Origin of the sequence: Leptolyngbya sp. PCC 6406 (genome assembly GCF_000332095.2) — a bacterium.
In the GTDB taxonomy this organism is placed as follows: domain Bacteria; phylum Cyanobacteriota; class Cyanobacteriia; order Phormidesmidales; family Phormidesmidaceae; genus PCC-6406.
This window is the reverse complement of the sequence record NZ_KI913949.1, coordinates 2,907,718-2,965,388: the sequence shown is the minus strand read 5'-3', so window position 1 is coordinate 2,965,388 and position 57,671 is coordinate 2,907,718. Positions and strand designations below refer to the sequence as shown.

At 53.6% G+C, this 57,671-nt stretch carries 42 protein-coding genes (1 of these 42 running past the window's edge); 24 read left to right on the top strand and 18 right to left on the bottom strand.

Features of this window, described 5'->3' with window-relative positions:
• Both egtD and egtB read right to left on the bottom strand, forming a co-directional pair.
• On the bottom strand, positions 1-591 hold the 5' portion of the coding sequence (egtD, locus tag LEP6406_RS0213110; RefSeq protein ID WP_008308692.1) for an L-histidine N(alpha)-methyltransferase. It extends 387 nt beyond the left edge of the window; the window shows 591 of its 978 coding nt (coding positions 1-591); it begins with the start codon at positions 589-591; its stop codon lies off the left edge, out of view.
• Positions 592-785: 194 nt separating this feature from the next.
• Positions 786-2,108, bottom strand: a complete 1,323-nt coding sequence (egtB, locus tag LEP6406_RS0213105; protein WP_008308691.1) for an ergothioneine biosynthesis protein EgtB — start codon at positions 2,106-2,108, stop codon at positions 786-788.
• Between the two features lie 232 nt (positions 2,109-2,340).
• On the opposite strand from egtB, the gene LEP6406_RS28000 reads away from it, so the two are divergent.
• The 5 genes from LEP6406_RS28000 (at position 2,341) to LEP6406_RS0213080 (ending at position 8,417) form a co-directional block, all read left to right on the top strand.
• Positions 2,341-2,901 (top strand): GspH/FimT family protein, encoded by a 561-nt coding sequence (locus tag LEP6406_RS28000; protein WP_008308690.1) that lies wholly within the window; start codon positions 2,341-2,343, stop codon positions 2,899-2,901.
• Between the two features lie 113 nt (positions 2,902-3,014).
• A complete protein-coding gene (locus LEP6406_RS0213095) occupies positions 3,015-4,154 on the top strand; it encodes a putative 2-aminoethylphosphonate ABC transporter substrate-binding protein (RefSeq protein WP_008308688.1) in 1,140 nt (379 codons plus the stop codon).
• Between the two features lie 95 nt (positions 4,155-4,249).
• On the top strand, positions 4,250-5,443 hold the full coding sequence (locus LEP6406_RS0213090) for a putative 2-aminoethylphosphonate ABC transporter ATP-binding protein (protein ID WP_008308686.1): 1,194 nt from the start codon (positions 4,250-4,252) through the stop codon (positions 5,441-5,443).
• Positions 5,444-5,869: 426 nt separating this feature from the next.
• On the top strand, positions 5,870-7,657 hold the full coding sequence (locus tag LEP6406_RS0213085; RefSeq protein WP_008316644.1) for a putative 2-aminoethylphosphonate ABC transporter permease subunit: 1,788 nt from the start codon (positions 5,870-5,872) through the stop codon (positions 7,655-7,657).
• Between the two features lie 43 nt (positions 7,658-7,700).
• Positions 7,701-8,417: an HAD family hydrolase gene (locus LEP6406_RS0213080; RefSeq protein ID WP_008316646.1), complete on the top strand. Its 717-nt coding sequence runs from the start codon at positions 7,701-7,703 to the stop codon at positions 8,415-8,417.
• 191 nt (positions 8,418-8,608) lie between these two features.
• On the opposite strand, the gene LEP6406_RS30305 is transcribed toward LEP6406_RS0213080, so the two are convergent.
• From LEP6406_RS30305 to LEP6406_RS27985, 5 genes are all read right to left on the bottom strand, one after another.
• Positions 8,609-11,353 (bottom strand): PAS domain-containing sensor histidine kinase, encoded by a 2,745-nt coding sequence (locus LEP6406_RS30305; protein WP_008316649.1) that lies wholly within the window; start codon positions 11,351-11,353, stop codon positions 8,609-8,611.
• Between the two features lie 964 nt (positions 11,354-12,317).
• On the bottom strand, positions 12,318-14,072 hold the full coding sequence (locus LEP6406_RS30300; protein WP_051463688.1) for a sensor histidine kinase: 1,755 nt from the start codon (positions 14,070-14,072) through the stop codon (positions 12,318-12,320).
• A complete protein-coding gene (locus tag LEP6406_RS32875; protein WP_155834688.1) occupies positions 14,069-14,326 on the bottom strand; it encodes a hypothetical protein in 258 nt (85 codons plus the stop codon). The genes LEP6406_RS30300 and LEP6406_RS32875 overlap by 4 nt, the downstream gene beginning before the upstream one ends.
• A 34-nt stretch (positions 14,327-14,360) precedes the next feature.
• A complete protein-coding gene (locus LEP6406_RS0213065) occupies positions 14,361-15,812 on the bottom strand; it encodes a tetratricopeptide repeat protein (protein ID WP_008309213.1) in 1,452 nt (483 codons plus the stop codon).
• Positions 15,813-15,887: 75 nt separating this feature from the next.
• Positions 15,888-17,336, bottom strand: coding sequence for an NB-ARC domain-containing protein (locus LEP6406_RS27985; RefSeq protein ID WP_008309210.1), 1,449 nt, complete (start codon positions 17,334-17,336; stop codon positions 15,888-15,890).
• A gap of 914 nt (positions 17,337-18,250) precedes the next feature.
• Between LEP6406_RS27985 and guaD the strand changes: the two genes are divergently transcribed.
• Complete coding sequence (guaD, locus tag LEP6406_RS0213055; protein WP_036030392.1) at positions 18,251-19,609, top strand: guanine deaminase; 1,359 nt, start codon at positions 18,251-18,253, stop codon at positions 19,607-19,609.
• On the opposite strand, the gene LEP6406_RS0213050 is transcribed toward guaD, so the two are convergent.
• Positions 19,567-20,025: a PPC domain-containing DNA-binding protein gene (locus LEP6406_RS0213050; RefSeq protein WP_071992231.1), complete on the bottom strand. Its 459-nt coding sequence runs from the start codon at positions 20,023-20,025 to the stop codon at positions 19,567-19,569. The two genes, guaD and LEP6406_RS0213050, sit on opposite strands and share 43 nt — an antisense overlap.
• Positions 20,026-20,175: 150 nt before the next feature.
• Between LEP6406_RS0213050 and LEP6406_RS0213045 the strand changes: the two genes are divergently transcribed.
• Both LEP6406_RS0213045 and hrcA read left to right on the top strand, forming a co-directional pair.
• Positions 20,176-21,360: a bifunctional sterol desaturase/short chain dehydrogenase gene (locus tag LEP6406_RS0213045; protein ID WP_263971174.1), complete on the top strand. Its 1,185-nt coding sequence runs from the start codon at positions 20,176-20,178 to the stop codon at positions 21,358-21,360.
• Positions 21,361-21,453: 93 nt separating this feature from the next.
• Positions 21,454-22,527 (top strand): heat-inducible transcriptional repressor HrcA, encoded by a 1,074-nt coding sequence (gene hrcA / locus LEP6406_RS0213040; protein WP_008309203.1) that lies wholly within the window; start codon positions 21,454-21,456, stop codon positions 22,525-22,527.
• A 189-nt stretch (positions 22,528-22,716) separates the two neighbouring features.
• Here hrcA and LEP6406_RS0213035 read toward each other — a convergent pair whose 3' ends face one another.
• Positions 22,717-24,069, bottom strand: coding sequence for a hormogonium tapered terminus morphoprotein TftA (locus LEP6406_RS0213035; RefSeq protein WP_008309201.1), 1,353 nt, complete (start codon positions 24,067-24,069; stop codon positions 22,717-22,719).
• 896 nt (positions 24,070-24,965) lie between these two features.
• Here LEP6406_RS0213035 and LEP6406_RS0213030 point away from each other — a divergent pair.
• Positions 24,966-25,457, top strand: a complete 492-nt coding sequence (locus tag LEP6406_RS0213030) for an SRPBCC domain-containing protein (RefSeq protein WP_008312694.1) — start codon at positions 24,966-24,968, stop codon at positions 25,455-25,457.
• Between the two features lie 65 nt (positions 25,458-25,522).
• Here LEP6406_RS0213030 and LEP6406_RS0213025 read toward each other — a convergent pair whose 3' ends face one another.
• Positions 25,523-26,386: a M23 family metallopeptidase gene (locus tag LEP6406_RS0213025; protein WP_008312696.1), complete on the bottom strand. Its 864-nt coding sequence runs from the start codon at positions 26,384-26,386 to the stop codon at positions 25,523-25,525.
• 177 nt (positions 26,387-26,563) lie between these two features.
• Between LEP6406_RS0213025 and LEP6406_RS0213020 the strand changes: the two genes are divergently transcribed.
• Entirely contained in the window at positions 26,564-27,373 is an 810-nt protein-coding gene (locus LEP6406_RS0213020) for an MBL fold metallo-hydrolase (RefSeq protein ID WP_008312697.1), read from the top strand.
• A gap of 81 nt (positions 27,374-27,454) precedes the next feature.
• Here LEP6406_RS0213020 and aroQ read toward each other — a convergent pair whose 3' ends face one another.
• The 3 genes from aroQ to LEP6406_RS0213005 all read right to left on the bottom strand — a co-directional run bounded on the left by aroQ (position 27,455) and on the right by LEP6406_RS0213005 (position 29,692).
• The gene (aroQ, locus tag LEP6406_RS0213015; protein ID WP_008312699.1) at positions 27,455-27,907 is read right to left on the bottom strand and encodes a type II 3-dehydroquinate dehydratase; all 453 of its coding nucleotides are present in this window, start codon (positions 27,905-27,907) and stop codon (positions 27,455-27,457) included.
• Between the two features lie 69 nt (positions 27,908-27,976).
• Positions 27,977-28,102, bottom strand: a complete 126-nt coding sequence (locus LEP6406_RS34810; protein WP_008312701.1) for a hypothetical protein — start codon at positions 28,100-28,102, stop codon at positions 27,977-27,979.
• Positions 28,103-28,438: 336 nt separating this feature from the next.
• Positions 28,439-29,692 carry a competence/damage-inducible protein A gene (locus tag LEP6406_RS0213005; RefSeq protein ID WP_008312702.1) on the bottom strand — a complete coding sequence of 418 codons (1,254 nt, stop codon included), beginning with the start codon at positions 29,690-29,692 and terminating at the stop codon, positions 28,439-28,441.
• Positions 29,693-30,027: 335 nt separating this feature from the next.
• Here LEP6406_RS0213005 and LEP6406_RS0213000 point away from each other — a divergent pair, with 335 nt between their 5' ends.
• Positions 30,028-31,689 (top strand): ArnT family glycosyltransferase, encoded by a 1,662-nt coding sequence (locus tag LEP6406_RS0213000; RefSeq protein ID WP_008312704.1) that lies wholly within the window; start codon positions 30,028-30,030, stop codon positions 31,687-31,689.
• A gap of 225 nt (positions 31,690-31,914) precedes the next feature.
• Here LEP6406_RS0213000 and LEP6406_RS30295 read toward each other — a convergent pair whose 3' ends face one another.
• A complete protein-coding gene (locus LEP6406_RS30295) occupies positions 31,915-32,637 on the bottom strand; it encodes a PPC domain-containing protein (protein WP_162160876.1) in 723 nt (240 codons plus the stop codon).
• Between the two features lie 392 nt (positions 32,638-33,029).
• On the opposite strand from LEP6406_RS30295, the gene LEP6406_RS0212990 reads away from it, so the two are divergent.
• Positions 33,030-33,359 (top strand): hypothetical protein, encoded by a 330-nt coding sequence (locus LEP6406_RS0212990; RefSeq protein WP_008312707.1) that lies wholly within the window; start codon positions 33,030-33,032, stop codon positions 33,357-33,359.
• Between the two features lie 160 nt (positions 33,360-33,519).
• Positions 33,520-35,823, top strand: a complete 2,304-nt coding sequence (glgB, locus tag LEP6406_RS0212985) for a 1,4-alpha-glucan branching enzyme (protein WP_008312708.1) — start codon at positions 33,520-33,522, stop codon at positions 35,821-35,823.
• A gap of 279 nt (positions 35,824-36,102) precedes the next feature.
• On the opposite strand, the gene LEP6406_RS0212980 is transcribed toward glgB, so the two are convergent.
• Positions 36,103-37,491 (bottom strand): alkaline phosphatase family protein, encoded by a 1,389-nt coding sequence (locus tag LEP6406_RS0212980; RefSeq protein ID WP_008312709.1) that lies wholly within the window; start codon positions 37,489-37,491, stop codon positions 36,103-36,105.
• Positions 37,492-37,779: 288 nt separating this feature from the next.
• Positions 37,780-38,757: an ABC transporter ATP-binding protein gene (locus LEP6406_RS0212970; RefSeq protein WP_008312712.1), complete on the bottom strand. Its 978-nt coding sequence runs from the start codon at positions 38,755-38,757 to the stop codon at positions 37,780-37,782.
• A gap of 140 nt (positions 38,758-38,897) precedes the next feature.
• Here LEP6406_RS0212970 and LEP6406_RS0212965 point away from each other — a divergent pair, with 140 nt between their 5' ends.
• The gene (locus LEP6406_RS0212965; protein ID WP_008312714.1) at positions 38,898-39,350 is read left to right on the top strand and encodes a hypothetical protein; all 453 of its coding nucleotides are present in this window, start codon (positions 38,898-38,900) and stop codon (positions 39,348-39,350) included.
• A 181-nt stretch (positions 39,351-39,531) separates the two neighbouring features.
• Here LEP6406_RS0212965 and cimA read toward each other — a convergent pair whose 3' ends face one another.
• The gene (cimA, locus tag LEP6406_RS0212960) at positions 39,532-41,199 is read right to left on the bottom strand and encodes a citramalate synthase (protein WP_008312716.1); all 1,668 of its coding nucleotides are present in this window, start codon (positions 41,197-41,199) and stop codon (positions 39,532-39,534) included.
• 326 nt (positions 41,200-41,525) lie between these two features.
• Between cimA and purE the strand changes: the two genes are divergently transcribed.
• The 7 genes from purE (at position 41,526) to LEP6406_RS32870 (ending at position 53,100) form a co-directional block, all read left to right on the top strand.
• Complete coding sequence (purE, locus tag LEP6406_RS0212955) at positions 41,526-42,059, top strand: 5-(carboxyamino)imidazole ribonucleotide mutase (protein ID WP_008312719.1); 534 nt, start codon at positions 41,526-41,528, stop codon at positions 42,057-42,059.
• A gap of 460 nt (positions 42,060-42,519) precedes the next feature.
• Positions 42,520-43,914, top strand: a complete 1,395-nt coding sequence (locus LEP6406_RS0212950; RefSeq protein ID WP_008312721.1) for an ammonium transporter — start codon at positions 42,520-42,522, stop codon at positions 43,912-43,914.
• A 357-nt stretch (positions 43,915-44,271) separates the two neighbouring features.
• Complete coding sequence (locus LEP6406_RS0212945) at positions 44,272-46,320, top strand: DICT sensory domain-containing protein (RefSeq protein WP_008312722.1); 2,049 nt, start codon at positions 44,272-44,274, stop codon at positions 46,318-46,320.
• Positions 46,321-46,437: 117 nt separating this feature from the next.
• Positions 46,438-46,866 carry a photosystem I reaction center subunit II PsaD gene (locus LEP6406_RS0212940; RefSeq protein WP_008312724.1) on the top strand — a complete coding sequence of 143 codons (429 nt, stop codon included), beginning with the start codon at positions 46,438-46,440 and terminating at the stop codon, positions 46,864-46,866.
• A 223-nt stretch (positions 46,867-47,089) separates the two neighbouring features.
• The gene (locus LEP6406_RS0212935; protein ID WP_008312726.1) at positions 47,090-48,628 is read left to right on the top strand and encodes an anthranilate synthase component I family protein; all 1,539 of its coding nucleotides are present in this window, start codon (positions 47,090-47,092) and stop codon (positions 48,626-48,628) included.
• A gap of 546 nt (positions 48,629-49,174) precedes the next feature.
• Positions 49,175-51,628: a 3'-5' exonuclease gene (locus tag LEP6406_RS0212930; protein ID WP_008312729.1), complete on the top strand. Its 2,454-nt coding sequence runs from the start codon at positions 49,175-49,177 to the stop codon at positions 51,626-51,628.
• Complete coding sequence (locus tag LEP6406_RS32870) at positions 51,625-53,100, top strand: hypothetical protein (RefSeq protein ID WP_008312731.1); 1,476 nt, start codon at positions 51,625-51,627, stop codon at positions 53,098-53,100. Before LEP6406_RS0212930 ends, LEP6406_RS32870 begins: the two co-directional genes overlap by 4 nt.
• Here the strand turns inward: LEP6406_RS32870 and LEP6406_RS0212925 are convergent.
• Positions 53,015-54,388, bottom strand: coding sequence for a transposase (locus LEP6406_RS0212925; protein ID WP_008315299.1), 1,374 nt, complete (start codon positions 54,386-54,388; stop codon positions 53,015-53,017). The genes LEP6406_RS32870 and LEP6406_RS0212925 overlap by 86 nt on opposite strands.
• 70 nt (positions 54,389-54,458) lie before the next feature.
• Here LEP6406_RS0212925 and LEP6406_RS0212920 point away from each other — a divergent pair, with 70 nt between their 5' ends.
• The 3 genes from LEP6406_RS0212920 to LEP6406_RS0212910 all read left to right on the top strand — a co-directional run bounded on the left by LEP6406_RS0212920 (position 54,459) and on the right by LEP6406_RS0212910 (position 56,943).
• A complete protein-coding gene (locus LEP6406_RS0212920) occupies positions 54,459-56,177 on the top strand; it encodes a reverse transcriptase domain-containing protein (RefSeq protein ID WP_008315932.1) in 1,719 nt (572 codons plus the stop codon).
• Between the two features lie 136 nt (positions 56,178-56,313).
• Positions 56,314-56,541 (top strand): antitoxin, encoded by a 228-nt coding sequence (locus LEP6406_RS0212915; protein ID WP_008315933.1) that lies wholly within the window; start codon positions 56,314-56,316, stop codon positions 56,539-56,541.
• Complete coding sequence (locus LEP6406_RS0212910; protein WP_008315934.1) at positions 56,542-56,943, top strand: type II toxin-antitoxin system tRNA(fMet)-specific endonuclease VapC; 402 nt, start codon at positions 56,542-56,544, stop codon at positions 56,941-56,943.
• The last annotated feature ends 728 nt before the right edge of the window (positions 56,944-57,671 follow it).

Here is a 57,671-nt window from a genome sequence, read left to right as displayed (position 1 = left end):
GCCGACGATCAGCTCCCCCAGCACCGCCATGGTTTTGAGAAAGGTCACCACCTCCATCGGCTCCAGATTGCCAATGGATGACCCTGGGAAAAAGCCCAGGGTGCGGTGGTCCCGAATTTCAGGAATCTGCTCCACCGGCAGGGGCTGGGTGTAGTCGGCACAAACTGCGATCGCATCCAGGGCATCAAAATCCTGCATCAGGGCCAGACAAGCCTCCTGCAAGTGCTGTCGCGAAATATCGACCCCCACATAGGTCCGCACCTGGGGAGCAGCCTTCAGCAAAATCCGAATTTTCTGGCTGCTACCGCTACCCAGTTCCACCAAGGTGTGCCCCCCGAGACAAGTGGCGATGGGGTGGGCATGGGTCTGCAAAATCCCCCTCTCCGTGCGGGTGAGATAGTACTCCGGCAGTTGGCAAATGGCATCAAATAGCTCAGATCCGCGCTTGTCATAGAGAAACTTAGGAGAAATTGCCTTTTGAGGCAGGCTCAAACCCTCAAGCACGGCACTACGAAAGTCCTCTACCGGGGGATGGAAATCGTACAGCTTAACGGGAAATCGCTGGGTCTGAAAGCTAAGGCGAGCAACCATAAAAAATCCTTCAATGTGAACCGGTCAGTGAACAGAGAACGGATAACCTAGAGCGATCACCTGGGTATCAACTCAAAGCGGAACAAATCTCGTGAGTAGGAGCTAGGAGTTAGGAGAGTATTGAATTCTGGCTCCTAACTCCTGAATTCCTCGGAGCCAATATTGGCTCGGCTTACGTTGATGCCCCGATCACCCTATTGAGCCAGCCGCAGACCGCTGAACTGCCAGCGGGCACTGGGGGGGAAGAAATTCCGATAGGTCGGGCGAATGTGACCGGGTGGCGTCACACAGGAGCCACCCCGCAGCACCATCTGGTTACACATAAACTTGCCGTTATATTCCCCCACCGCACCGGCAGCAGGGCGAAAGCCGGGATAGGGCAAATAGGCGCTTTGGGTCCACTCCCAGGTATCGCCATAGAGTTGCTCCAATCCGCCCAGCCCTGGGGCTGCTTGGGGCTGGAGCGCGTTAGCCGCCAGTAGATTCCCCTGAATGGGTACCCCCGCTGCTGCCACCTCCCACTCGGCTTCCGTGGGCAGTCGGCAACCCCGCCACTGGGCAAAGGCATCGGCCTCAAAATAGCTGATATGGCTCACAGGAGCAGCCAGGTCCAGAGGGTGCAGACCGCTCAGGGTCATGGTCCACCACTGGCCCTGGGGCTGTTCCTCCTGGTCCCGCTGCTCCCCTGGTTCCCAATCCTGCTGCCGTTGCTCCCAATACAGGGGAGCCCGCCAGCCCTGGCTTTGTACTATGGCCCACCCCTCCGAGAGCCAATATTCGGGGGTTCGGTAGCCCCCAGCGGCGATAAATTCCAGGTATTCCCCATTGGTTACCAGGCGCGACGCTAGGGCAAAGTCTTGCAGATAGACCCGGTGGGCAGGCCCTTCATTATCAAAGGCAAACCCAGAGCCTTGATGACCAATGGTGTGGAGCCCGCCAGCAAACTCAATGAATGTCAGGGGGCTGGGACTGGGGCTAGCAGATGGGCTAGCAGATGGAATCGCTGGACGGTAGGCGGGGTGTAGTGGATTCAGGGCCAGATTGTATTTGAGGTCCGTCAACAGCAGTTCCTGGTGCTGTTGTTCGTGGTGTATGCCCAACGTGGTCAGGGCCACCACAGCGGGATGATCCCCCTGCTGGTGCAGCAGCGTCTCCATCGCTTCATCCACATGGGCTCGGTAGCGATAAACATCCGCCACCGTGGGCCGCGATAGCAGTCCCCGTTCGGGCCGGGGATGGCGTGCCCCCACCGCCTCGTAATAGGAATTGAACAGATAGCCGTAGGTGGGGTGAAACCCCTGGTAGGACGGTAGATAGGGGTGCAGTAAAAAAGTCTCAAAAAACCAGGTGGTATGGGCCAGATGCCATTTGGGAGGACTGACATCCGCCATGCCCTGGATGCCATAGTCTTCGATTTCTAAGGGCTGGCACAGGACTTCGCTGAGGTTGCGCACGGCTTGGTACTGACTGTACAGCCCCGGTTTTAGGGTGGGGGCAGCGGGGGAGGAAAGGATCATAGGGAAGCAGCTAAACAGCGGCCACGGGGCGGCACTGTTGGTTATTGTGGCAGACTTTTCCAGCGCAGTCCTGTGGGATGGATTGGCCAAAAGCTAGTGGCAATCGCCGTAAAAACCCCGTTAAAATACCGAAATCCGACTCGTCTGCAATCTTTCATCCGTATTTTTACGATGGTGACGCCGAATGGGCTCCAGGCAGGTTGGGGAAACGGGCAGGGTGCAGGAAAAATCTATGGTTGAAGTATTAAAACATCGGGGAAACCGATGGTTGCTACGCGATCGCACTTCCGGATTTACGCTCATCGAAATTATCGTAGTGCTGGTGATTGTCGGGATTTTAGCCGCGATCGCGGCCCCCACTTGGTTCGTATTCCTAGCCAATCGGCAAATCCAAGTGGCTCGCGATGAGGTCCACCAAGGGATTCAATCCGCCCAAAATAGCGCGATCAATAGTCGTAGTGCGTGGCGCTTTAGTCTGCGCCAACAGACTGATCATTGGGAGTGGACCGTCCACCCCAATGATCAGCCCGCCAATACCGTGACGAATTGGACCCGCCTCCACCATCGCGTCACGATTGATAACCCCGATACCACACTGATTGCAGCCAACGGCGTGTACTACGTGTACTTCACCCATTTGGGAGAACCCAGACCTCGCCTAGGAACGGTGACCGTAGTTGGAGCCAATAGTTTTGGCAAAAAGCAATGTGTGGTGGTATCCACGCTACTGGGAGCTAGTCGCAAGGGCTCGGAGAAACTCTATCCCAACAGCAGCGGACGGTATTGCTATTAGTGTGAGATTCTTGCTCTTTAACCTGGACTTAGTCTTTCGATAAACTTCTTCCTGTGTTCCGATAAACTTACCCCTTTACTGTTGTGAGGATATTTTCGTAGGACGCTAACGTTATGAGACCTTGGGCTCATGGGTCGCGCTGGGGAGAAACCCGGCATTCTATTCGGGTGAAATGGCTGCGCTTCGTCGCCTTTTTGGTTTCGGCTCTCACTATCACCCTGGTCACTGCCGCCTGCGTGGCCAATCCCGATGCAGTACAGGACGGGGAAGCCCCGGCTGCCGCTGCTGGGGGCGGGAGTGCCTCCTTGACGGTCTACACCGCCCTGGAAGATGACCAAGTGGCAGACTACATGGCCCTGTGGGAAAGTGAATATCCCGATATTGAAGTCAATATCGTCCGGGACTCCACCGGCATCATCACCGCCAAGTTGCTGGCAGAAAAGGATAATCCCCAAGCTGATTTGGTCTGGGGAACCGCCGCCTCCAGCCTGCTGATCGCTGATGAAGAGGGGCTACTAGAACCTTATGCCCCGGCGGGTCTGGACAAAGTAAACCCCCGATTCCGGGACGATCGCAATCCTCCCCACTGGGTCGGTATTGACGTGTGGAGTTCTGCCTTCTGTGTCAACACCGTGGAAGCGGAGCGACTGGGCCTACCCATCCCCACCTCCTGGGAAGACCTAGCGGATCCGGTCTATCGCGGCCAGATTGTCATGTCCAATCCGGCGTCCTCCGGTACCGGCTATCTGTCGGTTTCCGCCATGCTTCAGCTCAAGGGGGAAGAGGAAGGCTGGGCCTACCTAGATGCCCTCCACGAGAATGTGGCTCAGTATATGCATTCCGGCTCCCGGCCCTGTCGCGCTGCGGGTCAAGGGGAATATGCCATCGGCATTTCCTTTGATTTCCGGGCAGTGAGCCAGAAGAATGACGGCGAACCCATTGAACCCGTGTTCCCCGAGGAGGGATCGGGCTGGGATCTAGAGGCCAATGCCTTGATCAAGAAGGCTGAAATCAAGCCGGAAGCTCAAACCTTCCTGGACTGGGCCATTTCGGCGGATGTCTCTGAGCTGTATGCCCAGAATTTCGCCATCACGGCGGTAGAAACCTCGGTACCCATCCCGGAAGGCTTCCCCGCTGACCCCGTGGCCCAGCTCATTGACAATGATCTAGTCTGGGCGGCGCAAAACCGCGATCGCATTCTAGAGGAATGGACGAAGCGCTACGACGCTAAGTCTGAGCCCAAGGAAGGGTAATTCCCTGAGTTGCTGGACTGGCCCCTGAACGGAGTCGAAGGGGCCGTCCAGCCCCCCGGCTTGATCTGGCCTTTGCCCTTTTTCGAGGATTTTCCATGGTGGCTCCAGAGCCCAGATCCATAACGGATATTGCCCAGTCCCCAGCGGCAACTGGCACAGCCTCCGCTGCGAACCGCCAGCCCCGTTCTCGGACGGAGCCCCCCTCTCCCTATCTCCAGCTAGAGGGCATCCACAAGAACTTTGGCCCCTTTGTGGCCCTGAAGAATATCTACCTGGACGTGTATCCAGGGGAGTTTGTCTGTCTCCTTGGCCCCAGCGGTTGCGGCAAAACCACCCTGCTGCGCATCATCGCCGGGTTAGAGACCCAGAGCCAAGGGCGGGTGATTCAAAAGGATCAGGATGTCTCCCGCTTGCCTCCGTCCCGGCGAGACTTTGGCATTGTCTTTCAGTCCTACGCCCTGTTTCCCAACCTAACGGCGGCGGAAAATGTGGCCTACGGCTTGCACAATACCCGCAAACCCAAGGCTGAAATCCGCGATCGCGTCACGGAACTGCTAAATCTCGTGGGGCTAGAGGGGTTTGCTCCCCAGTATCCCTCCCAACTGTCGGGGGGACAGCAACAGCGGGTGGCCCTGGCCCGTGCCCTGGCCCTTTCCCCCAGTCTGTTGCTGCTGGATGAACCCTTGTCGGCCCTGGATGCCAAGGTCCGGGTGAAGCTACGCACCGAGATCGCTCGATTGCAAAAGCAACTGGGGGTGACGACGGTGATGGTCACCCACGATCAGTCGGAAGCCTTGGCCATGGCAGATCGCGTCGTGGTCATGGACAAGGGCATCATTGCTCAGGTAGGCACTCCCCGCGCCATCTATCAGCATCCCAGCACCCCCTTTGTGGCCAATTTCATTGGGGTGATGAATTTTCTGGGTGGAGTGGTGGTAGCAGCGGATCAGGTGCGCTGCGGCAATGTGGTGCTAGAGACGCCCTCTAATGATGTGCCGGTGGACCAGGTCGCCCATGTGGCCATCCGCCCAGAGGATATCCGGGTGCTACCGGCTGGAAACCAGGTAGAAACGGCCAATACCCTCACAGCCCAGGTGCAGTCCTTTGAGTTTTTGGGCTCTGGCTACCGGGTGCTGCTCAGCCCCGATGGCAACGCCAAGGAAACGGTGGTGGTGGAAATTTCGGCCCAGGAATCCCGCACCCTGGATCTCAAGCCCGATATGGTCTTGAGAATTCAATTTCCCCCGGAGTTGATCCGCGTTTTTTCTAGTCAGGATTCGATGTCATAGAGCGAAGGGTGAAGGGTGAAGGGTGAAGGGTGAAGGGTGAAGGGTGAACTTGCTGCCAAGGGGACGCCAAGGGGACGGGTTCCTAGTCACCAGCTTGGGAAGAGGAGAAAGATCTTGCTCAGGAACCCGTCCCCTTATCCCCACCAGCTTGGGAAGAGGAGAGAGATCTTGCTCAGGAACCCGTCCCCTTATCCCCATCAGCAAGGAGGCAGAACCTCCAGCAAATTGCTGGGTCGCGCTGACGCTTGACCCGGCCTACTAACTGCATTGGGCGCGGAAACCGCCCCCCTACCGCTCATCCACCCACGCCAAAGCCCAATATCGGTCACCCGCACGCACCGGGCAACCACAAGGGATTGCCCCTACGGGATCTCTACCCCATCACCCCATCACCCCATCACCCACCCACCCCATCACCTCCCTCCCATGACCACAACTCCCAACCTACCCGCCCTCCAGCGCGCGATCGCACATCTGAGACCCAAATCCCAGCAGGTCGCCACCTCAGACGACTGGATTCGGGGCGGATTGCTGGTAGTGACGGTCCTGTGGCTGGTTTCCAGCGTGATTCTGCCCCTCTGGCCGTTGTTTATCCGCAGTTTGCAGGCACGGGATGGCACCTGGATCGGCCTGGGGAATTATGCCCGATACTTCAATACGCCGTCCCTAGAAGCCTCCTTTTACCACAGTCTCTATATTGCCTTTGCCACCACCGTCATTTCTGTAGTGCTGGGCTTTATCTACGCCTATGCCCTGACCCGTACCGCCATGGTAGGCAAGCGATTTTTCCAGACCATGGGGCTGTTGACCCTGTACATTCCCCCCCTGGCCAATGCCATTGGGCTGATCTATATATTTGGCAATCAGGGCTTGGTGACACGGGGATTTTTTGGCCTGTTGCCTGGTTGGGACATCAACCTCTACGGGGCCAACGGCATCATCATTGGTGAAGTGCTCTACTGCTTTCCCCAGGCGGTGATTTTGCTGCTGACGGCCCTGAGCCTGACCGATGCCCGCCTCTATGAAGCGGCGGAGGTCCTGGGGGATCCTCCCCTGAGAACCTTTTTCAAAGTGACGATTCCTAGCGTTAAATATGGCCTGATCAGTGCCTTTTTTATCTGCTTTATTTTGGCCTTTACGGACTTTGGGGTGCCCAAGGTGGTGGGGGGCGACTACAACGTTCTGGCGACGGATATCTATAAGCAGGTGGTGGGGCAGCAGAATTTTTCCATGGGGGCGACGATTAGCATTCTGCTGCTGATTCCCAGTGTGTTTGCCTTTGTCATCGATCGCTTGGTGCAGCGACGACAGACGGCCCTGATCAGCGCCAAGGCGGTTCCCCTCCAGCCCAAGCCCAAGCCGGTGTTAGATCGCCTCATGCTGGGATTTTGCGGAACCATTGTGGCCCTAGCCCTGGGGGTGTTTGCCACGGTGGTTCTGGCTTCCCTGGTGCAGCTCTGGCCCTACGATTTTTCCCTCAGCCTGCGTAACTACGACTTTAGCCGGGTGGGGGGCGGCGGCTATGGAGCCTTTTGGAACAGCCTCCGCATGTCTGGCTACACTGCCATATTTGGCACCCTCGTCGTCTTCACGTCGGCCTATTTAATTGAAAAAAGCCCCGGTCTGCGGTGGTTGCGATCGCTAAATTATTTCCTCTCCACCCTGCCCTTGGCCCTGCCGGGGCTAGTATTGGGGATTGCCTACGTCTTTTTCTTCAACAATCCCATCTGGCCCCTGCCGGGATTGGGCATCGCCATCCACAATCCCTTCCATGGTCTCTACGGCACCATGGCGCTGCTGGTAATTGTTCACACCATCCACTTTTACACCGTGGGCTTTTTGACCGCCACCACCGCCCTCAAGCAAATCGATGGGGAATTTGAAGCGGTGTCGGCCTCCATGGGGGTGCCCTTTTATAAAACCTTTTTCCGGGTCACAGTGCCCCTAGCTCTGCCCGCCATTCTGGACATCAGCGTCTACTACTTCGTCAATACGATGGTGACGGTATCGGCCTTGATTTTCCTCTATCCGCCGACATTGCCGATGGCAGCGGTGGCCATTATCAACCTGGATGACGCGGGGAATATTGCAGCGGCAGCGGCCATGTCTACGTTGGTGGTGGTCACTAGTCTGACGGTGCGCGGTCTGTACGGGTTCGCCACCAAGGGGTTGAAGCAACAATCCCAAGCTTGGCTGCAAGGTAAAGGAGGATGACTAAAATCCTAACAGCTCAAAATTTACGTTGAGGTGAATCACCATGGCACCAGTTCAATTGGTTGTGTTTGATATGGCAGGGACGACGGTGCAGGATCAGCGGGAGGTGGAAGCCTGCTTTATGGCCGCAGCCGAAAAAACGGGGCTGGTGGCTGATCCGGCCCAGGTGAATGCCATGATGGGCCTACCCAAGCGGCGAGTGTTTGAAACCCTGTGGGATCAGCAATTGGGTCAGCGGGATGAGGCCCAAGTTGATCAGTCCTATCAGATATTTCGAGGGATTTTAGAAGCCCACTATCAAACTCAGCCCGTGGTGCCCACAGCCCACTGTTTAGAGGTGTTTGACTGGCTCCATAGCCGGGGCATTGCCATTGGCCTGAATACGGGCTTTTACCGGGAGGTGACGGATATTATTCTGGATCGCTTGGGCTGGCTTCAGGGGCTGAATGGCGACCATGTGGGCGGGGTTGACAGTCCGATTCAGGTATCGGTCACCCCGTCGGAAATTTATCGCCAGGAAGGTCGTCCGGCCCCCTACATGATTCAGAAGGCGATGTACCAATTGGGCATTACCGATCCCCAGCGGGTGGTTGCCGTTGGCGATACCCCCTCGGATTTAGCCGCTGGAATCAATGCCCATTGTCGTCTCGCCCTGGGGGTAACCAACGGCACCCATACTAGGGCTGAACTGGCGGCCCATGCCCATCAAGGGCTGTTAGCATCCCTAGCAGAATTGCCAGGGATGCTGAAGGACTACTAAGCCTACAGAAGCGATCGCTACCATCCCCAACCGCCCGACATTGGTGGGCCATGTTGGGTTCCGCTAGCGCTGCACCCAACCTACAAAATTAGGTTTGACAGACCACTAGGGTATATCTCTCTCTCGGTTGCCACCCCAAAATGCTGTATCGGTCCCCCTTAGCCTCCTAAAATCCCCCAGCATTGGGGGATTTAGGAGGCTAGATCACTGGCAAGGATTTCTGGCTGCTGTAGAGGGATAACGATCTCGAAGCGGGTGCCACCAGTGACTGGGGTAAGACAGGTTAGGGTGCCGTTGTGTTTCTCGGTGATGATTTGATAGCTGATAGAGAGCCCCATGCCTGTACCTTTGCCAATAGGTTTAGTGGTAAAGAAGGGGTTGAAGATTTTGGCCTTGAGGGCATCAGGAATACCGGGGCCGTTATTTGCGATCGCAATTTTGACTTGATTGTCGTCTACTAGGGTTGTAGTCACGATAATTTTGGGTGGTTCTGTAAGACTATGGCTTTCGAGACCTTCTTCCAGGGCATCAACCGCATTGCTCAGCAGGTTCATAAAAACCTGATTGAGCTGACCGGCATAGCATTCTACGGGGGGCAGGTCATCGTATTCGCACTGGAGGTTAATTTCGACCCGGTCGGATTTAGCCTTGATGCGGTGTTGCAAAATCATGAGGGTGCTGTCAATGCCAGCGTGAATATCCACTGCCTTCATTTCAGCCTCATCCATGCGGGAAAAGGTGCGCAGAGAGGCAACAATCTCCTGAATGCGATCTGCGCCCACCTTCATGGAGTAGAGGAGTTTCGGCAGGTCTACGGCCACAAAGGGGAGGTCAATGGTCTCGGTCTGCGCCAAGATCTCCGTAGTGGGTTCGGGATAGGTCTGCTGATATAGATCAATCAGGCCCAAGAGGTCGGTGGTATAGGTATGGGCATGGGTGAGGTTGCCGTAGATAAAGTTCACTGGATTGTTGATTTCGTGGGCGACTCCTGCCACCAGTTGCCCCAGGCTAGACATCTTTTCGCTTTGAATCACCTGAGCTTGGGTGCGCTGTAGCTCATCCAGGGTGCGTTGAAGTTCTGTCGCCTTAGCCCGCAGCGCCAACTCCGATTTTTTTAGGGCTAACTCTGCCTGCCGCCTTTGCCAAGCTTCCATTTCTGAAGTCAACAAATCTGCGAGGGCATCGGCAAAGCTTATTTCCTCTAAGGTCCATTGGCGAGCTGCCTTGCCACTAGATTCAATGCACAGAATACCCACCATTTCCCCTTGGAACCAAAGGGCTGTGTCCATCAGTGCTAGTACGTCTGTGGTTGGGCCGTAAATCGCTGACACATCTTGGGTGCGCGGGTCGGTGGCAATATCTGCTGTAGCAATGGTGCGCCCTGAGGCAAGAATAGTCAGATAGTTCGATAATGCCCCTAAGGGTAAGGACTCTAGGATGCTATGCCCTGTGCTGGGACTGTAATAGTCGCGGCATTGCAGTTGGTCGTCAGCCATCATCCACAGGCCCACATTGCAGTGCAGGGCATGGGCTGCTGTTTCCAACAATCGAGCCACAAATTTCTCAAAACTCAGCTTTTCTGAAACGCGATCGCGCACCAAGTGAGAGATGCATACCTGGTGGCGGCGCATTTGGATTTCCCGGAGCCGTAATGTTTCCGTGGCCTCCTGTTGCTCTGTAATATCCAGAATCAAAGAGGCGACCCCAATCACCTGGCCCGCACCATTGGTAAGAGCGGTACTGTACCAGTCACAGGTGAGCAGCTTACCGTTGCGGGTGATGTTGGTAGTACGGATACCTTGCTGTTGTTGCTGGAGAGACCCCAGCAGCTCATCAACCTGTACTTGTAGCCCTAGGGGCATCAGGAAGTTAGCCTTGCGTCCCATTGCCTCGGTGGCACTATAGCCAAACATGCTTTCTGCAGCGGGGTTCCACGCCTGAACACAATTGTCTGTATCCCACTCAATCACGGCTAAGGGAGTTTGCTGAATCATCATCAACAGCTTGTGCTGAGAGGCTTGCAATTGCTGGGTTCGGATTGCCACCCGCTGTTCTAATTCAGCATTAAGCTGCTGGAGCTGTTCCTCAGTCTGTTTGAGATTGAGGAATGCAGCCTGCTGCTCACTGATATCCCGCACCATGACTAATACTTCATCAACACCACAGGGGGTAATGCGAACCTCCTCATAGCGAGTTCCAGCCCCGATCCGTAGTGCTTGCTGATAAATCTGAACAGTGCCGGTCGCCAGCGCCTGGGCCGAGTAATGCAGGCGATTGTGGATAAAATCTGACGGCAAGGTGGCCGCTACTGTCGGTTCTGCGCCTTCTGCATCTAGGTTGAGAGACACCAGATTGAGACCGGGATTAGCGACCAGATCGCGATAGGTACCATCGGCTCCCATGCGGAGTAACAAGTCGGGAATTGCCTGGATTAACGCCCGATTCGTGGCCTCACTTTGCTGGAGACGGGCCTCTACTTCCTTGCGGGCCGTGATGTCCAGCATGACCCCATTCAGGTATTGCAAGTCCCCATCGGCACCAAAGGAACCCTGCCCCTTTTCATAGACCCAGCGCACGGTGCCATCTCGATGCCAAATGCGATACTCCAACTCGTAGGGGCGACAATCTGCGATCGCGGCCTCGACCGCCGTGGCCACCCCGTCTTCATCCTCTTGGTGAATTAAGCTAGCCCAAGTCCGTTCCCGATTGTAGATAAAGTCTGAGGCGGCATAACCGCACAAATCCTCAACCCAATCACTGAGCACGACCATGGTCCAATCCCGGTCATTGTGACAGCGATACACAACACCAGGGAGGTTATCCAGCAGTTCTTGCAGGCGAGTGTCACTTTCCGTCAAGCTCCGTTCTGTCTCCTGCTGCGACAGTTGCCACTGGTCAGACATAGCGGTAGATCTAACAAATGAGGAATTATACATGTGACTATCTCCAGCAATGTCTTAAATTAATGTTGACAATAGATATGAATAGGTTCCGAAAAGATGACAGCAGTTCTGCTTTATTCGTGAAGGTTGTTATGACGTGAGTATTAAACAGATGAACCAGCTCAACTCTTAAGCTAGGAGATAAATGTGACATTCCCGTGGCTAGTACCACAGGGTGTAAATCAGCCCACTATTGTCGCGTCAGCCCAACATTCTCCAGTCCCCTCTCCCCCTGGGCTACGGTGTACACATAAGTCACTGTTTGATGGGCATCCCGGCCTGACCCCCTCTAACTCCCCCTTGTAAAGGGGGAGGACTAGAGTTTCCCCCCTTTACAAGGGGGGATTAAGGGGGGTTTGCAAGGGGCATCAGCACCCTTCCAGAAATATGTGTACACAGCAGCCCCCTGGGAGAGGGTTAGGGTGAGGGGCCGAGTGTGCCGCGATGAAACGGTCAGAGTATTTACGCTGCCCAGCACTAGTGTCGCAGGACATAAATCAGCCCACTATTGTCACGTCAGCCCAATATTTTCCAGTCCCCTCTCCCCCTGGGAGAGGGCTAGGGTGAGGGGCCGAGTGTGCCGCGATGAAACGGTCAGAGTATTTACGCTGCCCAGCACTAGTGCCGCAGGGCATAAATCAGCCCACTATTGTCGCGCCAGCCCAACATTTTCCAGTCCCCTCTCCCCCTGGGAGAGGGTTAGGGCTTCGGCGTGAGCTCAGCCGAACGGTGAGGGTCCGAGTGTGCCGCGATGAAACGGTCAGAGTATTTACGCTGCCCAGCACTAGCCTCTGGCATGGCGACAGGTTGTCATATTGGGATCAGTTATTGACACGACTTGGAAAGTCTCCGAGGGGGCTATAGCAATCCCATTTGATTTTTGAAGATCCTCGTAGCGTGGGTGAAGCGAAGCGTAACCCACGAAACAAAACGCTTGCTCAAAGCTCATGCAGGATCGCTATATCTTGGGATGATGAACAGGAATTTTTATCTCAAACCTTGTTCCTCTGCCTGGTGTGGAATAAACTCCTATTTGGCCGTGATGCTTTTCGGTCACGATTTGGTAACTAGTAGACAATCCTAAACCTGTTCCTTTGCCCACGGGTTTAGTTGTAAAGAAGGGGTCAAAAATATGAGACTGCACCTCTTTAGGGATACCAATACCGTTATCTGATATCGTAATTTTCACCCATTGTTCATCCAATCTGTGAGTGCAAACATGAATCCTATGGGGATTTTTAATGAGATCCTCAAATGTCTGTCTTTGATTTATTTCTTCAAAGGCTTCAATAGCATTATTGAGAATATTCATGAATACTTGATTCAGAAGACCTGGATAACATTGCACTAGAGGGAGCTGACCATATTCCTTGATGATTTGAATCCCTGGCTGCCCTGGCCTTGAAATCAATCGATGTTGCAAAATCACTAAGGTACTATCAAGACCATCATGAATATCCACCTCCTTAAACTCAGATTCGTCTAAACGCGAAAAATTTCGCAGAGACAATACAACTTCACGAATACGTTCAGTGCCAGATTTTATGGACTTAAATATACCAGGTAAATCTGACATCAAAAAATCCATGTCAGCCTCATCCACCTTCTCTTGTAGAGTCTGGGGTGGATTAGGATAATGAGCTTGATAGGCCCGAAAGAGATCAAACACCTCCTTCGTATAGGCATCCAAGTGATTTAGGTTGCCATGAATAAAATTTATAGGGTTGTTGATTTCATGGGCAACACCGGCAACTAACTGCCCCAAACTAGACATTTTTTCACTTTGAATCATCTGAGCTTGAATGATTTTTAGCTCAGTCAATGTATCTTCTAGATCGCAGGCTTGCTGTCGATAGGATGTTTCAGATTCCTGTAGTTTCTGATGTTGCTGTTTTATCAATGCCTCGGCCCTAGAGACAAACAGAAAAAGGACACCATAAAGTATAGTTACAATCAGAGAAGTTCTGATGATAATTCTGCGCTGGCTGGCTTCAATCTGCTGCAACCAGGGGGTGACATCAGTGTAGACTTCAAATACACCAACGATTTCTTCGCGAGATTGCTTGTCATAAATAGGGATATAACTAGAGAGTAAATGGCGATCTTTAATGGTACTTCTCAAAGCTGTGAAGGTATCTCGATGCCCGAGCTGACTTATTGTTTGACCCGACTGAGCTGATTGCAAGGCAGCAGATTTAGTCTCTCCAATTTGAGCCAACTCCGTCGAAAATACAGTCCGCCCTTGCACGTCGAAAATCTTGATTTTGACTACATCTGAATTTTCAACTTGGTCTAGTATCGTTTCATGAATTTGACTAATTCTCGCATCTGCCACCAACTCTTCTGCACTCAAATCTTGATTGCGGGAAAGAAATGATCCGTACTCTGGCCATAGAGTATTGGCTAGAACCTGGGTCAGGATGATATTACTATCTTCCTTGATATTTACTAGGTTTTTTATGGTTTGCTGTCGATAGATTTGTGCTAGCCAACCGATGGCTAGAGAAAAGGCGATGAGGCTGACAATTGAGAAATTACGTAGCAGCTTAAATTTTTTTGAGGATATTAAAATTTCTCCTAATAATAATCGATTGAGGAATGTATTTTTTTTTGAGTCGCGAGATTCTTGGTCTCCTCTCAGCTCAGGCTTAGGAGATGGAGTAGCAGCAGCGGCAGCAGCAGCAGTAGTTGATTGCATGATAGAAGTTTTCATGATTTTGCAAGATTGTGAGCCAATTCTCTTGGCTCTACCGGATCTGGCATGCTGGCTCCTAGTTTTTTCTGAAAAAGCTTAGCCGTAATATACATATAGCCAACCATAGAAAAAGAATGTGGCAAACTTGTGGCAGAGCTGATTGACTGATAAAAAATCTGCTCAAAGCCTTGAACGCCATGGCAAAGATGACCCTCTCCCACCATGCCCTGAACACCTAGCTGGGTTGTTGCAGAGCGACCATCGGGTGGCATCTCATTTTTGCATAACCTCACTGTGCGGAGACAGTTAACGCCGCTTTAGTATCCGTTGCAGCCAAGAAGGGGTGAGGGTTGCCACTGTATTCTTGAGGATGACTCGGCCATTGATACTTTGCCACGGGGGTAGTAGCCATAGGCTGCGGCATACGGTAAAAAATGCCCATAACTGTCTACCGCTGACCCAATGCACCTTGGCAATGCAGGCTAAAACTAAGGCTTCGGTTTCACAATCGATGAGATCTTGCTGATCTTCGAGCAAGTGTAGAGCAGTTTGGACGTAGCTCTCAGCATTAACCAGATCTTGTTTCTGCGCGCTATGCAAGGCGAGGTGGGTATAACTCATGATTGCATCGTAATGACTGCCAATACGATGGGCAATGGATAAGCTTGCCTGGGCATAGACGATCGCCTGATCGTAGTTTTTCTCGTGCCAGTTGTACCAAAGACCAATGTCAATCAAGAGAATGCATTCTAGGCTTGGATTTTGAGCCCTACGACTGAGGGCGAGAGCTTCCTGTCCACAAGCCATGGCAGCGTGGACATTGCCCTGCCAACCATAGGCGGTACCCAAATTGCGCAAGACTGAAGCTTGTAGCGCCAAATCCCCCACAAGATCCAGCTCGGCTAAGACAGTCTCAAGACAGGCAATAGCCTCTTCCGTCGCATTCATTCTGAAATATCCATAGCCCAAATCAGCTAATGCCTTTAATTCCAAGGCACGGCATCCCAATCCTCGACTCAGATCTAGAGCCTGTTTCAGGTAGGAAAGGCCTTTCTGAATTTTGAGGGTGCAGCAATAGGTACGCCCTAGTTTCCCCAAAACCGTGACCCGGAGCCGATCCGATTGAAAGGGGGCGACGAGTTGGTATTGCTGCTGGAAATAGTGGATGGCTAGTGAATAGTTGTGCTGGTCATAACACCATTGACCAAAATCCTCCAAGGCTTGGGCTTCGGCGGAGCGATCACCCTGAGCCCGAGCCCATTGCAACTGTTGCTCGTGGTATGGCCTAGCTAGTTTGAACTCCCCCAGATGGCAATGGGCAGCGCCCAAGCCATGCCAGCAGAGCAGGTCTACCTCTGGGCCGAGTTTGCCCACCAATCCGCCATAGAGTTCAATCTGGGCGCGGTAGTGCCCCCAGCGTCCCAATTGCTCATGTAGTGGCACGCCCTCTCTTCCTACGGGCCAGCAGGTGAGATGATAGGCGAGGGACCATTGCCCCAGGGCGCGGCTGTGGTGACAGGCTTCCATGAGTCCCCGCACTGCTTGTAATCCCTGGGCTTGGGGGAGCATGCGATGACAGGCGTAGATCCAGTTTTCTAGGGCCAGCCAATGCAATTGCTGGCCGAGGGGCAGATCACCGTCCACACAGGGGGACCCATGGGCGTCAACTGTTGCCGCTGTTGCCGCTAGTTCAGGGGGAATTGCCGCTGTCAGCAGAGATGGCAGCGAGGTAGGGGCAGGGATTGTAGTGGGGGTCACGGCCTGATCCCAAATCCAGTCGATTCAGATTGATTCAGACCCGAATGCCGAATAGGGATTTGACCGAGAGATCTCCTATCGCCGGGGCTGCTCTAGCTGATGGAAGTGATCTAAGGCAACACTACGAATTAGATTATGCTGTCTGAGGGTTTCTTGCTTGCCCAGTTCTAGCAAATGGCGATCTAGCAGGGTATCGAGAGCGACTTGACCCCGTTGAAGGGACCAGCCCCGTCGCCGCATGGGGCTGAGCAAAAAGCGTTCGGTCACGGGTTCTCGGTAGATGGCCGCCATGCACAGTAGCAGGTAGGCGTCGGGAAGTTCTTGGCGCAGACGCAAAAAGGATCGCTCAATGCGATCGCGCACTGCCCGCCGCAGCCGTTGGGAATAGCGATCCAATTGGGGGCGATCGGTCTGGGATGACGCTGCCTGGGCCGCCTCCACCATTTTTATTTCCTGGCCATAGCGGTGCCAGTAGGCGATCGCGTCACCATCGTAGAGATCTAGAATTTCGCCAATAATCACTTGGAGCGCTAAGGGGTGTCCCTCGTAAGCAGCCCCAATCCGGGTCAGGTAGGCCCAGCTTTCTACCTCGCTATGGGAGCCATCGGGTTCAAACCCGTAGCTCTGGAACAATTCGGCCTGGAGATCTGGTGACAGACCATAGAGCGGTTCTACATGAAAACGCTCTTTGTAGCGCAGTCCCTGCACCTCAATCTGGACGGGAAGATCCTGGGACGTGAGCAAAAACTGGCTTTGAAAGGTTTCCCAACCCAGCAGCTTATGAAAAAACGTTTCCCATAGGGGATCCTCAAAGACACTCCAGCCCTTTTGCTCATCCCCTTTGAGGATGGTCTCTACTGAGTCCATCACGACCCAGTGGGGCTCATGGGCCAATACCCCCAACCAACGTCCCATCAGTTGCTGGGGCTTTTGTTGGTCTGCTTCTGTCACCCGTTGACCGGCCCGCTCTAGGCAATGGGTGGCGATGTCTACGAATTTGGCCCGCGATCGCACTTCAAAATTGAGATGTATCTGCTGTCGGATTGAATCCTGGAGATGTTGGCTCACCTGCTCTGTCAGTACAGTTTTGCCAATGCCCGTAATGCCCGTAATCACTAACACCCGGCAACCCTGTTGCAACCGATGGACTAACTGTTGTAATACCTCCTGTCGCTGTACCCAGATTTCTTCTGGTGTTGTATCCAATAGGGTTAAATTCTCCCCTGCCTCCTCTTCTTCGTCTTTTTCAGAGGGAGAACAGGGCTCTGCGATCTCCCGCCAGTCCAGATCCAGTGCCCCACAGATAGACTGAAAAGCATCGGCCATGATGCGGTGGCGTGTGCGAAACCGCTTCAGCGTCGCCACCCCCACATTGGCCGCTGCGGCCCACTCTTTGGACTGTTTTCGCCACCCGATTTGAGTCAGTGTGGCATCTACTCGCTCTAGCCCCGCAGACGAGAGCCGTAGTTTGCTGGGATTGGAGTAGGAGTGATGCATCCTAGCTGGAGTAACTATTAGAGCCATTTTCCCTATTAATCAAATTTCGTAAATAGATTCTGAAAAGGTGAGCCATTTTTTGGACCCAAAGTGAGCCACAAAATGAGCCAAAAACGATTGAAACAAAAACGATAGTGCGGTATGGGGGTGAAAAAGTTCGAGGGGTGGTGGTGCAGACATCTTCTTGTGAGTAACTCCAGAAATGGTGCTCTTTTTTATGCGTCTAGGTGTAGGGCTGTGCCCGTGCGAAGCAGGGTGTAGGGCTGTGCGTAGCAGACAGAAGGATGAAAAGGAATTCCTTGTCTCACGAGAACTCCTGCTCTATCAAGTAGGTGAGTTATTTATGCCGCCGAGCACTATAGCAATCCTATTTGATTTCTGAATGCCTTAGTAGCGTGGGTGAAGCGAAGCGTAACCCACGGAGCAAGAGGCTTACTCAAGGCTCTTGCAGGATCGCTATAGTGCTTCACGGCATAAGTTTAGTGATCGTCGTGCAAGCTTCTGGCTTGCCGCAAGCCAGAAGCTTGCGCACTAGTCGGGAGATTTATGCTGTCGAGCCCTAGTACACCTAGGCTGAAATAGGCTTGCTATTCTGTCGCACCAGCCCAACATTTCCCGGTCCCCTCGTCCCTTTGGAGAGGGCTAGGGAGAGGGGCCGAGGTGTGCCACGATAGAACGGTTAGAGTATTTACGCCGCCCAGTACTAGGGTTGGGCGGCGTAAATACCGCGAGGATTTCGTCGTTTTGCAAGTGTCTTGCCTGTTGCAAACTAGACTTCGTTTTTGGGAATGATGACAGTGCCGCATTGCGGCGCGACTGTACATGACTTTTGATAAGGCTTGTAGCGATCTGAAGCGGCTAATGTCCCCCCAATTCCGTAGCATGGGTGGAGGTAAATTCCTTCTCCATCCTTTTTCCTCGCCACTATGACCGCACCTGAGATGGTCTTCTCTAGACAGCCCCATGGTTTTCGGGGAGCTCTGCTGGATTTTGTAGACGATCCCTTCTATCGGCCCGAGGCAGACTGTATTCGCTACTGGCCCGATGGGCTGATGGTGGTCCACAACGGCATCATTCAAGCCTGTGGTCCCTATGAGATGATTCGGTCTCAGTATTCTGATCTTGAGATCGCGGCCTATCCCGATCGGCTGTTGATGCCGGGATTCATCGATACCCACATCCACTTTCCCCAGATGGGCATGATGGCAGCCTATGGAGAGCAACTACTGGAATGGTTGAATCGATATACCTTTCCAGCGGAGAAGAAGTACCAGGATAAGGCGTTTGCGCGACGGATGGCGGATCGTTTCCTAGCGGAGTTACTGCGCCACGGCACCACCACGGCCCTAGTCTTTGCGGCGGTGTTTCCTGAGTCAGCGGAGGCATTATTTGAAGCGGCAGAGGCAAGGCACCTGCGGCTGATTACGGGCAAGGTGATGATGGATCGCAACGCCCCTGAGTACCTGCGGGACACTGCCGCTAACAGCTATACCGATTCTCGACGGCTGATCGAAACCTGGCACAGACGGGGGCGACTGCTCTATGCGGTGACCCCCCGGTTTGCGGCCACCTCTACGCCAGAGCAGTTGAGTCTGGCGGGCAAGCTGTTGGAGGAGTTTCCCGATGTGTATCTGCACACCCACCTATCGGAGAACCGAGATGAGGTGGCCTGGATTCGACAGCTTTTTCCCGATCATGATGGCTATTTGGAGGTGTACGATCGGGCGGGGCTAGTGGGGGAACGCGCCGTCTTTGCCCATGGAGTCCAACTAACGGATGCGGAGTTTGTTCGGTTATCGGCGGCGGGATCTGCGATCGCATTTTGTCCTACCTCGAATCTATTTTTAGGGAGTGGCCTGTTTCCCCTAGAAAAGGCCAAGTCTCAGGAAACCCCGGTGAAAGTGGGGCTAGGGACCGATGTGGGGGCGGGTACCAGCTTTTCTCTTCTGCAAACTACCCAGGATGCCTACAAGGTGGCCCAACTGCGGCATCAAAAACTTTCGGCCTGCCAAGCCCTATTCCTGGCCACTCTGGGGGGAGCCCGTGCCCTGAGGCTGGAGGCGGTGCTGGGAAATTTTGAGCCGGGGAAGGAAGCGGACTTTGTGGTGTTAGATCCCCAGGGGACCCCGGCCTTGGCCCTCCGCAACCCGGTTCCGGTGGCAGCCAATGTAGAAGAAGTTGCAGATCTTGCCTTTGGCCTCGTCATCCTCGGCGACGATCGCGCTATTACCGCCACCTATATCCTGGGGGCGTTGGCCTATGAAGCCCCAGAGGCTGGGAGAATCTCTAGTTCCCGGTAGCCGGTGCGAGCATCAGGACAGCGCTGAAATAGAAGATCGGGTAAAACTGCGATCGCGATCTCAGCAGTCGTATAGATCCGACAACCGGGCATCAGGTGACCGCCCCGCACCTGTCCCGCCTGGTCCCCTACCGTGAGGTGCAGGTGTAGCCCATGATAGGAAAGGGTGCCCACCATGGCCAAGATTTCAAAAGGGCCGATAAGTTCCGTCCCCTGCTCCTGACCCGAGAACCGGAGGCAGGCATGGGATAGGCTACCCACACAGGTAACCAAGGCCGCTGCTGAAATCGCTCGCTCTTGAGCAAAGGTCCAGACACAATTGCGAAGATCATCCTCCGGTTCTAAGCGAAGGATATGAAAGACGGGGGAACCGGGAAAACCGGGAAGATTGACGGCAATACCAGACTTGTCATACATACATAGTGCTGAGGGGATGATCATGCCCCATGCTAGTCCTGAAGGGCATGGGAAAACCAGGCGCTCTAGCTGGGCATTACCCCCTTCAGCAACACCCAGACCACTATCAATTCACCAACAACGAGGCAAATGAGGATGACCCTGGGGACCATGGCGGTTCAATGTATCTGGGGCTTGGGGGCAATCTTTATGGCCGAAGTAGTGCGAGATACTTACCATATCGCCAGCCACACTTTTCCCCCCTTGCAAACGCTACATAACTGGCACCATCGCGCCTACAAACGGGATTTCACCCCCGTCAGTGGCGAGCTCTATGCTAAGGCGCAACTCTATAACGATGTCCCCGAATCCCTAGCCATGATGGCTGCGATCGCGGTTCTTGCCCTGGCTTTAGGTCTCCCTGGCCTGTGGCTAGGGGTGCTCTACAGCGGCGGATTTCTGCTCAGTGCCCTACTGCGTGCCCAGGGCTGGCTGCTGACCACAGATCTGACCCATGAACCCGGTCCTCTAGACACGATCCCGAGACCTTGGTTGGTGAACCGCAGCTACCATTGGCGGCATCATTTTGATAATGTCAATGCCTACTATGCGGGCAATTTCACCGTGCTGGATAAACTCCTGGGCACCGCCCTCTCCCTCAAAAATAAAACCGTCGCCGTAACCGGAGCCTCAGGCACCCTGGGGCGCTCCCTCATGACGGCCCTAGCCCAACGCGGGGCTAAACCCATTGCCCTCACCACCTCTCCAGGGGCAGACTTTCCTGAAGGTATCACCGTCCAGTCCTGGCAACCGGGACAGGAAGCGGCGCTTCAACCCATCTTGCAGAAAGTGGATATTTTGATCATCAACCACGGGGTCAATGTCCACCGCGATCGCACCCCCGCCGCCATTAACCTATCCCTAGAGGTCAATGCCCTCTCGGCTCTGCGGTTGATGGATGTATTTATGGAAACCGTCGCTCCCCCCGCTGGCATGGCGATCAAAGAAATCTGGGTCAATACTTCGGAGGCAGAGGTGGGGCCAGCCTTCAGTCCACTTTACGAAGTCTCGAAGCGACTCCTCGGCGATCTGGTTACCCTCAGGCGGCGAGATGCCCCCTGCACCATCCGCAAAATCGTGCTTGGACCCTTCAAGAGTGCTCTAAACCCGGTGGGCATCATGTCGGCCTCCTGGGTGGCCTGGGCAGTGGTGGCCCTGGCTCAGCGAGATATCCGTAACATCATTGTCACTATCAATCCCCTCACCTACCTGGCCTTTCCCTTCAAGGAATTGACCCAGGGCCTCTACTTTCGTCTGTTCTCCCAGACCGCAAAGCACAAACAAACACCCAAGTAAAAAATCTAGACTAGTACACCCCATCTCAGACCATTGGGAAAGTCTGCTAAGGTAACTGCAACATTTAACTTCGCAGCGGCGATCGCGTGGTGTATGTCAGCATCCTTGTCCCTCAACTCTCGCCAACAGCGTGTACTCTGGGCCACCATTCGCCACTATGTGGCCACCGCAGAGCCCGTTGGATCCAAGGTGCTGGCCCAAGAATATGACCTTCAGGTTAGCCCTGCCACGGTGCGACAGGCGATGGGGGTACTGGAGCGGGCGGGGTTTCTGTACCAACCCCATACCTCAGCCGGACGGGTTCCCTCGGACCATGGCTATCGGCTGTATGTGGATCATTTAATCCAGCCCTCGCTCCAGGTGGCCCAGCAGGTAGACAGTTCCCTCTCTCAAGGACTGGATTGGGGGGGCTGGAGTATTGAGGCGCTGCTACGGGATGCGGCCCAGATTCTCTCTACCCTCAGCGGCTATTTAACCCTGATCACCGTGCCTCAGGCTAGCCCCGCGAGTATTCGCCATTTGCAACTGGTGCAGGTGGCACCAGGGCAAGTGCTGGTGGTGGTGGTGCTGACTTCCCTCGAAACCCAGTCTATGGTGATGCAGTTACCTCCCCAGGAGAAAGCTCCAACCCCAGAAGCTTTGGAGCGGGAACTGCAAATTGTGTCTAATTTTCTCACGACTCAATTGCAGGGCAAGACACTGGCAGATATTACCCTACTGGACTGGGGGGAACTAGGGCGGGAGTTTCAGCGCTATGCCCAAGCGCTACAAGCCTCTGCTGGAGTCATCGCCCGCCGGGTCCAATCTACTCGCGCCAGCCACTTCATCATGAGCGGTCTGGCGGAGGTGCTGCGGCAGCCGGAATTTTCGGAAACACCTCGCATCCAGGCCATTGTGCAGCTTTTGGAGGAGGAACAGTCCCAACTATGGCCGTTGGTGTTTGAGGCGGTATCGGCAACGGAGTCGGGGCGTCGAGTGCGGGTCTGGATCGGTTCAGAAAATCCTCTGGAACCGATGCAGGGTTGTGCTCTGGTGTCTTCTACCTATACCCGAGGTGAGGTGCCGGTGGGCAGTGTTAGTGTCTTGGGGCCAACTCGCATGGTCTATGAAGATGCGATCGCGATTGTCGAAGCCGCCGCCATCTATCTCTCCGAGAGCCTCAGTTAGCCCTATTGCTGGGTCAATTAATGATTGACGGGTGACCGAAATCCTGGAGTTTAGTTAGGGTTAAAGTTTGAGGGTCTTCGACCCGTCAAAATTTTCCTGACGGAACACTACTCTAGGCCCTTAGGAAATGGGCCATCAGAACATTCCAGGCGTTGAGGAATGCCTGGAGGTATGCCTGAATGATGGACGTTACAGCAAGCCTGCGGCTTCGTAGAGGCGTCGCAACACCGCCAGAATTTTATCTCCATAGAGCGGGTCAGCATCCCAACGGCCACTTAGTTGCCCCAGCAAGGGTGCAATACCTCGCCGCACAAAGCCAAATCGAGGATCCACTAACTCTTGAGTCAGGGGTTCAGTACTGGCATAGGCTTTGAGGTGCTGAATTTGGGCGCGGACCCCAATCCGGGGATCTCGAAATTCAGCCCCCCCTGTGCTACCGGGGGATGAGCCAATACCACCGAAGTTGTTGGAGTCAGCATTGACATGCCCCCCAAAACGCAGAAAGTTGGTTTCAATGCACATCTGGCAAAAGGCAATGTCATAGTTGACCCCTTCGATGGCCCCTTCCTCCCGATAGAAGCGGGGCAAATCCTTATAGCGGTCAGGGGCACTCTCGTTGTTGGCCTTGAGAAACACCAACAATTGAACATCATGGGTGTTGCCCTTACCCATGATGCGATCAAGCTGACCGGAGCAGACCTGTAAGGCTCCTTGGGATTTGAGGGTGACGGTACGGGTGCTGGCATCCCAACCAATGGAGACGTTGTAGTTCCTCAGGTCTATAGCCTTGACGTAGACCACATTGCGGTAGCGCACCCGGCGGATCTCGGTGGCGGTGCTCAGGTCGATGTTGAGCTGATCCACCAGATCAATGGGGATGTAGGCGTTGTCGCTAATGATGACGCCCTTTTCGCTGTAGATACCGCCGTTGATGCTGATGCTGATCTCGGGAAAGGTTTGACCCGTACTAGCGTTGCCCGCCACGGCGCGACTCCAGGAGGCGGTGCCGTCGGCAATACCCAGGGCCATATCCCGGCGGCGGTTTTGAATCAGGCCCAGATCGTCGGGATTGGTCAGGTAGCCCACCTCCATCAGCAGAGAGGGACAGTTGATACGGCGGGTAAAGGTGAGACTACCGATGCCGGTGGTGGTATCGGGTCGGGCTCCCCGGCTGGAGAGTTGGGGCACCCGCCGCAGCAGGGCCAAGAGCAACAGCTCTGCGTGGGTTTTGCGAGTTTCATTATTAGCAATAAAAAAGACGCTGGCTCCCCGCGTGACGGCGGTGGAGGCAGCACCAGCGTGCAGTTCTAGGGCCACATCGGTAATACGACAACGGGCATTAATCCAACTCAGAGACTGTTCATCGCTGAGATCGTCGGGAACGGCCAGAACCTCAAAACCCCGCGATCGCAATTCCGGCACGACTAAATCCCGAATTCGCATCATCTCGGCGGCTTCGGTGGTTTCGGTGGTGACAAAACCCGGATCGATTGCGCCGTTTTCCCACCCACCATGGCCTGCGGAAATAAAAATCTGTCCCATACGTCGATGCTGTATCCAGCCCCTAGCCGTTGTAATTCTCCGACAGGATACCGCCAAACCTGGCTTGCAGAACAAACTGACAGGAAAGATCCCGGAAATTGCTGGAGAGTGATGGGGGGGTATTGGGGTATTGGGGTGTTGGGGTAAATCCCCTAGGGGCGGGTTTAGCTCGTGTCTACTGGGAAATCCCAAATGGGAGGCTCAAAACCCGCCCTGCCCAGGGCCGGGTGACCGATATTGATCTGCCCTCCGTAGGGGCAATCCCTTGCCTGTCCTGTTCGCGTAGCGGCTCCGGAGGAGCAACGGAGCCGTATAGCCCTTCGGGCAATAGCCTCCGGCATGGCTACGCTAAGGCTCACGCTAGGGCGGAGCCTTCCCGGAGGGAATAGGGTGGTTGCCCTTGTTGCCGGGTGACCCGTGTGTGTGTGATGGGGTAGAGATCCCGTAGGGGCAATCCCTTGCCTGTCCTGTTCGCGTAGCGGCTTCTAAGAAACTTCCCTCCGTGACCTGAGTTCGCCAAGGAGTAGAGGGCTAAAAAACGTCAATGCGGTATCAGCGCTGGCACCCCGCCGGGAATTCAAAATTCCCGGCTAACAGGCTCTAGTCCATTTTTAATGGCTAAAAATGGACTGGGAGCTGGGCTGGGGATAGGGGGGCGAGTCCGTTTTAACGGACTTCTGCGATGAGCCAGGGCAATTTATTCCCTGGCGGATGGGCAGCGAAGCTTAAGTCGAACTCAGATCTCCGTGAGCCAGACCGAGATTCCTCCCTGCGCTCAGAATGACAGGCTTCCCTGGGTTTCTTCCGGGCATTACCCACCATTTTGGGTTGGGTCGGTTGCTCTAGAGGAGCCACGGATCAGTTTATTCTTACCGTTGGAGAGCTACCGTTGGACTATGCCCAGCCTCTATACCGACATTGAGATCAACGCTCCTCGGCATCTGGTCTGGGACGCCCTGATTCGCAAGGATCAGTGGCACTGGTGGAATACCTTTTTGTATGACACGGATCCGGCGTTGCCCTTTGGTCAGGGACAAGAGGTGGCCCTCGCCCTGTGTCGTCTAGAGGGAGATGAATTTACAGACTTTGAACCCTTGGTGACGGTAATGCAGCCAGATTACTATCTCCGGTGGCGGGCACAGATGCCGGGATTTAGAAGTGAACAGGTGTTTGAACTTCAGGATTTGGGACCTAATCGAACCAAATACACCCATCAGGAACGGCTGTCTGGGATGCTCTCAGGACTATTTTGGCCCTTTATTCGCCAGGATGAACGGCAGGGAATCCAGCGCATGGCTCGTCAGATTAAGCGTCATGTAGAGCGACGCATCTACGATCGCGATCGCTATGATCCTCGCGATCGCTACGATCCTCGTCGTCGCCGTTAGGGACTAGTGGGACTTGCCTGAGGCAGGCAGTGATGACGACTGAACCGCGATAGACCGCAAAGGGCTTAGGGATCCTGATCAAAACGGAGGTAATAGCGGGGATTTACCGCTTGCCCCTTGCGGTAGATGCTGTAGTGCAGGTGGGGACCAGAGGATCGCCCCGTATTGCCCAAAGCCCCGATTACTTTGCCTCGCTGCACCCGATCGCCGACCTCAACATCGATTTTAGAGAGGTGGGCATAGAGGGTTTCATAACCGTAGCCATGATCGATGACCACATGCTTGCCATAGCCGCCGGATTGAACCGCCTTAACCACGACCCCCTTAGCCGTGGCATAGATAGGGGTGCCGATGGCCCCGCGAAAATCAATCCCATTGTGGAACTCATAGCTTCTACCACTAAAGGGGTTGGGTCGCAGCCCAAATTCCGAAGATACCTCTACCTCACCTCGAATAGGTTTGGCGCTGGGAAATGCCTCCTCCCTTGCTTCTTCCTCAGCTAGGGTTTCCTCCAGGGCAGGGCGCACTTCGCTCTGGATTTGGGAACTGAGCCGGGGCAGCCGACTTTGGGCTAGGCTAAACAGGGTTTCGGCCTCGACCTCGCCCGCAATACCGCCCTGAGACTCGATCTGGGCTGGGGGGGGGGAGGGCTCACCATTGGGTAATCCCGCCCGTTCTTGCAGATCCTGGACCTCGGCATTGAGGGAATCCAGCTCCGTCAACACCTCATTCGCGGTTTCGGTAAGGGACTGGTTACGCTGGCTCAACTGCCCATTGCTGTAGACCAGGGAAGCCACCCAGGCAATAGGCAGACTGGCCAGAATACCAAGGGCGAGCACTACAGGCCAAGGCCGAAATTGCAGTGCGATGGGCTGATGCCCAGCACGGGTAATCAGGATGGTGTAATGCTCGGGCAGGCGAATACGCATAGAACTCGGTTAAAAAACTGAAGGAAAAGGTCAGGGTTTCTTAAGATTTATATCGGGATCGGACCTCAAGGATTATACGGGGATCGTCGTCAGAGGGCAATTTTCATTCCTGGCGAGACAATCCCCAGCTCGCCTTATCCCTTCTACACTGTAAATAGATGTAACAAAACCACCGCTATGCAAGTGACTTGGCTAGACAACAATACATGGCTCTGGGAGATTGCCGGTCAGCGCATTCTGGTGGATCCCTGGCTGGTGGGACCGCTGGTGTTTGGGGGGGCGGGGTGGTTGTTTCGGGGTGTCAGATCGCGCCCTTCTCCCATGCCCGAAGCTATTGATCTCATCTTGTTGTCCCAGGGTTTAGAGGACCATGCCCATCCGGAAACTCTGGGGGCTTTGGACAAAACCATTCCTGTCCTAGCCTCTCCTACCGGGGCGCGGGTAGCGACGGATTTGGGGTTTCATCAGGTCACGGCGATCGCACCCGGTGAAGTCCAAACCTTTGCCGACATAACCATCAAAGCCCTGCCGGGAGCCCCCATGGGTCCCCTCCGCGTCGAGAATGGCTATCTTCTCACCAACACCGCCCACCAGATCACCCTGTTCTATGAGCCCCATGGCTTCCATCCCCACAGCTTGCGATCTCATGGGCCTGTGGATGTGGTGATTACCCCCATGCAGGATCTGGCATTGCCCCTTGTTGGGGCAATTCTCCGGGGTCGTCAGAGTGCTCGGGAGTTGGCGGATTGGCTCCAGCCTCAGGTGATGCTGCCTACCGCTGGCGCTGGGGAATCGGAATATCAAGGGGTGCTGCTGCCCTGGTTGAAGGTTTCTGGTAGTGTTGAGACCGTTCGCGCCGAACTGGCGGCTCAGGGAAATCCAGCCCAGGTGATTGAGCCCCAAGTGGGGGTCGCTATTGAGTTGTCTCTAGGGAAACCTGCGCCCGCTTTTGGGAAACCAGATTGGCAGCCCAGTCCTCTCCAGTAAATCCAGCGGCGGCGGGGTAGGCATAGGGGCGGCTATCTGGTTGGTCGTTCTACGCTATTTCTAATCCATTGGGGTGGACTGTTAGGAGGTGATGGCACGCGATCGCAAATATCCCACCAGAGCATGGAGCCCGAGACGATAGCTCTCTACTCCAAAGCCACTGATCTGTCCTACCGCCACTGGGGCGATGTAGGAGTGGTGGCGAAAGCTTTCCCGACGGTAGATATTGCTGAGATGGACTTCCACGGTGGGCAGGTCTACTCCTGCGATCGCATCTCGCAGGGCCACACTCGTATGGGTATAGGCTCCGGGATTGATCAAAATACCCTGGTGGCGATCCATTGCGGCATGGATGGCGTCCACCAAGGCACCTTCGTGATTTGATTGAAGAATTTCTAGCTGGGTCGCCAGGGTAGCGGCTTCAACCTGTAATGAAGCGTTAACCTCCGCTAGGGTCTGGGCTCCGTAAATTCCAGGCTCTCGTTTTCCCAATAAATTGAGATTAGGACCGTGCAGGACCAACAGACTCAGCACACCCAGTTACTCACAGTGGCAGGCTCAGAAATTTTATCGCTGATTTTAGGCTTCGGCGACTAGACGCTGCTAGCGATCATCCACAGGGATGGGGATAGCCTCGCGCTCTGGCTCTGGCTGAGGGCCTAGCAGTATTTCTGCAAGGCGATCCAGCCATTCTTTGAGCTTTTCTAGAGCCTTTTCGATATAGTCCATGCTGGCGCTACTCCTTACCGACAACGGACAGCCTCTATAGGATTAGACTGCCCCATTCGAGGAAGTTTTCAACCTATCTGAAAGCGCAGTGGCCAATAGGTCTAAATCGATCATAGCGAATCCCGGCAAATGGTCAAGGTAAGGACCACCCCCTTCGGGATCGCAACTGTATCGGAGTGGTCTAGGAGCAAGCCCGAGATTCCTCCCTTCGCTCGGAATGACGGGCTTGTGGGTGGTGTAGACTGATTGCGCTCAGAATGACAGGTGGGTTGTCCTAGCAACCGGCTGACCTGGGGTTGCATTCCTGGATCGTTGCTGAACATTCTCGACAAGGATTTAGCGAGAACAGGCTAAGCGCAACTGATTAAGGGCAGATTGGATGCTCAGGTGACGGACCCAATCCCGTCCCCCTGTGGCCCCAAAGTGGTATTCCTGACTTTCCACAGACCCATCGGGGCTAGCTACGCTGATGTAGACCAAGCCTACGGGCTTAGTCTCACTACCGCCCCCTGGCCCCGCTACCCCCGTAATCGACACGCCCCAGTCGCTGCTCAGGCACGATCGCACCCCCTTGGCCATTTGGCAGGCTACCTCCGGGCTGACCGCCCCCCGCTGGGCCAACACCACTGTGTCCACGGCCAACAACTCCGTTTTGATCCGATTGTCGTAGGTGATGACACCCCCCAAAAAATAGCTGGAACTGCCTGCTACTGTGGTCAGGGCATGGCCCAACCCGCCCCCGGTACAGGATTCTGCCACCGCCACCGTTTCCCTCCGTTGGGTCAGTACATCTCCCACAACCGAGGCTAAGGTGGCGTCATCGTCACCATAGTAATGGTCCCCGGCAATCCGCTGAATTTCTGCTGCGACAGGTGCGATCGCAGCCTTCGCCTCCGCCTCCGACGCTGCCTGAGTAGACACCCGCAACTTCACCGCTCCTCCCCCGGCATAGGGGGCCACTGTCGGGTTCGCCAACGCTAGCAATGGAGCTACCTGCTCCGCCAGATTGGATTCTCCAATGCCCCAAAACTTGAGGGTGCGGCTGTAAATCACCGACTGGCCCCAACCCTGGGATTGCAGGTAGGGCACCGCTGTCTGTCGCCACATGGCCTTCATTTCACTAGGCACACCGGGGAAAGTGAGAAGGGTTAACCCAGGGCAGGGTTGCCAGAGAATGCCTGGAGCGGTGCCGATGGGGTTGGGCAGCACCGCCGCTCCCGTCGGTAGAAGGGCTTGCTTGTGGTTACTGTCCACCAGGGTACGACCCCGACTAGCAAACTTGTGGCGGATATCCGCTAGCACCTCGGGCCGCTCCGTGAGGGGAACCTGGAAACAAGTCGCCAGGGTCTCGTGGGTCAGGTCATCGGGGGTGGGGCCGAGTCCCCCTGTAAAAACCAGGAGGGTAGACCGCTCCGCCGCGATCGCCACCGCCTGCTGAATCCGGGCCGGGTTATCCCCCACTACGGTCTGATAGTAGTGGGGAATGCCAAGCTGAGCCAGTTCTTGGGCTAGGAACTGGGCATTGCTGTTGAGGATGTCCCCCAGCAGTAACTCGGTGCCGATACAAATAATCTCTGCGCTGCCGGTCATAGGTTTCTCTTGTCTTCAAGCCAGACCCCTAGGATGTCATGATTAAACTGGCTAAGGGACTCGCAGGAAAATAAAACCCCCATCCGTAAGGGGGGTATGAGGGTGCGAGGGTGTGAGGGCTTGGGTGCTTGTGGTTGCCCGGTGGGCGGGTGGCCGATATTGGGCTGGTGGTGGGGTGTTGTTTAATTGCACGTCCCTAAATGCCGCTTCTAGCCCGATCGCATTCCCATTTTGGGGATTATTCTCTGGGCTCCGGCCCAGCAGGTGCGGGATTCAGGTTGCAGCAACAAACTTGCAGCAACAAACTTGCAGAAATCTAGGGAGGACGACTGGAGATGACGTGGAAACGATCGCAGTCCGGATTCACTCTGGGATATAGTCCCTGGCCTCTTTCCTTGGGGATTCTTCTCCTCGGGGGGCTACTGGTGCGGGGTGCGATCGCGGCCTATCTGCCCCTGGGGCTAGATGAGGTCTATTACTACGTCTACAGCCACCACCTGAACTGGAGCTATTTCGACCATCCCCCCTTGGTGGCCCTGACCACGGGCATGGGTTGGTGGCTGACGGGGGTGCTGGTGCCCTTTACCGTGCGCCTGGGAGCCCTAGTCCTTTATCCCCTCAGCCTGATACTGCTATACCTCACTGCCCAGCGTCTCTACAGTACCGCCACGGGATTGCTCGCCGTAGCGATTACCAGCATTGCCCCCCTGCTGTGGATTACCTTTGGTCTCCTCACCGCCCCCGACAATAGCCTGATCTTTTTCTGGTCCCTGGCCCTATACGTGGCGGCAGTGGAATTTTTGCCCCCAGCGACCACCATCGCCCGAGGGGGCAAAGCCACGGATTATCAGCCCTCCTGGCGGCTGGCGGTGCTGGGGCTGCTCTTAGGGCTGGCGGGTTTGAGCAAATACCACGGATTTGTACTGGGGGCAGGAATTTTGGGCTTTTGCCTCACCCGTGGTCCCCAGCGGCGGGCCTTATTTTCCCCCTGGATGGCGCTAGCGGTGGTGCTGGGGCTGGCTGTCCTAGCCCCTCTGGGGTGGTGGAATAGCCAAAACGACTGGATTTCCTTTCGCTTTCACCTGGGTCTGCGGTTTGAAGGGGGGGAAGCCGCCGTTGCTGAGCCCTATCGTCTGGGGGACTTAGCGGTTACTTGGCTGCTGGGCATCGTCTATCTTTGCCCGACCCTGGGATTGCCCCTCTGGTGGGTCACGGGGCGGGGATTACTCAACCAGGTTCGGTGTCTGCTCCAGCCTCCCCTGGGGCCGGTTGAATTCTATGCCCGCGATCGCCAAGCCCTAATTCTCTGGGCCTCGGTTCCCATCGCCCTAGGGATGACCCTAATCGGTGGCCAACACCACACCTTTCCCGCTTGGCCCGCCCCTGGCTTTTGGGGGCTCTCAATTTTGCTGGCGGAGGGCATGGGCCACTGGCGACCTCGGTTCCGGCGGCGCTGGCTGGGGGGGACCGCCGCCGCGATCGCGACCCTATCCCTGATTGCCCTGTTGCATTTGACCCTGGGAATTTTGCAAAAACCCAGCCAGTACAGTCTCTTAGGCGGTTTTGTGAGCCCAGAGGCAGACGGCTCCACCATCTTGCTAGATATCGTGCAACTGCGACAACGGCTGGCAGACCGTCCCGATCTGCTCCAAGCGATGCAGTCTAGCACCTTTGTGTTTACCGACGAGTTCTACCTGGCGGCCTATGTGGATATGGCGGTACAGCCCTTGAGCAATCGCCCCGTTACCACCTTCAGCCAAGATCCCCGAGGCTTTGCCTTTTGGTTTAATCCCGCTGACTGGGTGGGGGCAGATGGCCTCTTCGTAACCCTGCGAAGCTTTCACCCCAACGATGACCCCACCGTTCCCTTTAATCCCTTTTTCGAGGGTTTAGAACCCCTAGGTGAACTCACCCTAACCCGAGGCGGAGCCCCTACGGAAACCCTCTTGATTTACCGCGCCCTTACCCTCACCCAGCCCTACAGTTATCCCTATTGACCCCTACGGGTAATTTAGGAGGCCACTGCCGAGAAATTCCATTGCCCACTCCAACTGCATGTCGCCATAAATAACGCGCCTACTGCGCCTACTGAATGACAACAAAAAGCCCCTGGCCGGAGCCAGGGGCGACAATCAGGGTGCATCTACCATCCCAGTTTTCTCAGGTGAGGAAAACCTATCCGGGAAAATCGAGTTTAATTTCCCCAATATCTTCAAATTCGACTAACCCTCAGGAACTATTTCCAGCCCTGGGTAAGCAGGGTATTCCCCGGTTTGGACAAATTCCGCTTCTGCTCGCAGGTAAGCTGCCTGATCGACATCTCCACTGGCCTCATAGAGAGCAGCAGCGGCCAAGAAATCGCTGGCAATGGTATTTCGAGCCGCTTCTGGTAAGGACATTGGTCCCTCAAAGGGTTGGCCCGATGCATCGGCAACTTGGTAAGCTTGGCTCCAGTACAGGTTGGCCCGTTGGACATAGGCACTCGGCTGGTTGGGCTCTAGGTTGATGGCCTCAGACAACGCCGCGATCGCAGTGTCATAGTCCCCTTCAAATATCGCCATGTCTGCCTCGTTCATGAGGACTTCATAGGCGGTTGCGGGCTGCACTTGGAGTAAATAGTCGCCCCCATTTCCGCCATAGGACCGAGCAACAATGGTGTATTGGCCCGTTTCCGGCACCATATAGACAATGCGAGAGTTGAGAGAGCCATCGGCATCATCATTAAAAGCGACCTCCTCCCCATTAGGGGCCAGCAGCAGCAGCACCGTGTCAAACTCCTCACTGCTCATGCGGATCGTCAGAACCTGTCCCGCCTCTAGAACAATGGGGTACTCGTTTACCGCAGGCTTCAACGTGCCCTGCTGATTTAGAATCGGGGCAGATTGAGCACGGCTACTGGGAACCGCGATCGCCATGGTGCCCGCCAAGGTGAGAACGGCAGCCACGATTCCAGCCACTCTAGAGAATCGATTGTTCATGGAAATTATCCTTTGCAAAAATTTCAGCGGAGAGGTGTCAACAGCCCCTAAGCGTAGAGACGTAGGGCAGACAGGTCACAGCCCAACCGCTGCTGTTTAGATCTTCGCCACTGTGGGGGCAAATTCCTGAGGAATTCACTCTGTTTTAACGGCTAGATTCGCAAAAATCACGAAAGCTAGAGCGCTTTCTCAATTGTCCACCCCAATATTCAGATCAATATTCAGAGCAATATCAGACGACAACCCACCCGCCGTAGCGGTAAGTTCTTTAGCAGAGGTTGTCTCAGTACAAGCTCTAAGATGCTAAAAGACTTAAAGATTGGTCACCCGTCCCCCTGCGCTTCCCTACCGCGATTGCCATGGCCTTCCTCATTAAATACCTAAAATACCTATCTATTGTTGGAATTGCTTCCGGTGGGCTAGGGCTAGGGCTTACCCTAGCCCTAGCCCCCGCCGGACAAGCTCTACCGCCCCCCGAAGAGATCCCCGAAGAGGTATTGCGCACAGAGATCATCATCGAAGGGAGATCTCCCCTCACCGGAGAGGTACTCACCGCCGTTGAGTACGCCCAACTCCAGGCCGAACTCCGACAGGCAGATATCCAGATGGTTCCCGAAACCTTTCGCTCCGCCATCTTTTTGCTGCAACTCCGCCGGGTTCTTCAACCCTTGCTGCCAGTTTCGCGATGATCCCCGTCGTATAGCCAATTCAAGGGGAATTGCGTTGGGATCGTTACAATGCGTTAATCTGTTTCGCAGATACTTAACATTTTTCCGCAGTCCCCCCAAGGAAGACAGCGGATTTTTCTCCTAAGAAGCGTCGTTTCATAATTTCAGCACCAGGTTTTATATGGCTGTTACGGTTGCCCCAGATCAGATTGACCGCATTGTTTGGAACCAGCACCAGAACCCCTTTGAGGTTCTAGGCCCCCACATGATCCAGCAGGACGGCAAAACCGTCTGGGCGGTGCGAGCTTACCTACCCAGCGCCACGATGGCCTGGGTAGTTTTGCCAGAAAGCCGCCAGGAATATCCCATGGAGGCGGACCACAACCCCCATTTTTTTGAATGTCTGATCGAAACCGATGACCTCGCCAACTACCAACTCCGCTACCAAGAAGGGGAACACGAGCGCTTCATCTACGATCCCTACGCCTTCAAGACCCGCCGCATTACGGACTTTGATATTCACCTGTTCGCCGAGGGTAACCACCACCGCCTCTACGAAAAGCTGGGGGCACACCCCACCACCATGGAGGGGGTAGAGGGGGTTTACTTTGCCCTTTGGGCTCCCAATGGCCGCAATGTGTCGGTATTGGGGGACTTCAATCTGTGGGATGGCCGCAAGCACCAGATGCGCCTCACGGGCAACGGGATTTGGGAGCTGTTTATTCCCGGCGTGACCGTTGGTTCCCCCTATAAATACGAAATCAAGAATCAGGCGGGCCATATCTACGAAAAGTCCGACCCCTACGGCTTCCAGCAAGAGGTGCGGCCCAAAACCGCCTCCATCGTCACTCAGCTAGACGACTACCAGTGGCATGACGGGAACTGGATGGAAACCCGTCGCCATACCGATCCCCTGACCAAACCGATTTCCATCTACGAACTCCACCTGGGATCCTGGCTCCATGCCTCTTCCTCAGAGCCTCCTCTTGGCCCCGACGGCACGCCTTGTTCCTCGGTGCAGGTGGCAGATCTCAAGCCCGGAGCCCGCTTCCTCACCTACAGAGAACTGGCGGACAAGCTCATTCCCTACGTCAAGGAGATGGGCTTTACCCATATTGAGCTGCTGCCAGTGGCCGAGCATCCCTTTGACGGCTCCTGGGGCTATCAGGTGACGGGCTACTATGCCGCCACCTCCCGCTACGGCACTCCGGAAGATTTGATGTATTTGATCGATCTGTGTCACCAGAATGACATTGGTGTCATTGTGGACTGGGTTCCCGGCCACTTCCCCAAGGATGGCCATGGACTGGCCTTTTTTGACGGCACCCATCTCTATGAGCATGCTGATCCCCGCAAAGGAGAGCACAAGGAATGGGGCACCCTGGTTTTCAACTATGGTCGTAATGAGGTCCGCAACTTTCTGGTTGCCAATGCCCTCTTTTGGTTTGACAAGTACCACATTGATGGCATTCGGGTGGATGCTGTAGCTTCCATGCTCTACCTAGACTATTGCCGCGAAGAGGGGGAATGGGTCACCAATGACTACGGTGGTCGAGAAAATATCGAGGCTGCTGACTTTCTCCGTCAGGTGAATCACCTGTTGTTTAGCTATTATCCCGGTGTCCTCTCTATTGCGGAGGAATCCACCTCTTGGCCCATGGTGTCTTGGCCCACCTATGTGGGGGGTCTGGGCTTCAACCTGAAGTGGAACATGGGCTGGATGCACGACATGTTGGACTACTTTGCCATGGACCCTTGGTTCCGGCAGTTCCATCAAAACAATGTCACTTTTAGTATTTGGTACGCCTTTAGTGAAAATTTCATGCTGGCGCTGTCCCACGATGAGGTAGTTCACGGCAAGAGCAACATGCTGGGCAAGATGCCGGGGGATGAGTGGCAAAAATTTGCCAACATGCGCTGTCTGTTTGCCTATATGTTCATGCATCCCGGCAAAAAGACGCTCTTTATGAGCATGGAATTTGGCCAGTGGAGTGAGTGGAATGTGTGGGGAGATCTGGAGTGGCATCTTTTGCAATATGAGGCGCACCAGAGCTACAAAAATTTCATGGCCAAGCTCAACACTTTTTATAAGAGTGAACCGGCTCTCTACACCCAAGACTTTACTCAGGAAGGCTTTGAGTGGATCGACTGTAGTGACAATCGCCACAGTGTTGTGTCTTTCATTCGCCGGGATAAGGACAGCAATGATTTTGTGGTGGTGGTGTGTAATTTCACCCCACAGCCCCACAGCCACTACCGAGTTGGGGTACCGGAGCGGGGCTACTATCGAGAGCTGTTCAACAGCGACGCTCGGGATTTTGGCGGCAGCAATATGGGCAATCTGGGGGGCAAATGGTCCGATGACTGGAGTTTCCACAGTCGCCCCTATTCCCTGGACCTAACACTGCCACCCCTGGGGGTGGTGGTGCTGAAAATCGACCGGGAATATACCCAGGCGGTGGATGCGGGTCAGGTGGTGAGCTAGTACTCTGCGGCGTAAATACCCTAACCTTTCCATCGTGGTACACCTCGGCCCCTCACCCTAGCCCTCTCCCAAGAGGAGAGGGGACCAGAAAAGGTTGGGCTAGTGCGACAGAATAAGAAGCCTAAGCGCAGGCTAGAAGCCTGCGGCCATCGTCGCGTCAGCGGGACGATAGTGGACTGATTTACGCCTTGCGGTACTAGGCGTAAATCAGTGCTATCAGTCGATATAGGGCGTATCCAGGATTGGGGGGCTGGGAACACCCCTAGAGATGGTCTGGGTTTATAGAGATAGCACCTTGCCTCGGAGTCCGGAGGGGGCCTGGATGTCATAGCGGTGCAGCAGGGTGGGGACGATGTCATAGAGCTGGGCACCCGTGAGTATCTGGCCCGGTTGGGGCTGGGCCGGATCGTGGAAAATCATCAGACCAAAGGGGGCATGGTTGGCATCATCAGGGCCAGTGTCATTGTCTAGGGTATAGAGGCTGTTGATGCCGACGCTGCCGACGCTGCGCCAAGCTAGATCGTCGAAATATACGATCAGGTCTGGTGCTCGTCCCCGTACCTTTTGATAAATTTCCTGGGGCTTAAACACCGTCACATTCAAATTGCTGCCCGTGGGGGTGGGCAACTGCTTCAGCTTTTCTGTTAGTTCCGTTCGCAGGGTTTCGTACTCTGCCATGGGCACAATACCCTCGGGTTCTCGCCCCTGCACATTCAGGAAAATGCGGGCATAGTAGCCCCCCGCTCCCCAGACCTGGGTTTGGCTCCAATCCACCGCTGCCTGATCTAGAGGGACTACCTCGGTTGGGGCTTCTTTCAGGGTCAGGTAGCCCTGGGTCATGAGCCACTCGTTGATGCAGATGCCCCCCATTAAGGGCTGTGCACCGTGGTCTGATACCACTAGGACCGCTGTATCTTCGTCGCAGTAGCTCAGCAACTCTCCCACTCGCTGATCGACATGGACGTAGTAGTCGTGGATGGTGGTGGCGAAGGGGGAGTCGGCTTCGTACTGGGGATGGCGGGGGTCCATGGGTTTCCAGAAGGCGTGGTGGAGGCGGTCTACGCCCATGTCTACCAGCATCAGCAAGTCGGGGGCCTCTTGGGCGATTAGCTTTTCTGCCAGGGTGAAGCGTTGGTCGCAGAGGGTGTAGAGATTTGCCTGAATGCGATCCTTTTCGTCAGAGCGAAAGTTGGGCACATCTAGCATGAACTCTGGCATCCAGGCCCGGATTTGATCTGCTAGTTCTGGGGGATGGGTGAAGGGTACTTCGATGCTGGGGGTGAGAAAGCAGGATAGGAGGGAGCCGTTTACTGGGTAGGGGGGAGAGGTTCCGGGGACGCTGAGGACCGCTACTCTCCAACCCGCATCCCCTAGGATGTCCCAGAGGCGGGGCACCTGAACCGCCCGTCCATCGGAGATGGCCATGGAGTGATATCCGCGATCGCGGCGATTCCGGAAGCCGTAGATGCCCAACTCTCCTGGATCACGCCCGCTCATCATGCAGCTCCAGGCAGGGACAGTAATGGCGGGAATGCTGCTCTCTAGACGGCCATAGCTGCCCTGATCCATGAGCCGCGACAGGTGGGGTAAATCGCCCCGCCACTGGTCAAATACCAGGGAGGGTTCCATACAGTCGAGACCAATGATCAACAACCGGGGAGTAGGCATGGGCAAGCTCTGCAAAGGACTGTGCCTATTCTAGACACCTACCCCCTGCGGTTATAGCGCTTCCCTAATGTAGGTACACCTCAGTTTAATGACACTTCGGTGAACAAGGGGCTTAAGCCCCTGCTTGTCCTGAACCCGAGTGAGAACCGCGATAGGGGCACCCCCATTGGTCATGCCGCCTTGCCTTACCCTGTCGGCGGCACCCCAGGATCCAAAATCCGGGATCCAAAATTGTCGGCGCATCCGCAACGTGATGACTCTAGTGGGGTGGTTTGGGATAGAAATTCCTTAGGCCACTAGGCCCGCTTGGAATACTCGGCCAATTACCTCCTCAATGGGGGGGTCGGTGACGGTCAGGTCTTGTACTGCGAACTCCGCTAGGATGCGCGATACGGACTGGGTCAGGGCTCCCCGCTGCACAATCAGGCTGGCGGAGCAGCCATTCAGGGTTTCCAGGTCGCCGTAGCGGGCCAGGAGCGGACCATCGGCGGGGTTCGCCAGCTCCACCTTTACCTCCCGGTAGGGGGCAAAACGGGTCAAAAGATCCTCTAGACTGCCGTCGTAGATCAGTCCCCCCTGGTAGATCAGCAGTACGCGATCGCAGAGGGCGGTGATATCCGCCATGTAGTGACTGGTGAGGACAATGGTGGCCTGGTAGCGGCGGTTATATTCCCGTAGAAAGTCCCGCACTGCCACTTGGGCATTTACATCCAGGCCCAGGGTGGGTTCATCCAAAAACAGCACTTGGGGACGGTGGAGCAGAGCCGCCAACATCTCCGCCTTCATTCGCTCCCCCAGGGATAGTTTCCGCACGGGTTGGTTGAGTTTATCTCCGAGTTCTAGCAGGTCCGACAGCTCGGCAACGCGATCGCGAAAAACGCGATCGCTGAGACCGTAGATAGCCCCATTAATCCGCAGGGAATCCAGGGCGGGTAAATCCCACAGCAACTGCTGCTTTTGCCCCATCACCAACGTAATTTGCCGCAAAAAGGAGGGGGTCCGTTGAAAGGGCACCTGCCCCGCCACCCGCACCTGTCCCTGGGAAGGATGGATCAACCCCGTCAGCATCTTCAGTGTGGTTGTTTTACCCGCCCCATTGGGACCGAGAAAGCCCACCACTTCTCCCGGTGCGATGTGAAAGGACACTTGGCGCACCGCTTCTACCTGGCGGTAGCTACGCCGAAAGAAGTGGCGGAACGTGCCCCCCAGTCCCGGTGTTTTGATAGCAACGGGATATACCTTGGTCAGGTCTTGAACATCAATCATGGTGATCAAATCATAGTTAGGGATTGACACAGTTAGGGCTTTACACAGGAATAAGTTCCCATCCTCGGATACATCCGCGCTAGCGATGCACCCTGTTCAACGCTCAGGGTAGGATTGGCAACGATGGGCGATCACATAAAATGGGAATGGGGAATCGTCAGGTTTGGCTTAACTTTCTGGCTCTAATTCCCGGCACCGGGTTGACGGTTTTGACCATTGCTGTGGCGTTTTTGCGATTCTATGACGAACAAGACTTCCGCTTCCTCGAACTCGTTGCCCAACCTCGAACCTGGAGTAACCGCCTCACCGTGGCGGCCTTCGTGGTGGCGCTGGTTAATTTCGGCGTTGAGTGGAACCGTAGAAATCGAGAAACAAGCCGCTTGGCAAGAGCTGAAGCACGTGCAGCGGATGAACGAGCTGAGAAAGAGCAACGAAGAGCTGAGGATAAAGAACAAGCGACTCGCCGAGCTGCAATCGAAACTGAGCGAGATCTTGCACTCCTGAGCTTTTTGGCTGACCCCTCGGAGGCGAACCGCCAAAAGCTGAGTCAGGTATTGGCGGTTCTAAACGAATATCGGGATGCCTTGTTTTAGCACGCTCTATGACAGTGGCCCTCGTTCTCTAAGGCGTTCTCTAAGGCGTTAGAGATCAAATAACGTGGGATAGCCGTCCCGGCTGTCCATGGTCAGGCATTTTGCCTGACCCACAAGAATTGCCCATGAAAGGATCCGGGTTCCTGCGCGGGTGCAGATTTACCCTGCAACTCCAATCCGCTTAAAGGACTAGCGGGTCAGCGGCGAATGTCTCTTGCAGCATCAGACCATATTCCAGTCCCTCCACCACCGCTTGGTAGGAGGCTTCGATGATGTTGCCGGACACCCCGAGGGTGGTCCAACGCTGGTGACCGTCGCTGGACTCTAGCAGCACTCGGGTCTTGGCGGCGGTGCCCGCTCGTCCATCCAGAATCCGCACCTTGTAGTCGCTGAGGTGAAACTTTGCGATCGCAGGATAAAAAGTAGTCAGAGCCTTCCGCAGAGCCGTATCCAGGGCCGAGACGGGACCGTTACCCTCGGCGGCGGCGAGGATTTCTTCTCCCTCTACCTGGACCTTCACCGTAGCCAGGGAACGGGTACTCTCGGCTGCACCATCGGCAGCGCGATCGCAGTGAACTTGGAACCCCTTCAGGTCAAAGAACCGCCGTCGCTGCCCCAGCACCTCCCGCATCAACAGCTCAAAACTGGCCTCCGCCGCCTCAAACTGATAGCCCTCATTCTCCAAAACCTTCATCCGGCTCAGGAGTTGGCGCGAGGCCGGATCTTGCTTGTTCAGCTCAATGCCAAAACTGCGGGCCTTGGCCAAGATATTGCTCAGCCCCGCCTGCTCCGAGATCACAATGCGCCGCCGATTCCCCACCGCCTCCGGGGCAATGTGCTCATAGGTTTTGGAATTTTTTTCCACCGCGCTGACATGGATGCCCCCCTTGTGGGCAAAGGCCGACAGCCCCACAAAGGGAGCATGGTCATCGGGAGCCAGATTCACCACTTCGCTGATCAAACGGCTGGTGTCCGCCAGGGTGGCGAGGCGTTCTGGGGGTAGACAGGGTTTCCCCAACTTGAGTTGCAAGTTGGGCATCACAGAACAGAGGTTAGCATTCCCGCAGCGCTCACCATAGCCGTTCATCGTGCCCTGCACCATCGTCGCCCCCGCTATCACCGCCGCGAGAGCATTGGCCACCGCCGTCCCCGCATCATTGTGGGTGTGGATACCCAAGCAAGGAAGACGCCCCAGTTCCCCCGCCGGGAATTGTCCTTGCAGCCAGTCCTGCACCGTCTGTACAATCGCGGTGACTTCATGGGGCAGGGTGCCGCCATTGGTGTCGCACAGCACGAGCCATTCCGCCCCCGCTGCCACCGCCGCCTCTAGGGTTTCCAGGGCGTAGTCGGGGTTGGCCTTGTAGCCGTCAAACCAGTGTTCGGCATCGTAGATCACCCGTCGCCCCTGGCTGCGAAGATAGGCGATCGTATCCCCAATCATGGCCAGATTTTCCCCCAGGGTGGTTTGCAGGCCATCGGTGACATGGAGATCCCAGGACTTGCCAAATAGGGTGATCCAGCGGGTTCCTGCCGCCAGAATCGGTTGCAGCATCGGGTCTTCAGCGGCCCTGCCACCGGGACGACGGGTGGAGCAAAAGGCCACCACCTCCGCCTGTTGCAACGGCTCCTCCTTGAGTTGCCAGAAAAACTGCACATCCTTAGGGTTTGCCCCCGGCCACCCGCCTTCAATAAAGGGCACCCCCAACTCATCCAGCTTGTGGGCAATCCGCAGCTTGTCTTCAATAGACAGGGCCAGTCCTTCCCGCTGGGCTCCGTCTCGCAGGGTGGTGTCGTAGATCCAAACAGTAGGGGTAAAGGCAGTGGGGGTAAAGGTTTCAGGGGTGGGCATGGTAATCCGGAAATCAGCGGGCAGTACTACTAGCAGAACATAAGGACAGGAGACTGAGGCGCTCTCTAGGGAAAACTTTAGCCCCCCGTCCTCAACACCTGTGTTGCTGTCAGGGGGATACCGGCAGGGTGATCGCATCTATATCGCATCTATAGCGACATGCAGTTGGATTGCGTACATCCCTGAGGGCGTACGGGATTGAGATGAATACCGCCGTGAGTACATCTGACGCTGACGCTGACGATGATAGAAAGGCTGGGGATGTATTATCGCCTCTTTGGCCTAGATAGGCCACTTTCTTGAAAACCCTATTTTGCGGATGTGCTATGACCTCTTCTCCAGCGTGCCCTCTCATTGGCATCATTATGGGCAGTGACTCCGATTTACCCACCATGCAGGCTGCGATCGCAATTTGCAAAGACTTCAATGTGCCCCATGAGGTGGCGATTGTCTCTGCCCACCGCACGCCAGAACGGATGGTGGACTACGCCCAACAGGCCCATGTTCGGGGGCTGAAGGTAATCATTGCCGGGGCGGGGGGAGCGGCCCACCTACCGGGAATGGTAGCAGCCCTGTCGCCCCTGCCCGTGATTGGCGTTCCGGTGCAGAGCCGTGCCCTCAGTGGGGTGGACTCTCTGTATTCCATTGTGCAAATGCCGGGGGGGATTCCCGTGGCGACGGTGGCCATCGGCAATGCCCAAAATGCGGGGCTTCTGGCGGTACAGATTTTGGCCACTCATGATGGGGAATTGTGCGATCGCGTCCTGCAATACCGCCAAGATCTCAAACAGCAAGTCCTGGAGAAACAGGCCCGATTAGAAATCTTGGGATATGAGCAATATTTAGCCCAGTCTTCTTAAATTTCCAGATAATCGCCCCCAGATGGCCTCTAACCCCATTCCAATTCCCTTAGAGTGCCCCCATACTGGGCAAAACCTCTGGCACCCTCGCAAAAATGTATAGGCTGATACAACTTGTCAGCCCCAGACTTGGTGGAATCGTGTGTACTTGCGGTATTCGGTAATTGGAGCAGGATTTGATCGGTGATTTCCCTTGGGTTACCCGTGTTATCCAATCTCAAGCCGACTATGAACCTGGGGGTGCTTCCCCCCAGTTAGTTCTGACTCCGTACCCTGGAAAGTTCCAGGAGCTCCTTGCACGGGCAGCCCAGCGTTCTTGGGTGCGCCAATTGCGACTGAAGAGGCTGTGTCTGCTGTCTGAAATGCTGTTGAAGGGATGTTTGTCGAGATGTCTAGATTAGTGTTACGCAAACGAACTAAATCCAGGAGACGGCAATCGTCGTCCTTCTGGGATGCTAACGTGCCCGACTTTAGTGGGGCAATCCAGAACTTCTTTGGGAAGGGATTTTCCTGGGGCTGGCTGGCCTGTGTTCCCCTAGCGATCGTAGTTGTCTTAGGTTGGGGCTTGGCCGCCCATGCCCAAGATGAACCGCTGACGGCGGAAGATGTGCAGACCGTTCTGGACAATATCTGGATTCTGGTTGCTGCCATTCTGGTGATCTTTATGAACGCCGGATTTGGGATGTTGGAGACGGGTTTCTGTCGTCAGAAAAACGCCGTCAACATTCTGGCTAAGAACCTGATCGTGTTTGCCCTGGCTACCCTGGCCTTCTGGGCCATTGGGTTCTCCTTTCTGGCGGCACCCTCTGGCGGATGGATTGGACTGGGGGGCTTCTTCCTGTCTGGGACCCCTGAAACCTATGCCCTAGAGGAGGGTGTGGGTCTTACGGTACCTGTCTTTTTCCTATTCCAAGCGGCCTTCGCCGGTACTGCTGCCACCATCGTCTCCGGGGCGGTGGCTGAGCGAATTAAATTCATGGACTTCCTGATCTTCAGCCTGCTGCTAACGGGGATTGCCTACCCTATTAGCGCAAGCTGGACCTGGAATGGTGACGGTTGGTTGGGGGCGCTAGGATTCTCTGACTTTGCTGGGTCTACCATTGTCCACTCCGTAGGGGGCTGGGCTGCGCTGATGGGAGCTGCCTTCCTCGGGCCTCGGATCGGTAAGTACCAGGATGGCCAAGTCAATGCCATCCCCGGCCACAACATGAGTATTGCCATGTTGGGCTGTTTGATTCTGTGGATTGGCTGGTTCGGTTTCAACCCTGGTTCTGAGTTGGCCGCTAGCACCGCTGTTCCTTACATTGCGGTCACCACCAACTTGGCGGCTGCAGGTGGTGCGGTTGCTGCCACGGCCACGGCTTGGGTGCTAAGCGGCAAGCCTGACCTGTCTATGATTATCAACGGCGTCCTAGCGGGCCTGGTGGCGATCACTGCTGGGTGTGATGGGGTTAGCTACTTGGGTGCTGTCGTGATTGGTCTGATCGGGGGTGTCTTGGTGGTCTTCGCCGTGGGCTTCTTCGATAGCATCAAAATCGATGACCCGGTGGGCGCTATCTCTGTGCACTTGGTCAACGGCATCTGGGGCACCTTGGCGGTTGGTCTCTTTAATATGGAGTCCGGCCTCTTCTACGGTGGTGGTTTTGGTCAACTGGGGGTTCAGATCCTAGGGATTCTGTCCTACGGTCTCTTCACCGTGGTCATGTCTTCTATCTTCTGGATTGTGCTGAAGTCCACCCTGGGCATTCGGGTGACGCCGGAAGAGGAGATGAAGGGTCTGGATATCGCCGAGCACGGCATGGAAGCCTACAGTGGTTTCCTGAAGGATGCCAGCGATATGGGCAGTGTTTCCTAAGCTACTGACCTTAGGTTGAAGGAACTCAGGGTTCCTTTCTAACCCTCAATTCATGTCCTAAACAAAGGTCGCTGATTTTATCAGTGACCTTTGTTTTTGCGGTTGTTTTTGCGGTCCTGTTTTTGGGTGCCGTGATAGTTTGGGTCTCTGTTGAGGCTAGGAAGGTGGAAATTGGTAACGAATGCTTAACCCCCGTATCGTTAGCCTGCTAGGCTGACCATAGCCGCCTATGATGGGGCGTATTCTCTAGAAAACTCCAATATCCGCTGGCTTTAGGGCCAAGGTAGGGGGTGCCTAGACCAGCGCCATCCTCATTCGCGCCATTGACATCCACTTCTTGGGCTGACGGTTCCGTCCATGAGCAATTCCGATGCTGTTGTGGACGAGCTGTTGAGGGCTATTCCTCAACTGCGATCGCAACTTTTTTTCAAAACCTCTCTCACAGCCCTGTCCCACGCGATGGAAGACCAGGTGTTGGCGGGGACCACTGATCAGGGAGCAATGGATCAGCCCCTAGTCATTGCCAGTTTTCAACAGGCACGTTTCTATCGCCAGGAAGCCAGCCGCTACCAGCGCATTGCCCAGCTCACGGATCAGGTCTATGTGCTGTCGGCAGCGGGGACCAGCTTTGAGAACAGTTCTAGCCACTACGAAACCATTGCTTTTACCCCAGACGATGGCCTCACCCAGGAATGGCATCTGGTGGTGATGGGGGCACATTATAGCGCCTGTCTGATCTGTCGCGAGCGGGCTCCCGCTCCCCTAGTAGAGCGCAGTCCCACAGGGCCAGCCCTAGAACAAACTCGCCGCTTTGAGGGCATTTGGAGCCCCGATCGAGGGGTGACCCAGGAAGCCGCTGCCCTGTTGCTGGACCGCATTGAGTCCTATCGCCCCGAGTTGTCTGCCAAGCTAGCCATCGCCCGTGATCATTACTTGAAAACCAGGGTGGTGCCTAATTTTGCCGAGTTATCGGGGCCAGGGACCGATCCCTTTACCCAACGATTGGTAACCTACCTCCAGGCGGGGCAGTACAAGCTGCTGAAAACCTACAAAGCGATCGCGAACCAAGAGCGACGGGCACGACTGGTGAACTCCATCACTGCCGCTATCCGCCGCTCTCTCAACCCCGAAGAAATCTTTCAGATTGCAGTGCGAGAAGTCGGTCAGGCACTGGGGGTCTGCCGTTGTATCGTCTACCGTTGCTACGGCGCAGAGGAGCAGGTTCAAATCCAGTACGAGCACCGTGAACCCCAGGTCTCGTCCCTCCAGGATCAGGTATGGCCCCTGACAGATCATCCTCTACTGCAACGACTACGCCGCGATCGCGAAACCCTAGCCATCGCCGATACCCAAGCTGCCGACCCCGATCTGGCTGCCGACCTGCTGCCCTTAGTCCCCCTGATGGAGCAGTGGCAAATCCGATCCTGGCTGATGGTGCCCTTACTCTACCAACAGCGGCTCCTGGGAGTTATTGAAATCCACCATTGCCAGTCCGGCAGCTACACCTGGAATGATGACGATATTGCCCTAGTAGAGTCCGTCGCCGCTCAACTCAGCGTCGCCATCATCCAGGCCGATGCCTACGCCCACCTTCAGGATCTGAACCAGCAGCTTGCTGCCCTAGAAAGCACCCGCAGCAACCTAATTGCCATCACGGGCCACGAGTTACGCACTCCCCTCTCTACCATTCAGGTCTGTCTGGAGAGCCTAGAAGCAGAGCCGGATATGCCCCAGGAACTGCGCTCCATCATGCTTACCTCAGCCCTGAAGGATGCAGAACGGATGCGTAAACTGGTGCAGGACTTCCTCACCCTGTCGCGCCTAGAGAGTGGACGCATCGAGTGGAACTTAGAGGCCCTTGCCATTGGAGAATGTATCGATCTGGCCTTGAGCAGCATCCAGGCCCGCCATGGTCAAGGAGAAACCTGTCCCCACCTCGTGGTGGACCTGCCTCGCCGTCTTCCCCTCGTGTGGGCCGATGGCGAGTGGGTAGTCGAGGTCATTGTCAAACTCCTGGACAATGCCTGTAAATTTACCGACCCCAGTGGTACCATCACCCTCCAAGCTCAGCAACAGGATCCCCGCACGCTCCAGGTGACGGTCATCGACACCGGGCGCGGCATTGAAGCCCACCGCCTAGAGACGGTTTTCGATCGTTTTTACCAAGAGGAAGGAGCTCTGCGCCGCACTGCTGGCGGCACTGGTCTGGGCCTCGCCATGTGTCGCCAGATTGTGGAAGGGCTCAAGGGTCAGATCTGGGCTACCTCCGGCGGTAAGGATCAGGGCAGTCAGTTCCACTTCACCCTACCCATTGCCGAGGGACAGGCCAGCCTGCCCGCCCGTCGTGCTCCGCGCAAGGGCCGGACAACCGCCGCCAAAAACCGCGATGGTCAAAAGCCAGCCTGAGAGCATCGCGAGTCCTAGTCCCCCCATCTGAAGAACTGTTACACTTCCTCAATAAGTCGATAAACGCCCCCGTAGCCGGTGATACGATGCCGTCAAAATGGTTGAGAGATAGCATTCATGGCAGAAACTCTGACTGGCCAAACTCCTATTTTCGGCGGCAGCACCGGGGGCCTACTGACCAAGGCAGCTGTAGAGGAAAAATACGCCATCACTTGGACCAGTACTCAGGAGCAGGTGTTTGAACTGCCCACTGGTGGCGCGGCGATTATGAACGAAGGGGAAAACCTACTGTATCTGGCCCGTAAGGAACAGTGTTTAGCATTGGGCACCCAACTTCGGACCAAGTTCAAGCCCAAGATTGTAGACTACAAAATCTATCGAATCTACCCCAACGGTGAAACCCAGTATCTGCACCCCGCAGATGGCGTCTTCCCTGAGAAGGTAAATGAAGGTCGTGAAGCCGTAGGCAGCGTCAGCCGCAGCATCGGTAAAAATCCCGATCCTTCCACTGTCAAGTTCAGCGGCAAAGAACCCTACGAGGTCTAGGCCGTCGGTCTTGTCTCCTAATAAGCTTGCCTCCTATTAAATAGGCAACAAAGGGGCTCAGCACTGCTGAGCCCCTTTGTTGTATTTGTTGCGGGAGTTGTTGCCAGTTGCCGAGGAAGTTAGGACCTGTGCTAAATGGAGTCGGAGTGCCCTCCCCAACTCCCCGTAGAATAGAAAGCCTGTACGGGTTTTTGCCGTCGGGCTCCGCCTATCCCCCAACACCATGGTTTCTCCCTCCCTTGACCAATTCATCCATCTCGCTACTCAGGGCAACTTTGTTCCGGTGTACCAAGAGCTAGCCGCCGACCTCGACACCCCTGTTTCCGCGTGGCACAAGGTCTGTAACGGGCAACCCTACAGCTTTCTGCTGGAGTCGGTAGAAGGTGGAGAAAACCTGGGGCGCTATAGTCTGCTGGGGTGCGATCCCCTGTGGGTACTGGAAACGCGGGGGGCTGTGACCACCCAAACCTATCGGGATGGCACCGCCAAGACCTATGAGGGCAATCCCTTTGAGATTCTGCCCCAGTGCCTTGCTCCCTACCAGCCTGTGAAACTGCCCCAGTTACCCCCCGGCATCGGTGGCCTGTTTGGCTTCTGGGGCTATGAGCTGATTCAGTGGATTGAGCCGACGGTCCCCATCCACGATCGCACCGACACTGATCTTCCCGATGGTCTCTGGATGCAGGTGGATAATCTCCTGATCTTTGATCAGGTGAAACGCAAAATTTGGATCATTGCCTACGCTGATCTGCGGGCTCCGGGGCAGACGGTGACACGGGCTTATCAGCAAGCCTGCGATCGCATTCAAACCCTAGTCCATAAACTTTCCCAGCCCCTGGAAGGACTCGCCCCTCTTGTCGGCTGGCAACCCCCAGAGGAAAACGCCGCCCCCCCCCTGAACTATCGCAGTAACCGCACCCAGGCAGACTTCTGCCAAGCTGTCACCACCGCCAAAGACCACATCCGCGCCGGAGATATCTTCCAGGTCGTGGTCTCCCAGCGCCTCACCACGCCCTACCAAGGCAACCCTTTTAACCTGTACCGTTCCCTGCGGCTGGTGAACCCCTCCCCCTACATGGCCTACTTCCACTTCCGAGACTGGCAGATGATTGGCTCCAGCCCGGAGGTAATGGTGAAGGCGGAGTACAGCGATGAGCCGGGAGCCCCCATGGTGGCCACTGTGCGCCCCATTGCCGGGACGCGGCCCCGAGGTCAGACCCCCGCCGCTGATGAAGCCCTAGCCCAGGATTTGCTCCAAGACCCCAAGGAAATTGCCGAGCACGTCATGCTGGTGGACCTAGGCCGCAATGATCTGGGTCGGGTCTGCGCCAGTGGTACGGTGCGGGTGGACGAACTGATGGTGATCGAGCGCTATTCCCACGTTATGCACATCGTCAGCAACGTGGTGGGCCACCTCGCCCCGGAGAAAACCGCCTGGGATCTACTGAAAGCTTGCTTCCCAGCGGGTACCGTCAGTGGGGCTCCCAAAATTCGCGCCATGCAGATCATCAATGCTCTGGAGCCCGATCGCCGGGGGCCATACTCTGGAGTCTACGGCTACTACGACTTTGAGGGGCAGCTCAATACCGCCATCACGATCCGGACAATGTTTGCCCAGGCTCAGGGGCCTGACCAGTGGCAGATCAGTGTTCAGGCGGGAGCGGGCTTGGTGGCGGATTCGGTGCCTGAGAGCGAGTTCCAGGAAACTCTGAACAAGGCCCGAGGCATGTTGGAGGCGATCCGCTGTCTACGGCAACCCTGAAGAGTTGTATAGGTAGGAGTTGGGCACTGCCCAACTCCTACGAAACTCATCATTTTTTCTTAGTCTACGTTCGTCTATAAAGCTTTCATGACACAACTTGGAAGGTTACAGAAAACCGAGCCCATTGACTGCTGGCTGAGCGGAGTCGAAGCCAGCCACACCACCAGGTTCTTGCCGTTCCCTAGCCCCTCGGGCAGCAAAGCCAACGACTCCCCTCAGGGAACTGGGTGTCTGTATGAAGACAACGACGTAGCAGGCTTTTCAGCTCGTCTCAAGCCATAACCTTCCAAGTCGTGTTCATGAAGCTATCTGCCTAATTTGGGTATTTAGACAGATCATGATCCGCCTATATCGCCCCAGTAGAGGCATAGGCAGACCATAACCTGCCTAAACCATCCATCCGGATGCTTATACAGACTGTGATCTGCCCATATCCCCTAGGGCTTAGTTATAGGAGCAACAGTAAAGTTCATGAATTTTTTGATGTTACTGAGAGTATTGCCGAGTGGCAAAAGCTAAGATTGTCTCCTAAAGCTTCCAGTCTTTATGCTTAGTCACGAGCTTAACCCTGAGCAAAGCGCGATCGCTAGCCACGTAGAAGGTGCAATTTTAGTACTTGCTCCGGTTGGGACAGGCAAGACTCGTGTACTAGCGGAGCGAGTTCTACATGCGATTCATAAGGGCATCTCTCCTAGGCGAATTCTCTGTCTAACGTTTACAAATCGAGCCGCCAGAGAAATGGGAGAGCGGTTATCGAAGTACTGCCCGGAGCAATTGCAATATCTGACGATTAATACCTTTCATGGTTTATGTGCTTCAATCCTACGGATTGAAGCACGTCAGTTTGGGTTGCCCACAGACTTTGTGATTTATGACGATGCCGATTCGATTGAACTGGTCAAAGAAGTTTTTAATTTATCGAATGATCGTGATGCCCAACAATTATTCTTCAACTTAGCAAACTGTAAAGTTAAAGCTAAAGATTCTCAGTTATCTCCGAATAATCTAGCCGAAAATCTATATGCGCCATTAGGCAGTAAAAACGCTCAATGTGCCGCTCAATATCAAGCTATCCTTCAAAAGCGTCATGCTTTAGATTTTGCCGACCTCATGTTTTATCTTCGGGTCATGCTACAGCATGAATCGGAAATAAGCCAACGTTGGGCAGATAAGTTTGATTTTGTTCAAGTCGATGAAGTCCAGGACACTCATCTGTCGGAATATGGCATTGTTAAGCATTTAGCTGCTAACAGTGGCAACCTGGCAATGATAGGAGATCTGGATCAGACTATTTATGAGTGGAGAGGTTCTGAACCAGATGAAGTCATTAAGCAATTTAATGTTGATTTCAACCCTGCAACGTATTCTTTGACCTGGAACTATCGAGCAACAAAAACTCTTCTAAATGCGGCTTCTGGGTTTGCAGATTCATTTGAACATCGACAAACAAAAATCACACCTGCACCTGGGTGTGATGTGGGTGAGTTGATTCAAATCTATTCGGCAAGTAATGAGCGGGCGGAAGCAGAGTGGATTGGCAAGCAAATCCAGCATCTGGCCAGCAATCAAGAAAAGTTAGATTACAGCCGAGTGGCAATTCTTGCTCGCAGCCATAGGCGCACAGAAGTAGTGAGTCAAGTATTGGAGCGTATAGATATTCCTTGCATCACAGTTGAGCGATTCCAATTTTTCATGCGTCAGGAAGTAAAAGATGCACTTGCTTATCTGCATCTTATTCTCAATCCTTTTGATGCTGGTGCCATGCGTCGGATGTTGCTTCGTCCGAGTCGTGGAATTGGTGATGTGACGATTAAGACTGTAAGTGAGGAAGGGAAAAATTGCGGATTTAGTTTGATAGACATGGTATCAAGCAAAACTTTTACTGATGGAGATCCCTTCAGCGAAATATTAAGGGCTTACTCATCTGGAGTCGTCACAGTCTTTGATGTGGAGACAACAGGGTTCTCAGTTAGTCAAGATGAAGTTGTTGAGATTGCGGCAGTTCGCTTGATTGAAGGGGAATCACAGGCTGAATTTCATGCTTATATTGCAAATACAGTTAGTGTTGGCGACTCAGAAAGGATACATGGACATAGTGATCTATTTCTGTCAAAACATGGTCGAGCTGCGAAAGATGTGTTTAATGAGTTCTTTGAGTTTGCCGAAAATTCAATTCTAGTCGGTCATAATGTGGGCTTTGACATCAAAATGGTGACTGCCCAAGCCCAAAAAGTTGGTATTACTGTTCCAAAGCTGCAATGGGAAGACACGTTAGAACTAGCAAATCGGTTTATTGACTCTGATCGTTACAGCTTGGAAGTATTAGCAGAGCATCTAAATCTTGTCCATCTGCCTAGCCATAAGGCAATGGATGATGTGAGAACCACAATTGATTTGTTAGAGGTTTTAGTACCGTCAGTTGAGCGTAGAGTCGACTACCGTAAAGCTCTAGTGTATCGCTATGGAGATGAGTTTGAAATACTCGCTGAGCAGATGGATAATTGGCGCGATGCTAGCCAAACACTACGCCCCTCAGATCTATTAGATAAGTTGTTAGCAGAATCTGGACTATATAGTTATTACCAAGCAGATGAGAAACGTCTGCAAAATCTCCGGCATCTTGTACGTCTTTTTCAAAAACGAGATGACCTAGCTTTACATCCCGATACTGCTTTACGCGGTATCCTTGAATTCACTGCTCTTGCCAAGAGCTTAGACCAAGTTTCTCAGGATAATAATCAAGTTTCTATCGTTACAGTCCATCAATCCAAGGGGCTAGAGTTTGACAGTATTTTTATTGCAGGTGCTACAGAGGATGAATTCCCTAGCTTTTTTAGTGTTCGTGACAATAAGTTAGAAGAAGAAAAGCGGTTGTTTTATGTTGCAATGACGAGAGCAAAGAAAAGATTGTTTATATCTGCCTACTCAAGAGATTTCAGGGACTACTCAAAATCTCGCAGCCAATTTATTCGTGAAATACCTGAGGAGTACATTCAGTGAGCGACACACAACCTACATACCGCTGCTTTCATCCTCTTATTGTAAATGCGTATACTTCTGTACACCAGTGGATTGAGACAAGTGTTCAAGATGCTAATGGTTACAAAAGTTTGACCTACAGCAACCTAAAACGGAAGCTTCAAGAAACTGATTGGAAACACATTGCTTTCCAATATTATGCTCTCTTTCCAGCGCATTACTTCAAGGCAGCCTACACGCTAGATTCTGTCATTGGAGAAGAACAGATCGCAACTTGGCTGAGACATCGGCAAAAGGTTTGTATTTTGGATATGGGTTGTGGAGCTGGTGCCGCTTCCGCTGCTTTTTTGGAGATAGTTATTCGCTTAAAAGAGCAGGGGAAACTGACAAATGAGGTAAATATTCTATTCATTGGTGTTGATCCAAGCCATCGTGCTATTGGACTTTACAATCAGACAATGGGAAATCTTAAGTCATCAACTGCGAACCTAGTTAACCTTAACTTCAAACATGTAATCGAGGGGTTTCCAAATGCTATAAATCCCATTAATAGATATCTTAAAAATGAACTTTTATCATCTCAAATTCCATGCCTATCTAATGTTTTAGTAATGCAGCTTAATGTTATTTCTCCGTTCAGCCAAATTTATAGAAGCTGTCAAGCAAACTTAGAAGAGCTAAGAGCTTTAGGTGTCGATGTTGATGAGTCCACAACAGAGGATGATGTAGGACTTGGTACTGCTGAAGCTCAAGCATATAAACAATTGATAGAAAGTGTCCCAGTTGATGTCATGCACATTGTGACAATTGGAACCAAGAATATGGAAAAGCAAGTGCAAGAAGGCACAAATAGTGAAGTTACTTTAGAAGAGAGAATTAAAGAAATGGCTAATACCCTACAGCAGATTGTAGGCAATCGACATACTATTAATCAGATTAATTCAGGCAATCATACTGTGTACTTTGAAAATCCTCCCAACTGTTATTGGAGAGATCAAAAAAATGTTGTGGAATACAATACAGAATTCTATGTTGATTTCCAGACAGTGTATAGCGCTGACAGAAAAGAAGATCAAGAATGGAATGAGGTTATCAGTCTTGATAATCTGAGATTAGCTTGGGCGAGAGCAAGGAATAATCTTTTAAGAGAATCCCTTTGTGATGAAACAGAATTACGTCTATTCGAAGTAGAGCTAAATGCAAAGCTTCAAGATCTTCAAGAACAGTTAAGCGCTTACGCTGATGATGTCGCAAGGATAGAAGAACAAATAGCGTATAAATTTCCTAAGAATGTAAATGTTACCCGCCCAAGAGGATTGTCTCGAATTGAGGAAGAAATTTTATCTGTTGCCATTGTTCAGAGGCTAGGGAACAAGGTATCTCAGTTAAGAGGTAGCAGTACCCCTGTTAAGGTGAACGTTTGTTCTCCTTTTGGTTTAGGAGGCGAGCGGTCGAAACATGAGGATGTTTGGGGTCATATTCGTTCTTTTTGACAGCTTTTTTGGGGCCTCTGGGCGACGACTTAAACCGTTTCAGGTCGATTTGCGCCGCCCATTCTTTCAAGATTTCGGCGAAGGGTTCAATGGCCATCTTCCCGAACGGTCTCCACTCGGACGGTGGGAGGGCAATCATCATGCCTCGAAAAGTCCCCTGAACTTCTTCAACGAGATGGAAGTTGGACAACCCTGCTTCAATTTTGCCAACCCCGTGAACGGCTTTTAGGGCAGCTTTGACGGTGGATAAGACATTGAAGGCAACGACGGCCATACAAAAGACGAATAAAGCGGCCCTGGGATAGCCCAAAGTGTTCAGCTCACAGGAGAAGACATCGGTGACCACTTGAAACATCTTCTCGACGGTCCAGCGCTCCAAGTAGAGTTCGGTGACCAACGGGGCGGTCGCGACCCTGGTGGGTAAGTTGGTGAACAGGGCGACTTCGCTGTCGCCATGCCGGGTGGGTTGAGCCAGCTTGACGACAACCCGGCGCAGGGTCAGAGTCTGGTCTTCATGAGTGATTCTCACCGCTTGCTCAAAGACTTCTCCGGTCGCCGATGAACCAACGGCCTTCAAGGGCTCTAGCGCTTCCCAAGGGGTGTTTTTATGAGCCCGAATAACGAAGTAGGCTTGACGTTGAGCAATACCCAGCAGCGCACCGCAGGCACAGAAATTACGGTCTGCTATCCACACCTGATTGGCTTGCACCGTTTCGAGCATCTCGGGCAGCAACGAACGCTCTTGGGCATGGGCATCCTCACAAAGAAAGATATCCGTTACCAGATGCTGCTCTGGGTCAAGCACTGCAATCGATTGGCCGGGTAGCGGGCCTGAGCGAGTGGCCTGCAATGGCTTCAACCGATGCTCGGTTGTTCCCAAGTGATTACCGTCGGCGATCCGGATGCAGTAGCCCGGTAAGCGCTGGGACTGGGATAACCCCAGCGCTTTGACCACAGGAGCCAACTCCTGATAGGCATAGCGCACTAATGCCTGACTAATTCTGGGCTCTAAGCCGTTGAGCTTGCTGTACAGCGCTGGTTTTGACACCCCAATTTGCTTCTCTAGCTTTTGGTAGGCAGCGTTCACTGAAGGATGAATCCCGCTGACCACCAAACTCATCAGTCCCACCACACTCGAAAACAATAGCTCTCGGGTGTATTGCTTCTCGGCGTTTTTCTCAAATAACTCGTCGAGTTTATCGGGCCTAAAAATGCGCTCCATCAAGACGCGGAACATTACGCTTACCGGACTCGCTTCGACAAATTGCTCAAAGATGGCGCTAATCATTGGCCTACAACCTTCTGATGACAGGCATTGAGACCTCGATAACTGATTTGGATTTACCGACAGATTACAGGTGAATAGTACAGATGGTCACCTTGACAGGGGTAGAGGTAGCAGTTATGCTTATAGGCTTACCAGACAGGATAGAAAAGATACTGAGTATCTCTATGAATATTATTTTGAAACATATTCTTCTTATATAAATGAAGCGAAAGCAAGTGCTATTAAGTATCATGACGGAGCTGTTCTAAGAGGAGATATTGAGTCATTCTATACCAGGATATTTCAAGATAATCTCTGTGATTTACTTTCTAGGGAACTGACGACCAGTGATCGAATACGCTGGTTGATTCGGCTTTTACTATTTAAAGAATTAAATGACCATGAGGTTGGTAGAGGTATAACACAAGGAAGTATTGGTTCAGGTTTTTACGCCAACATATATCTGGAAACTGTTGATGAGAGATTTGGAGCTAGTAATGAGTGGGGACTCAAATTTTATCGCTACGTAGATGACATGATCTTCATCATACCTAATCCTGATGATATAGACGATGTTGAAAAAGTTCTAATTGAAGAATTAGGCAAACTAGGTCTAAACCTAAATCCTAAAAAGACCGCAAAAATATACAATATAACAGACTTTTTAGAAGAGGTTCAGCGAGATCAAATCTTAGACCAGTTGCATGATAGATATAATGCAATCACTGATCCACTTTGGATGTTGGATTCTAGTCATCGGAATCTGCTTGAAAGTGCCTATATGAATGATGAAAGATGGTGGCATAATATTGAGCGTTATCAAAAATGCTTAAGAAGTTTAGATCTCTACATTTCAACAACTGATCTAAGCCGAAAAATCTTCAAATATTTGTTTAACCAGAAGAGGCGGGAACGAGAATTAAAAAAGTATAAGCAGGTGATTGAACATGTTACTGAGCTAGGTGCTACATACCCACCAATCAGTGATGAGATTACTAAAATTTCAGCTTGGGGCGTTAATTTTTTAGCTGTTAATTCCGAGTGGAATGAAGATATTAATACATTGCGAAGCGATTTGATTGAACTATTTCTCAGTAGTTGGCAATTATTAAAATGCCTGAATGAGGATAATCCCATTGAGTACAGGCGGCTCGAAAGATATATTAGATTTTCCCTTACAAAATTGTCTTTTCTAGGTCTTCGTGAAATCATCTCTACTATAGAGGAAGTATTGAAAGGTTCATTCTGGATTATTCGTAATCCCCTAAACGTGCTTGAAAATATCGCTAGTCAGGGCTTTACAAAGGAGCTGAATGAGCTATTTGATCACTTTCAGAACCTTGATAAATCTGTTGAGTATCTTAAAGCAATTACGATTAGAGCAATGCGCTTTCTACCAAGCGTTGAAGCTAAGGAATGGGAAACAATCGTCGGATGTGCAACTAGTATAGATGATTCAGTCGGTCTTGCCGAAAGACTCATGGCAACTGAAGCTTGGCTATACTTAGGACATAAATACGACGATTTCAAGCAAAGTCAGCATATTGAAGCGGTAAAAGCTGCTCTTCGCTCTGAGCCAGCACCACCAAGCAGATTAGAAAAAAACTACCTATTAATTTTGGGGCAATTTGAACCTAACGCTGTGCAAGAATTTTCTGTCAATGTCAATGATCCTATGCTCGTTAGCGCGCGGGATCTTGCTCTTCAAGGTAATTCATCTGAGATATTTGACTTGCCAGAGCTTAAAGTTCTTCGAGAAACTTACTATAGTGGACAAGGTCCAACTGACAGTGAAGAAGGATCGCCTTGAGAAACTGAAAGTCAGGTAATCAGCCTAAACCCTACTGCGGAGGGTGCGATCGCTTTCGCAGAGTGAAGCAGCGACGGCTTCGATGAATCAGCATCTAGAAGCCTTGAACATCAAACTCATCTAGAGAATCTGCACCATGAACACCGCTCAAATTAGCACCGATGGCACCCATCAAATTGTGATACTTCCCGAAGACTTTAAAATGTTGGGTACTGAGGTCTACATTAAAAAAGTTGGGAGTGCAATCGTTCTGATTGCTAAAGATAGCCCTTGGCAATCGCTCTTTGAGAGCTTAGAACAATTCTCGGACGATTTCATGACCACTAGAGATCAGCCCCCCCTCGACGTTCGAGAGGCGTTCTAGATGCAATACCTGCTTGATACCAACATTTGCATTTATCTGATTAAGCAAAAACCTCCCAAGGTATTGGCACGATTCAAAACCTTAGCTTTGTCAGATATTGGTATTTCTTCCATAACAGTAGCGGAGCTAGAATATGGCGTTTGCAAGAGCCAACAGCAAGAGAAAAATCGTAGTGCTTTGATGCAATTTTTAATCCCACTAGAAATTGTTGAGTTTGATCAAGCTGCTGCGACCCTCTATGGCGCAATTAGAAGCGATCTAGAAAGTAGGGGACTTGTTATTGGGGCAATGGACATGCTGATTGCTGCCCATGCCTTGAGCCTTGGCATTACGTTGGTTAGCAACAATGTGCGAGAGTTTTCACGCATTGTCAATTTACCTCTAGAAAACTGGACGGAATGAACTATAGAGCGATCGCAAATCTCTTCTAAGTTGGGTGAACGAAGGAAACTTAACAATCCGGAAAGAACTCTACTCTAAACCTATTTGATCTGAGAATATGAGATCTCTATCAGTATCCCAATCATTTAGATAGACCTCTTGTTCAACATAACGATAGAAACATGGTGATGTAAAACTAAATGGTACAGATATCGTCTAAAGTACTGACCTTGACAGAGTCGTAGGGTGGGCATTGCCCACCGCTCAAACTCGCTCCCCCACCTCCAATCCTCTCCTCAAAAAAGCAACATCCCCACATCCCCAAAAAGCATATCGGCTTTGATGCTAGCCATGGCATAGCGTAAACGTCGTACATTCTCCGGCCCAGGGATGGTGGGCAATGCCCACCCTACAAAGAGCTGGATCCGACCACGCTCCGCGTGGCGGGTAAGCTCAATCGTTATGCCCCTTGGCGATCAGTGAGGATAGTGTTGCAAATTTATTGTTTTTTGTTGAGAATCAAGGCAGGGTAAGATAAGAGCTTGATTTGTATAGTTCATCAATTTAGTTGAGTTAAAGGGTAAGCCTTCAGGGGGTCACGGCGTGATTAGGGTTTGAGGCTGATGAGTGGCCAAAGGCAGCAATGAAGGAGGCGCTTGACCAAAGCGAGCCGACCAATAGGCTTGAGTGAGAAAGTCCAGCACATCTCGCTGCTGCATCGTCAGAGAAGAAACCGTCGTCAGCATCCG

Bases quoted from the DNA above. Each gene is read 5' to 3' on its own strand.
- egtB (WP_008308691.1), bottom strand. From the start codon at position 2,108: ATGATCCTTTCCTCCCCCGCTGCCCCCACCCTAAAACCGGGGCTGTAC.
- LEP6406_RS28000 (WP_008308690.1), top strand. From the start codon at position 2,341: ATGGTTGAAGTATTAAAACATCGGGGAAACCGATGGTTGCTACGCGAT.
- LEP6406_RS0213095 (WP_008308688.1), top strand. From the start codon at position 3,015: ATGAGACCTTGGGCTCATGGGTCGCGCTGGGGAGAAACCCGGCATTCT.
- LEP6406_RS0213090 (WP_008308686.1), top strand. From the start codon at position 4,250: ATGGTGGCTCCAGAGCCCAGATCCATAACGGATATTGCCCAGTCCCCA.
- LEP6406_RS0213085 (WP_008316644.1), top strand. From the start codon at position 5,870: ATGACCACAACTCCCAACCTACCCGCCCTCCAGCGCGCGATCGCACAT.
- LEP6406_RS0213080 (WP_008316646.1), top strand. From the start codon at position 7,701: ATGGCACCAGTTCAATTGGTTGTGTTTGATATGGCAGGGACGACGGTG.
- LEP6406_RS30305 (WP_008316649.1), bottom strand. From the start codon at position 11,353: ATGTATAATTCCTCATTTGTTAGATCTACCGCTATGTCTGACCAGTGG.
- LEP6406_RS30300 (WP_051463688.1), bottom strand. From the start codon at position 14,072: ATGAAAACTTCTATCATGCAATCAACTACTGCTGCTGCTGCCGCTGCT.
- LEP6406_RS32875 (WP_155834688.1), bottom strand. From the start codon at position 14,326: ATGCCACCCGATGGTCGCTCTGCAACAACCCAGCTAGGTGTTCAGGGC.
- LEP6406_RS27985 (WP_008309210.1), bottom strand. From the start codon at position 17,336: ATGGCTCTAATAGTTACTCCAGCTAGGATGCATCACTCCTACTCCAAT.
- guaD (WP_036030392.1), top strand. From the start codon at position 18,251: ATGGTCTTCTCTAGACAGCCCCATGGTTTTCGGGGAGCTCTGCTGGAT.
- LEP6406_RS0213050 (WP_071992231.1), bottom strand. From the start codon at position 20,025: ATGTATGACAAGTCTGGTATTGCCGTCAATCTTCCCGGTTTTCCCGGT.
- LEP6406_RS0213045 (WP_263971174.1), top strand. From the start codon at position 20,176: ATGGCGGTTCAATGTATCTGGGGCTTGGGGGCAATCTTTATGGCCGAA.
- hrcA (WP_008309203.1), top strand. From the start codon at position 21,454: ATGTCAGCATCCTTGTCCCTCAACTCTCGCCAACAGCGTGTACTCTGG.
- LEP6406_RS0213035 (WP_008309201.1), bottom strand. From the start codon at position 24,069: ATGGGACAGATTTTTATTTCCGCAGGCCATGGTGGGTGGGAAAACGGC.
- LEP6406_RS0213030 (WP_008312694.1), top strand. From the start codon at position 24,966: ATGCCCAGCCTCTATACCGACATTGAGATCAACGCTCCTCGGCATCTG.
- LEP6406_RS0213025 (WP_008312696.1), bottom strand. From the start codon at position 26,386: ATGCGTATTCGCCTGCCCGAGCATTACACCATCCTGATTACCCGTGCT.
- LEP6406_RS0213020 (WP_008312697.1), top strand. From the start codon at position 26,564: ATGCAAGTGACTTGGCTAGACAACAATACATGGCTCTGGGAGATTGCC.
- LEP6406_RS34810 (WP_008312701.1), bottom strand. From the start codon at position 28,102: ATGGACTATATCGAAAAGGCTCTAGAAAAGCTCAAAGAATGGCTGGAT.
- LEP6406_RS0213005 (WP_008312702.1), bottom strand. From the start codon at position 29,692: ATGACCGGCAGCGCAGAGATTATTTGTATCGGCACCGAGTTACTGCTG.
- LEP6406_RS0213000 (WP_008312704.1), top strand. From the start codon at position 30,028: ATGACGTGGAAACGATCGCAGTCCGGATTCACTCTGGGATATAGTCCC.
- LEP6406_RS0212990 (WP_008312707.1), top strand. From the start codon at position 33,030: ATGGCCTTCCTCATTAAATACCTAAAATACCTATCTATTGTTGGAATT.
- glgB (WP_008312708.1), top strand. From the start codon at position 33,520: ATGGCTGTTACGGTTGCCCCAGATCAGATTGACCGCATTGTTTGGAAC.
- LEP6406_RS0212980 (WP_008312709.1), bottom strand. From the start codon at position 37,491: ATGCCTACTCCCCGGTTGTTGATCATTGGTCTCGACTGTATGGAACCC.
- LEP6406_RS0212970 (WP_008312712.1), bottom strand. From the start codon at position 38,757: ATGATTGATGTTCAAGACCTGACCAAGGTATATCCCGTTGCTATCAAA.
- LEP6406_RS0212965 (WP_008312714.1), top strand. From the start codon at position 38,898: ATGGGAATGGGGAATCGTCAGGTTTGGCTTAACTTTCTGGCTCTAATT.
- cimA (WP_008312716.1), bottom strand. From the start codon at position 41,199: ATGCCCACCCCTGAAACCTTTACCCCCACTGCCTTTACCCCTACTGTT.
- purE (WP_008312719.1), top strand. From the start codon at position 41,526: ATGACCTCTTCTCCAGCGTGCCCTCTCATTGGCATCATTATGGGCAGT.
- LEP6406_RS0212945 (WP_008312722.1), top strand. From the start codon at position 44,272: ATGAGCAATTCCGATGCTGTTGTGGACGAGCTGTTGAGGGCTATTCCT.
- LEP6406_RS0212940 (WP_008312724.1), top strand. From the start codon at position 46,438: ATGGCAGAAACTCTGACTGGCCAAACTCCTATTTTCGGCGGCAGCACC.
- LEP6406_RS0212935 (WP_008312726.1), top strand. From the start codon at position 47,090: ATGGTTTCTCCCTCCCTTGACCAATTCATCCATCTCGCTACTCAGGGC.
- LEP6406_RS0212930 (WP_008312729.1), top strand. From the start codon at position 49,175: ATGCTTAGTCACGAGCTTAACCCTGAGCAAAGCGCGATCGCTAGCCAC.
- LEP6406_RS0212925 (WP_008315299.1), bottom strand. From the start codon at position 54,388: ATGATTAGCGCCATCTTTGAGCAATTTGTCGAAGCGAGTCCGGTAAGC.
- LEP6406_RS0212915 (WP_008315933.1), top strand. From the start codon at position 56,314: ATGAACACCGCTCAAATTAGCACCGATGGCACCCATCAAATTGTGATA.
- LEP6406_RS0212910 (WP_008315934.1), top strand. From the start codon at position 56,542: ATGCAATACCTGCTTGATACCAACATTTGCATTTATCTGATTAAGCAA.